Consider the following 43401-nt stretch of genomic DNA (forward strand, 5'->3'; position numbering starts at 1 on the left):
GGACCGTGCCGGTCGGTTCGGTGCCGGCGAAGGTCGTGCCCGGCGCGTCCAGGCTCGCGGTGACCACGATCTTCTCGATGCCCTCGGGCACCGCGGCGGGGTTCACCACCATGGTGTTGGCGGGGGCCGGGCGGGGCGGCGGGTTCGTCCACGCTGACGCCGAAGTCGGTGGCGATCCCGGCGAGGCCGTCGGCGTAGCCCTGGCCGACCGCGCGGACCTTCCAGGCGCCGTTGCGGCGGTAGATCTCGACGACGATCAGCGCGGTTTCGGCGCCCAGCTGCGGCGGGGTGAAGGTGGCGATCACGCTGCCGTCGTCGGCGTTGCGGACCGTGCCGGTCGGTTCGGTGCCGGCGAAGGTCGTGCCCGGCGCGTCCAGGCTCGCGGTGACCACGATCTTCTCGATGCCCTCGGGCACCGCGGCGGGAAGGAGGCCCGACACATCAAGCTGCGCGGGGGCGGTGACATCCACCGCCACCCGTGCGGCGGTGAGGGGGAGATTCGAGCCAGGAGTCATAGCGGTCATGTCAAGGGTAACGATCGGCTCGCTTTTGCGGTTCCATTACTCGTCGTCAGAGGCGCATCAGGGCGGTATGAGGTGGTATCAGGCCGGATGCGTCCTCAGCGGCGTTCGCGGGAGTTTCCGAACAGCAGCCGGTAGACGATCAGCAGGACCAGGGCGCCGGCTACCGAGGCGATCCACATGGACGGTTCGCCGATGTCCTTCGGGATCGGGCGGTGCAGGATCTTCGTGGACAGCCAGCCGCCGATGAAGGAGCCCGCGATACCGATCAGGGTCGTGCCGACCAGCCCGCCCGGGTCCCGGCCCGGCAGGAGGATCTTGGCGACGACGCCCGCTATCAGGCCCAGTACGAGCCAGGTGATGATGCCCATGATGCGTTCCTTGTTCCTTCCGGCACGGTGCGTACACAGATCAGGACGCCGCAGGGGCGGTGCGGGTTCCGTGGGCGGCGCGGGCCGCGTTCAGTACGGCCACCGGGGCGGGTCGGTGCAGAAGGCGCCGCCGAGGTGCGTGTGTTCGGGGTTGCGGGGGTCCAGCTCGCCCTGGGCGGCGATCAGACCGGCGGCGTAGGGCTCGGAGTCGTCCTGCGGGTCGTAGCCGAGCGCACGGGCGGCGGACAGGTCCCACCACAGGCGGGTGTTGGCGGAGGAGCCGTAGACGACGGTGTGGCCGACGCCGGGTGCGGTGAGCGCGGCGTGCAGCAGGCGGGCGCAGTCGGCGGGGCTCAGCCAGAGGGACAGCATCCGGACGGTGGTCGGCTCGGGTTCGCAGGCGCCGATGCGGACGGAGACGGTCTCGATGCCGTGCAGGTCCCAGTAGAGGGAGGCGAGGTCCTCGCCGAAGCCCTTGGACAGGCCGTAGTAGGTGTCGGGACGGCGGGGGGTGTCGGCGGGGATCGCGCCGGAGCCGTCCTCGGGGCGCGGGGTGAAGCCGACGGCGTGGTTGGAGGAGGCGAAGACGATGCGCCGGACGCCCGCTGCGCGTGCTGCCTCGTAGAGGTGGTAGGTGCCCTCGATGTTGGCGCGCAGGATCTGTTCGAATGGGGCCTCCAGGGATATGCCCGCCAGATGGACGATCGCGTCGACGCCGCGTACGGCCTCCCGCAGCGCCTCCTTGTCGGCGAGCTCGGCGGTGACGGCGTCCCCGTTGTCGATGGGGCGCTGGTCGAAGAGCCGGAGGGAATAGCCGTACGGGGGCAGCAGCTCGCGCATGAGGGTGCCGAGGCCGCCGGCGGCGCCGGTGAGCAGGACGGTACGGGGGGAGGAGAGGGGGGTGGTCATGGGCAGGGACGGTAGCCGAGCCGGTCCGGCGCCGGTCAAGACGCTTGACGGGGTGTGGGAAGTGGCTTGCGGGGCGGTGGTTGCGGGGCTCCGGCCGGTGCGGGCGGCCGGTCCCGGTCAGGCCCGTCCGCGCGCGTGGCGGCGGCGCAGGACCCAGGTGCCCCCGGCGGCGGCCGCCAGCATCAGGCCGCTGCCGGCGAGGATCTCGGTGGTGTCGGGGCCCTCGCTCGTGGTGCCCGCGCCGGTCCGTACGCCGCCCCTGGGCATCGGCCGCGGCCTCAGGCCGGGGTCCCGGTTCCCGGCGGCGCCGACCATGCCGGTGATGTCCCTGCCGTTGGCGCAGGTGCCGCCGAGGCCGTAGTTGCCCGGCCGGGTGTCCGGCCTGACCCTCAGTTCGCCGATCAGCGTGCCGCCGCTCCCGCCGGGTCGCAGCGTGACGGTGCCCCCGCCCAGCGTGCTGGCATCCACGGTCGCCGAGCGGCTGTGCCCGCAGTCCCTGGTGGCCAGCGACACGCTGGAGCCCGCCCTGGCCGGGTACGGCGAGGCCTCGACCTCGCCGAAGCCGTCGGCGTACGCGGCGGGCGCGGCCGGGCCGAACGCGGCGGCGGCCAGCGCGGCACCGGTGAGCAGCCGGGGGGGTCGCAGGAATCGCATGGCACGGACCTCCACGAAGCGCGGCCTGCGGCACGCCGTTGTGCCGACGGGAGGGTCGGTCCGCGCCTCCTGGTCTCCGAGCTAATCGGTACGGCGCCGGGCGGGCCCGCCCGCCGGGACGAATGGGTGAACGGCGCCGCCGGGGGAGCGCCGGCCGGTCATCCCGGCCGTACGAACCCGCTCATCCCGGCCGTACGAACCCGCATTCGTACGCCGCGATCACCGCCTGGGTCCGGTCCCGTACCCCGAGCTTGGCCAGCACCGCCGCCACATGGGTCTTCACGGTGGCCGGGCCGACGCCCAGCCGGGCGGCGATCTCGGCGTTGGCCAGCCCCGACGTCATCAGCCGCAGCACCGCCTGCTCCCGCTCCGAGAGCCGGGCCCGCAGCGTCCGCGCCGCATCGTCCGCCGCCCGCCGGCCCGCATGACTGGCGGCCAGCGCCCGGACTGCCGCCGGGAACAGCAGCGAATCGCAGCGCGCCACCAGCCGGACGGCCTGGACCAGCTCCTCCGCCCCGGACCGCTTGAGCAGAAACCCGCTGGCTCCGGCGCGCAGCGCTTCATAGACATAGGCGTCGTTCTCGAAGGTCGTCACGACGATGATGCGGGGCGGGCCGGACATCCCGGCCAGCACCTGCTCGGTCGCCCGGATCCCGTCGATCTCCGGCATCCGGACGTCCATCAGGACGATGTCCGGCCGCAGTTCACGGATCAGCGGCACCGCCTCCGCGCCGGTCGCGGCCTCCCCGACGACCTCCATGTCGGGCTCGGCGCCGAGGATCGCGCGCAGCGCCGTACGCACCATCCGCTCGTCGTCGGCGAGGAGGACGCGCAGGGGTGCTTGCACGCTCACCGGGCGGCCCCCGTCGGGAGGCTGGCCGTCAGCCGCCATACGCCGTCGTGCGCACCGGCCGCCGCCTCGCCGCCCAGCAGCCGGGCGCGCTCGCCGATGCCGAGCAGCCCGCGCCCGCCGCCCGTGCGGGCGGCCGGTTTCGCATCCTCCACAGGGTTCTCCATCATGAGTGTCAACTCCCCTTCCTTCAGGCGCAGTTGCAGCCGTACGGTCACCGCACCGGCATGCCGCAGCGCATTGCTCAGCCCCTCCTGCACGATCCGGTACGCCTCGCGCGAGACCATCGGTGGCAGCGCCGCGCAGCTTCCCTCGATCGTCGTCTCGACGGTCAGCCCCGCCGCGTGGGTGCGCTCCAGCAGTTCGTCCAGGCCGTCGAGGGTGGGCGCCGGGGCGGTGGAGGCGGGGCCGTCCTCGCGCAACAGCCCCAGCACGGTGTCCAGTTCGGCGACGGCGTCGCGGGCGGTCTCCTCGATGGCGCCCAGCGCCTGCCGGGCGAACTCCGGGTCCGTGTCCAGGACCCGGCGGGCCGCGCTCGCCTGGAGGGTGACCGCGCTCAGCGCATGCCCCACCGAGTCGTGCAGTTCGCGGGCGAGCCGGTTACGGGACGCCAGATCGGCGGCCCGGCGCTCGGCCGCGGCCAGCCGGTCGACGGGCGTCGGGCCCAGCAGGACCGGCGCCAGACGGACCAGCAGCTTCCCGGCGCCCCAGATCGCGGCGGCCACCAGAGCCAGCAGCGCCAGCCCGGCGAGCGGGCCGAGCACGCCGGGCAGGGCCGTCACCGGCCAGCCGGCCTGCTGCCATGCCGACAGGTCGGCGTGCTGCCATTGCGCCCACTGGCGTTGCAGCGCCGACGAGAACGGCAGGGCCATCAGCACGACCGCGGCCGGTGGCACGGCCAGCGACAATCCGCTCACGATCGCGCCGACCGCCTGGTGCACCAGGAACCACAGCGCGGTACGCCGCCGGGCGGCCCACGCATACCCCGGCCCTTCGGCCAGCAGCTCCTTCGGCACCCCGCAGAACGTCCGTACGCCGTTCGCCGCCATGGGCCGCGCCGGTGCGAAGAGCAGCGCGGCCAGCCCGGCGGGCGGCAGCGCGACGCCGAACGCGATGAACTGGCTCCCGATGTCGCGGTAGGGGTCGGTGCCCATGGTCAGCGACACGATGACCGACGCCGCAAGGAAGTACGGCATCAACAGCGCGCCGCCCATCACCAGATAGGCCCAGCGCAGGAAGGTCAGTCGCACCGAGCGGCCCCGTCCCCGGCGAAGAAGTTCAGCGTGGTCATGACGGCCAGTCTCCCCGGTGCGGGGTCCTTCCCGCCTCGCCCCTGATGACGATCTCCCTCCGCCGCACGGGGGAGGCCGCCGCCCGGCCGCTTCAGAGGCGGCGGGTGACCCGTGCCAGCCGGTCGCGGGCGCCGAACAGCATGTCCTTGATCAGCTGCTCGTGGTCGGGGGTGAGGCGGGCCACCGGCACCGAGCAGCTGACCGCGTCCCGGGCCGGGGTGCGGTTGGGGATCGCGAGGCCGAAGCAGCGCAGGCCGAGGGTGTTCTCCTCGCGGTCGACCGCATAGCCCTGTTCGCGTACCGCGTGCAGCTCCTCGATCAGGGCCTCGCGGTCGGTGAGGGTGTGCTCGGTCAGCTGCGCCAGGTTCGGCGGCAGCATCCCCCGCACCTGGTCGTCGGTGAAGGTGGCGAGCAGCGCCTTGCCCAGCGAGGTGGAGTGCACGGGCAGCCGGCGGCCGACCCGGGCGAAGGGGCGCAGGTAGTGCTGTGACTGGCGGGTGGCGAGGTAGACGACGTCGGTGCCGTCCAGGCGGGCGAGGTGGACGGTCTCGGTGGTGTCGTCGGCGAGGCGGTCGAGGGTGGGGCGGGCGGCGGCCACCACCTCGTCGCCGTCGATGTAGGACGTGCCGACCAGGAGGGCGCGTACCCCGATGCCGTAGCGCGTCCCGGTCGTATCGGTCTCGATCCAGCCCAGGTCGACGAGGGTGCGCAGCAGCATGTAGAGGCTCGACTTGGGGTAGCCGACGGCCTCCTGGACGGCGGCCAGACTGTGCATACCGGGGCGGGCCGCGAAGTACTCCAGCAGTTCCACCGTCCGCACCGCGGACTTGACCTGCGATCCGCCGGCGTCGGCAGCTGACATCGCTCTTGACCCCTCTGTTCGGACAGCCATAGAGTCCCGGATGGTCATGAATGTCCATGGTCCGGGACGGTGTTCAGCATAGGGAACGCCGTCCGGGGTGCGGCAAGCCCTCACTCCGTTTTCGCCCGGGAGGAATGCACGGTGGCAGCAGCGGCACCGGCACCGGCCGGCCTCCGGGTCCGCGCCGCCGCCCCCGGGGACCTGCCGGCCATCGCCCGCCTGCACGCCGCCGCCCGCGCCGCCTACCAGCACGCCCGCTTCCCCGGCGCACCCTTCGACACCGCGGCCGAACGCGACCGGTGGCACGCCGCCTGGGGACGCGTCCTGGACCGCGACGACACCCCCGCACTCTGCGCCGTACGCCGGGACACGGTCGTCGGCGCCGCCTCCTACCGCCGCAGCGGCCCCGCCGTCGTCACGCTCCACCAGCTGCATGTCGACCCCGGCCACTGGGGCACCGGCGTCGGCCGCGCCCTGCACGCCGCCTGTCTGCACGCCTGGCGCGCGGCGGGCTGCTCCCGCGCGGTCCTCGAGGTGCTCTGGCACAACCACCGGGCCCGCGCCTTCTACACGGGCCTCGGCTGGCGGCCCGACCCGGACCGCCGCCCCGCCCCCGATGCCAGCCACCTCAGCCTGACGCTTCCGCTGTCAGCCTGACGCCCCCGCCGGCCGGACCCGCCGCGCGACGATCGCCAGCCGCCCGACGGTGTGCCCGTCCAGCGTGCGCACCGTGTCCTGCTGTTCCCGGACGGCCTCGAAGCCCGCCTCGCGCACCAGTCCGCGCAGCCGCTCCGGCGGATGGTGCCGGAACACCCCGCCGTCGGGCGTCTCGAAGACCCCGTACGTGCCGTACCGCTGCGCGAACCGCTCGTAGCGCTCCCGGTTGAACGGATCGCTCTGCAGCGGCACATCGCTCAGGTACAGCACCCCGCCCGGCCGCACCAGCCGCCCCAGCTCCTGCACGATCGCCGTCTGGTCCGCGTCCTGCCGCACACACGTCAGCACCGCGAACAGCAGCGCCGCATCGAACGCCCCGTCCTCGAACGGCAGCGGGAACCCCGCGCACCGCATCAGATCCACCCCCGGGTGCTCCCGCCGCCCCCGCTCCACCAGCGCCGCGGAGACGTCCACCCCCAGCACCGAGCGGTAGCCGAGCCCGGCCAGCTCGGCGGTCAGCCGCCCGTAGCCGCAGCCGTAGTCCAGCACCCGGGCCGTACGAGGGACGAACTCCGCCAGCAGCCGCGGGTCGAGCGGGTGGGTGAACGTCTTGGCGGCCCCGGTGGTCTCCCAGAATCCGGCCGCGTCCTGTGGGGTGGTCATGCCGGGACCGTACCCAGGGAATAGCCCGGCGCCCCCGCAGGTTGTACCGGCGTCCACCCGCCATGCCGTACGCACCGCAATGCCGTACGGACCATGCCGTACGAACGAGGAAAGCAAGCCCCCATGCGCGTCGAAATCTGGTCCGACATCGCCTGCCCCTGGTGCTACATCGGCAAGGCCCGTTTCGAGGCCGGGCTCGCCGCGTTCGCGCAGCGGTACGGCAGCGAGGGGGTCGAGGTGGTGCACCGCTCCTTCGAACTGGACCCGAAGGCCCCGGCGGCCACCGACCTCCCCGTCCTGGACATGCTGGCCGCGAAGTACGGCGTCAGCCGCGCGCAGGCCGAGGCCATGGAGGCACGAGTGGCGGACGCGGCGGCGCAGGAAGGACTCGCCTACCGCTCCGACCGGATCCACGGCAACACCTTCGACCTGCACCGGCTGCTGCACCTCGCCAAGGCGCACGGCGTCCAGGACGCGCTGCTCGGCGCCTTCTACCGCGCCAACTTCGCCGAGGCCCGCAACCTCGCCGATCCCGCCGTGCTCACCGCGACCGCCGTCGCGGCGGGGGTGCCCGCCGACGAGGCCGCCCGGGTGCTGGCCGACCCCGGCGCCTATGCCCGGGAGGTGCGCGCCGACGAGCGGGCGGCGGCGGAGCTGGGCGCCACCGGCGTGCCGTTCTTCGTCATCGACCGCAGGTACGGAATATCGGGCGGCCAGCCCGCCGAGGTGTTCCGGCAGGCGCTGGAGCGGGCGTACGCGGACGGCGGAACGGAGCCGGTGGCGGGCGGGGACGCGGCGGTCTGCGGGGACGACGGCTGCGCCGTACCCGGCAGCTGAGCGGCGCGGCGGCGCCATGGACGGAGCGGGGACCGTCCCGCACAGTGGGGGCATGCAGCGACATACGCCACTGTGCGGGGCGGAATTCGCGCCCGGCACGACCTATCTGAACACCGCCTCCGCCGGTCTGCTCCCGCGCCGCAGCGCCGATGCCCTGCGCGCGGCCGTCGAGGAATCGGCGTCGTACGGCACCATGGGCCGCGACTACTTCGGGCCGGCGGCCGCCTCCCGGGCCGCCTTCGCCCGGCTGGTGGACATCCCCGAGGAGCGGGTCGCGATCGGCAGCTCGGTCGCGGTGCAGTCCGCGTTCGTCGCCGCCTCGCTGCCGCCGGACTGCGAAGTGCTGGTCCCCGAGGGCGACTTCAGCTCCCTGGTCAATCCGCTGTGGGAGCGTCGCGTGCGCACCGTACCGCTGGAGGCGCTGGCCGAGGAGGTGCGGCCTCAGACCGCGCTGGTCGCCTTCAGCGCGGTGCAGTCCGCGAACGGCCGGATCGCGGACCTGGAGGCCGTACGGGAGGCCGCGCGGGCGCACGGCGCGCGGACGTACCTCGATGCCACCCAGGCCGCCGGCTGGCTGCCGCTGCGGGCCGCCGACTACGACTACTTCGTGTGCGGCGCCTTCAAATGGCTGCTGTGCCCGCGGGGTACGACCTTCATGACGTTCGGGGCCGACGGCGGACCGGAGGGCAAGGACTGGCCCGCGCCGCGGCACGCGGGCTGGGTGGCCGGTGAGGACCTCGGCGAGTCCGTCTACGGACCGGTCCTGCGGCCGGCCGCGACCGCCCGCCGGTTCGACGAACCGCACGCCCACTTCTCCTACGTCGGCGCCGAACGGTCGCTGGCGCTCATCGGGGAACTGGGCGTGGCGGCCATCCACGCGCACAACACCGCGCTCGCCGACCGCTACCGCGCGGGCCTGGCCGAGCGCGGCCTGACGCCCAGTCCGGCGCCCGGTTCGGCGATCGTGTCCACCCCCGGGCTCGCGGATGCGGCGGCCCGGCTGGCCGGAGCGGGCGTACGGGTCTCGGCGCGCAACGGAATGCTGCGCGCGGCCTTCCACCTCTACAACTCCACCGACGACGTGGACCGGCTGCTGGAACTGATCGGGCGGGGCGGCGGCTGACCCGGCCCCGGCACGGCAACGGCGCGGCCGCCGCACAGCGTCTGTGCGGCGGCCGCGCCACCCGTATGTACCGGCCCGGCTACTTCACCGGCGTGAAGTCCCGCGCTCCGATGTACTCCGGACGCCGCACCGGCGCCGCGAACGGCTCCTCCGCGGCGTTGTCCACGCTGTTGAACACGATGAAGACATTGCTGCGCGGGTAGGGCGTGATGTTGTCGCCGGAGCCGTGCATGGCGTTGCAGTCGAACCACGTCGCCGAGCCGGCGCTGCCGGTGAACAGGCGGATGCCGTGCCGGTCCGCCATCTTGGTGAGGACCTCGTCCGACGGGATGCCCGCGTCCTGCATCTGCAGCGACCGCTTGTAGTTGTCCTTCGGCGTCGCGCCCTCGCAGCCCACGAAGTGCTGGTGGGAGCCGGGCATGATCATCAGCCCGCCGTTGGTGTCGTAGTTCTCCGTCAGCGCGATGGAGACCGACACGGTGCGCATGTTCGGCAGACCGTCCTCTGCGTGCCAGGTCTCGAAGTCCGAGTGCCAGTAGAAACCGGACGCACCGAAGCCGGGCTTCACATTGATCCGTGACTGGTGGACATAGACGTCCGAGCCCAGGATCTGCCGCGCGCGGCCCACCACGCGCGGATCGGTGACCAGCTTCGCGAACACCTCGCTGATCTTGTGCACCTCGAACACGGACCGGACGCTCCGCGACTTCGGCTCGACGATGGAGCGCGGGTCGGCGCCCATCTCCGGGTCGAGGACGAGCCGGTCCAGTTCGGCGCGGTACACCGCGACTTCCTCCGCCGTGAGCAGTTCCGGGATGGCGAAAAAGCCGTCGCGTTCGAAGTCGCTCAGCTCGGACGGCTCGAACGGGCCGGCCGTACCGGGCTGCGACCACACCACCGGGTCCTTCCGCGGGGTGATCACCTCGGCGGTCCCACGGGTCGGGTACAGGTCGGCGATGCGCTCGGGTGCGGTGGTCATGGTGTTGCCTTCCTCTCCTCTCGTAACGTGCTACCAGCTACCTGCCGGTGTTGCGCGCCTGCCCGGCTGCCGGACGGGGCAGTCGGGTGACGGCGACACCTCGGCCTCAGACCAGGTCGGGCTCCGCCTCCGGCTCGGTGAGCAGCGGGTAGACCCCGTTCTCGTCGTGGTCCTCGCGGCCGGTGACCGGGGGGTTGAAGACGCACAGGCAGCGGAAGTCCTTCTTGATCCGCATGGTGTGCTTCTCGTGCCCGTCGAGCAGGTACATCACGCCGGGCGTGATGAGGTGCTTCTCACCGGTCTCGTCATTGGTCAGCTCGGCCTCGCCCTCGGTGCAGACGACCGCCTCGATGTGGTTCGCGTACCACATCGACGTCTCGGTGCCCGCGTAGAGGACCGTCTCGTGCAGGGAGAAGCCGACGCGCTCCTTGGCGAGCACGATGCGCTTGCTCTCCCAGGTGCCGGACTTGGCCTGGACGTGGCGGTCGGTGCCTTCGATGTCCTGGAAGGATCGGACGATCACGGTGGTCGGTGCCTTTCTGTGAAACGGTCGGGGAGCCGGGGCCGGCCGGATGGTCCGGCCGGCCGGGGCGGTCAGGCGCAGTCGCGGACCGCGCGGGCGAGGATGCGAAGTCCCTCGTCCAGCTCCTCGGGGGTGGTCGTCAGCGCCGGGAGCAGCTTGACGACCTCACTCTCCGGGCCGGAGGTCTCGATCAGCAGACCCAGCTCGAAGCAGCGCTTGGCGATCTTGTTGGCGAGGCTCTTGTCGAGGCACTCCATGCCCCACACCAGCCCGCGGCCGCGGTACTCGGCGAAGGTCCCCGGGTGCTCCTCGACGATGGCCTTCAGGTGCTCCTCGACGATCTCGCCGCGGGCGAGGGTCTGCTTCTCCATCTGCCCGTCGGCCCAGTAGGTGTCGAGCGCGGCGGCGGCGGTGACGAAGGCCGGGTTGTTGCCGCGGAAGGTGCCGTTGTGCTCGCCCGGCTCCCAGATGTCCAGCTCCGGCTTGAACAGGGTGAGCGCCAGCGGCAGGCCGTAGCCGCTGATGGACTTGGACACCGTGACGATGTCCGGCACGATGCCCGCCTCCTCGAAGGAGAAGAAGGCACCGGTGCGGCCGCAGCCCATCTGGATGTCGTCGACGATGAGCAGCATGTCCCAGCGCTTGCACACCTCGGCGAGCTGGCGCAGCCACTCGGCGCGCGCGACGTTGATGCCGCCCTCGCCCTGCACCGTCTCGACGATGACGGCGGCGGGCTGGTTGAGGCCCGAGCCGGAGTCCTCCAGGAGGCGCTCGAACCAGATGAAGTCGGGGGTCTGGCCGTCGAGGTAGTTGTCGAACGGCATCGGCGTGCCGTGCACCAGCGGGATACCGGCGCCGGCCCGCTTGAACGCGTTGCCGGTGACGGCGAGCGAGCCCAGCGACATGCCGTGGAAGGCGTTGGTGAACGAAACGATGGATTCGCGGCCCTTGACCTTACGGGCCAGCTTCAGCGCGGCCTCGACCGCGTTGGTGCCCGTCGGGCCCGGGAACATGACCTTGTAGGGCAGGTCCCGCGGCCGCAGGATGATGTTCTGGAACGACTCCAGGAACGCCCGCTTGGCCGTGGTCGACATGTCCAGACCGTGGGTGACGCCGTCCCGCTCGATGTAGTCGATCAGGGCGCGTTTGAGCACCGGGTTGTTGTGGCCGTAGTTGAGCGTTCCGGCCCCGGCGAAGAAGTCGAGGTAGGTGTGGCCGTCCTCGTCGGTCATCCGGCTGCCCTGCGCACGGTCGAAAATGGTCGGCCAGCCGCGGCAGTAGCTACGGACCTCCGACTCCACGGTCTCGAAGACGCTCAGGTCGGGCTGGGTGATGGTCACAGCATGCTCCAGGGAGATGAGTGCGAAGGAAGATCGAAGTCTGGGGGGAGGGGCGGGGCGCAGCAGGCACGGCCACGCGGGGCCGCCCGGTGCACGGGGTACGGGCGGGCGCGGCGCACCGCGGCCGCGCGGCCGGTCCGTACGGGGTCCGTCAGCGCAGACGTCCCGGTGGCGGGTCGAACGGGCCGATGAGGTGCAGCACCTCCGGCTCGTGACCCTGCTCGGGGAAGAGCCCGGCGTCGAAGAGCACCTCACGCGCGAGGCCGGTTCTGTGGCGCTCGGCGAAGGACGCGAACAGCCGCATGGAGGCGGCGTTGTCCGGTGTGATGGTGGTCTCGACGTGGCGGATGCCCAGCTCGCTCACGGCGCGGGTGGTCAGCCCGTCCAGGAGTGCGGCCGCCAGCCCCTGGCCACGGTGCGCGTCGTCGACGGCGACCTGCCAGACGACGAGGGTCTCCGGGCGCTCGGGGCGGATGTAGCCGGTGACGAAGGCTGCCGGCTCGCCCTGCGGGTCGCGGGCGACGACGGAGGTGGCGGCGAAGTCGCGACACCACAGCAGGTAGCTGTAGGAGGAGTTGAGGTCCAGAGTCCTGGAGTCGCGGGCGATACGCCAGATCGCGGCTCCGTCCTCCATGCGTGGGGTGTCGAGCTTGAAGCCCTCCGGCAATTCTCTGATATCGCTGCGGGCACGTGCATGGTCTGCTTGTGCGGCGGTCATGGGAATTAAATTTACCGAGGGAAAAAGGAAATTGCATCGCGGGCAGGGGTTACGGAGAAGGTTCGTCTGTGCTATCGCGCGGGTGCGCCCGAGCGCGCGATTCGGTCGCAGAATGTGGCGATTTGCCCCGGAAGTTTGGGAGGAAACGGACACGTTGTGTAGTCGGTCACAGCTCCGTAACGCCCCCGAGATCCGTCCGAATTCTGGCACTTGTCGCTAGCGAAATCTTGGCGTTTGAGCTGCGGAAAAGCGGGCAGAAGAATACGGGAAGCTACGCTTCTGAAGAATTGGGAATTCGCAACCGGAAGGCCCGCGGCAAGGTGTGCGGGAAGAAAATTCGGAAGGTCGGCCCGGTTTCCGGGAAACCCATGGCGGAATACGGCTGCGGGGCCTCCGGGGCGGCTGTGGCCGAGGGCCGGCCAGGGGCGGCGGGCCGCCGCCTACAGTGCCTGTATGACGTCCATGAGCGAAGGTGCGGCGCTGCACCTCAAGGGGAGGGTCCTCGTCGGACCGGACGAGGTACGCGATGAGCTGTGGGTCCTCGGCGGTCGGGTGACGTTCGAACGGCCCAACGGCGTGCGGGAGGTCACCACCGTCGGGGGCTGGGTGCTGCCGGGCCTGGTCGACGCCCACTGCCATGTGGGCCTCGACGCACACGGTCCGGTGGACGCCGAGACCAGCGAGAAGCAGGCGCTCACCGACCGCGACGCCGGCACGCTGCTGATCCGCGACGCAGGGTCACCCTCCGACACCCGCTGGATCGACGACCGCGCCGACCTGCCGAAGATCATCCGTGCCGGCCGCCACATCGCCCGTACCAGGCGCTACATCCGTAACTACGCGCACGAGATCGAGCCCGAGGACCTGGTTGCCTACGTCGCCCAGGAGGCCCGGCGCGGCGACGGCTGGGTCAAGCTCGTCGGCGACTGGATCGACCGCTCCACCGGGGATCTGAGCGCCTGCTGGCCGCGCGGCGCCGTCGAGGCGGCCATCGCCGAGGCACACCGCCTGGGCGCCCGGGTCACCGCCCACTGCTTCGCCGAGGAGACCCTCGCCCCGCTCGTCGAGGCCGGTATCGACTGCATCGAGCACGCCACCGGCCTGACCGAGGAGACCATCCCGCTCTTCGCCGAGCGCGGGGTGGCCATCGTCCCCACGCTCGTCAACATCGCCACCTTCCCGCGGCTCGCCGACGGCGGCGCGGCGAAGTTCCCCCAGTGGGCCGACCATATGCGCCGCCTCCACGCCCGCCGCTACGACACCGTGCGGGCGGCCTACGACGCCGGTGTCCCGGTCTATGCCGGCACCGACGCCGGCGGCTCCCTCCCGCACGGCCTGGTGGCCGACGAGGTCGCCGAACTCATGAAGGCCGGCCTCCCCGCCGGGGCCGCCCTCTCCGCCGCCACCTGGGGCGCCCGCGACTGGCTGGGCCGCCCCGGCCTCACCGAGGGCGCCCCGGCGGACCTGGTGGTGTACGAGACGGATCCGCGGGCCGATGTCCGGGTGCTCGCGGCGCCGCGGCTGGTGGTGCTGCGGGGGAGGGTGATCGGGTGACGGCGATCGGGTGAGGCGGGGGGCGGGGGCGGGTCTCGCCCGTCACCGCTCCCGCCGCGCCGAGCGGGCCATGAAGGCCGCCACCACCGCGCCCGAGACGTTGTGCCACACCGAGAAGACCGCCGCGGGGAGCGCCGCCGCCGGGCTGAAGTGGGCGGTGGCGAGCGAGGCGGCGAGGCCGGAGTTCTGCATGCCGACCTCGAAGGCCATGGCGCGGCTCGCGGGCGCGCCCAGCCGGGCCAGCCTTCCGGAGGCGTAGCCGAGCGCCAGCCCGAGCCCGTTGTGCAGCACCACGGCGAGCAGGACGAGCGCCGCCGCGTCCTTGATCGCCGCCGCGCTCCCGGACACCACCACCAGCACGATCACGGCGATGGTGAGCGCCGAGACCCAGGGCAGCACCCGCAGCACCCGGTCCACGAACCGCCCCGCGGCGACCCGTACCACCAGCCCGGCGACCACCGGCAGCAGCACCGTCCTGAGGATGTCGGTCACCATCACCCCGGCGTCCACGTCCAGGAACTGCCCGGCGAGCAGCAGCGTCAGCGGCGGCGTGACCAGCGGCGCGAGCACCGTGGACACGGTCGCCACCGACACCGAGAGCGCCACATCGCCGCGGGCCAGGAACGTCACCACATTGGACGCGGTCCCGCTCGGCGCGCAGCCGACCAGGATCACCCCGGCGGCCAGCTGCGGCGGCAGGTGCAGCGCGGTCGCGATCAGCCACCCCAGCCCCGGCATGATCACGTAATGCGCGGCCAGTCCCAGGCCCACCGCCCACGGCCGCCTGGCCACCGCGGTGAAGTCCGGCGGGGTCAGCGTCAGGCCCATCGAGAACATCACCACCCCGAGCAGCCAGGGCACGCCGGGCGCCCATCCGGTGAACCGCACGGGCCACAACAGTCCCACCGCCCCGGCGGCGATCACCAGCAGCGGGAAGAGGGCCACCGCGCGGCGCGCCGCCCGGTCGGAGGCGGGGAGGTCGCCGTGCGGTGCGGCGCTGCGCCGGGTGGCGTGGTCGGTCTGCTCGGTCGGCTGCTCTGTGGGCACGGCGGCACCCTAACCGCGGTCTGCATGTACGGGACAATGAATTCCGCGTGCCGGACGTCGCCGATGGGGTGGCCGGCCGGGACCGGGCGGGTCAACACGGGTCACCCGTGCGGTGGGGCGACTGGGGCGTACGTGGCCCACAGCGTCACGGGAATCGAATGAAATCACGGAAACCACCCATTTAGGTGAACTGGCCTCATGTGTCTGCCCGTTCACCCTCCGTGCGGACACGATGTGCGGGTCGAGGTCGTCGGCCCGCGTGATGTCCCCCATCGGCGCGGCCGGCGACTCCCTTTCTCCTGTGGGGGTTCCACTCACGTGTCCACCGGTTCCATCAGCTCCTCCGGCATGCCCCGACGGCTCGCCGCGACCTTCGTCGCCGCCGCCCTGACCACCGGCCCCGCCGTCCTGACCACCGCCGGGCCCGCGCACGCCGCCGGAAACCACGGCACCTCCGGCGCGGTCGTCCTCCGTACCGGGCTGCAGGTCGGACTGCTCCACAAGGCGCTCAACATCCCGCTGCGCGCCACCCTCAACGAGGTGCACGCCCCGGCCTCCGCCGGCAAGACGACGCTCACCGTCGACCTGGACGGCATCAACCAGGGTCGGCCGTTCAGCGTGGCGCGCGCGGACGTCGCCACCGCGCGGGCCACCGCCGCACGGCACCGGACCGAGGGCTACGCCAACCTCGTCCGCGCGAAGGTGCACGCCCCCGGTCTGGGGCCGCTGTCCCTCGTCGAGGTCGAGCAGGTGACCTCGCGGGCGGTGTGCGAGGCCGGGAAGCGGCCGCGCGCCGAGTCCCAGGTGCTGGGCGACGTCGTCGTCCTCGGCAAGAAGGTCGCGCTCCGGGCGGGCGGGACGACGGACGTCAAGGTGCCGGGGGTCGGCAACGTACGGCTCGATCTGTCGAAGCGGACGGTGACCGGCCGCAGCGCGGCGGCGACCGCGCTGGAACTGAACGTCGCGCTCAACCCGCTGAAGCTGAATGTGGCCGATGTCCGGGGCCGGGTCACGCTCGCGGAGGCGACGTGCACCGCGCCGCGCGGCAGCGACCCCGGCGGTTCCGGCGGTACCACGGGTTCCGGCGGTACCACGGGCGGTTCCGGCTCCGGGGGGACGACCGGCGGCTCCGGCGGTTCGACCGGCGGCAGCGCGGGCGGCACGAGCGGCGGCGGCACCGCAGGCGGCTCCCACCCCGGCTCCCACCCCAGTACCCAGAACCTCGCCGAGACCGGCGGCAGTGCGGCCACCCCGTATCTCATCGGGGGCGCCGCCCTGCTGGTCGCCGCGGGAGCCGGAACGCTCGGTTACGCGCGCCGGCGCCGCACCGCCGCGGCGGCCGCCCGCGGCTGACGGACCCGTACCCCGTGCCGGTGCTGTGGGGGCGCCGGCCGGGTACGGCCCCGCCGGGGCCTCGCCGAAGCGTGGTTCGGCCCGGCCCCGGCGGGCACCCCCCTACGGGGACGGGGGCGCGGCGAGTACGTCCGCCAGCGCCGCCACGAACCGGTCCGTGGTCGCCGGGTCCCGCACCGCCAGCCGCAGCCACTCCGGGCCCAGCCCGGGGAAGGTGTCGCCCCGCCGCACCGCGAAGCCGCGCGCCCGCAGCCCGGTCCGTACGGCCGCCGCGTCCGGCAGCCGGATCAGCACGAACGACGCCTCGGCCGGCCCGACCGCCCGCAGCGCGCCGAACTCGCCCAGCCGGGCCAGCAGATGGGCCCGGTCCCGGGCGATCTCCTCGGCCGCCGAGGCCGCCTCCGCCAGCGCCCGCGGCGTACAGCACGCCTCGGCCGCGGCCAGCGCCGGGCTGGAGACCGGCCACAGCGGCTGCGCCCGCTCGAGCGCGGCGACGGTGCCGGGCCCGGCCAGGACATAGCCGATCCGCAGCCCCGCCAGCCCCCACGTCTTGGTGAGGCTGCGCAGCACGACCAGCCCCGGCAGATCCCGGCGCCCCGCCAGCGACGCCCGCTCCCCGGGCACCGCGTCCATGAACGCCTCGTCCACCACCAGCGTCCGGCCGGGCCGTGCCAGCCCGGCCAGCGCCTCGGCGGGGTGCAGGACGGAGGTGGGGTTGGTGGGGTTGCCGACGACGACCAGATCGGCGTCCTCGGGAACCGCGTCCGGGTCCAGCCGGAAGCCGTCGCGCTCGCTCAGCAGCACCCGCTCCACCTCGTGCCCGGCGTCCCGGAGCGCCGCCTCGGGCTCGGTGAACTGCGGGTGCACCACGACCGGCCGACGGGCCGGCAGCGCACGCGCGAGCAGGACGAACGCCTCCGCGGCGCCCGACGTCAGCAGCACCTCCTCCACCGGCACGCCGTGCCGCGCGGCGACCGCCCGGCGCGCCGCCCGGCCGTCCGGATACGCGGCGAGGCCGTCCAGCGACGCGGCGATCTCCGCCTTCAGCCACGCCGGGGGAGTACCGGCCCGGACATTGACCGCCAGATCGGTGAGGTCCCCCGCCTGTCCCGGACCGCCGTCCGCACCCCGTACCTCGGCATCGCCGTGATGCCGCAGATCCGGCTCATGGGGCGCCGCGGCCCCGGAGTCAGCGAGCGCCCGCATGACCGTCCCGGTCCCCGGCGGACGCCTGCCCCGGTACGCCGCCGGTGTCCCGGGCGTCCCCCGCCGCCGCCCGGGACCCGTCCGGCACACCGCCCGCCACCGTCTCGCGGTAGCGCTCCATGACCACCTCGGCCACCTCGGCCGGCGTCCCCAGCACCCCGGCCCCCAGCACCTGGGTGCGGGGATGCACCGCGGCCCAGCCCTCGGTCTGCATCCGCAGCCGGTCCAGCAGGCCGCCGGGGAAGAAGAAGTACGGCAGGACCACGATGCGGCCCGGAGCGCCGGCGGACGTTGCCGCCGCGGCCAGCGCCGTGCACCGGTCGAGCCCGGCCGGCACATCGGGCGCCGCCTGCGTCAGGAACGCCGTCTCCACCCCCGCGAAACCCCGCCCCTCCCACAGCAGCCGCGCGGCCCGTACCACCTCGGCGTTGGCGTACGGATCGCTCGTCCCGCGCCCCACCAGCAGCACCGTCGTACGCGCCCGGTCCTCCGGCCGCCGCGCGCCGCCGCCCAGCGCCTCGTCCAGCCGCCGCTCCAGCACCTCGAGCAGCCGGGGGTGCGGGCCCAGCTCGGCGGCGCAGGTGTAGCCGAGCCCGGGGTGGCGCTCGGCCGCCCGCGCCAGCGCGGCGGGCAGCGTCTCCCCGGCCGCCCCGGCCGGGGCCAGCAGCAGCGGTACGACGGCGAGACGGCTCGCGCCCCGCCCGGCGAGCTCGTCGACGGCGTCGCCCAGCGGCAGCGGCGAGTCCGGTGTGCCGAAGAACCCGCCGGCGACCGGTACTTCCGGATGCCGGGCGGCGAGCACGCGCACCAGCGCGCGCAGGGCCTCGGCCCCGCCTTCGTCACGGGTGCTGTGACCGGCTATGAGCAGTGCGGGTGGGGTGGTCACTGGGTCTCCTTGGTACCGGGTGTCGCGGTGGGGCGCCTTGTCGCCGATGACCGTCGTCCGCCGATCCGGGCCGCGGCGGGGCGGGTTGGGGGAGGTCATGACGATATCGGCACCGGGGGCGGGGGCGGCGGGGCCTCCCCTCCTACCAGCGGTAACTGCCCCCTCATCCGTTACTGCGCGGTACGGCCAGCGCGCAGGTCGCCCCCGCCGGCCGCCCCCGCGGCGCCGACTTCCGCTTGCCGGCGATCAGTTCGCCGCCCGGCCCCGCGGCCAGCAGCGCGGCCGCCTCGGCGACGCTCGGCGTCCCGACGGCGGCCGCCGCGGCCCCCGACGGATCCGGCACCCGTACGGCCGCCAGCGCCCGGGCCGGATACGTCCACAGCGGCACCCCGAGCCGCCGCGCCGCCCCGGTCAGCCCCGGCTCGGCCGCCTTCGCCGTCACCGTCGCCAGCGCCAGGACCGGCCGGCCGGTACACCCCGCCGCCGCGACCGCATCCGCGATCAGGTCCACGACCTCGGCCGCCGGGACACCGCGGCGCGCCCCCACCCCGACGATCAGGGGCGCATCGGCGTCCACGGCCGTCCGGCACCTCATCGCACGACGGGCGCCCCGGCCGCCGCGCTCTCCACCAGCCGCCCGGCCAGCGACGGCTCGGCCGCCCAGTGCACATGCAGATACGAGGCGTGCACCCCGCCGCTGACAAAGCCCTCCACCCGCCGCTCGGGATGGGTCAGCCCCCACGCCGGGGACGCGCCCGCACCCGGCTCCAGGGCCGTGCGGTGGAACTCATGGCCGCGCACCCGTGTGCCGGCCACCGCCACGGCGTTGTCCGCCAGCGCCACCGCCTCCCGGTAGCCCAGCGTGAGCCGCTCCGTCATCCGGGCGTCGGCCGGCAGCACCCCGCACATCGGCTTCCCGTCTATCGAGCGGGAGAGGTACAGCAGCCCGGCGCACTCGGCGGAGACCGGCGCCCCGGAGGCGGCCAGGCGGGCCACCGCCGCGCGCAGCGGCGCGTTCGCCGACAGATCCGGTGCATACACCTCGGGGAAGCCGCCGCCGATCACCAACCCCCGGGTACCGGGCGGCAGTTGCTCGTCCCGCAGCGGGTCGAAGGGGACCACCTCGGCGCCCGCGGCGGTCAGCAGCTCGGCGTGTTCGGCGTACGAGAAGGTGAAGGCGGCGCCGCCCGCGACCGCGATCAGCGGCCGGTCCCCGGACGTGCGGGCCCGCACCGCGGCCGCCGGATCCCAGGGCGCGTCCGCCAGCCGGGGCACCCCGCGCGCCAGCGCCAGCAGCGCCTCGAGGTCGCAGCCCTCGCGCACCCGCGCGGCCAGCTCCCGTACCGACTCCACCGCCTCGGCCCGGCGCTCGGCCACCGGCACCAGGCCCAGATGCCGCGACGGCGTACGCGCCTGCTGCGTCCGCCGCAGGGCGCCCAGCACCGGCACCCCGGACGACCCCATCGCCTCGCGCAGCAGCTCCTCATGGCGGTCCGAACCGACCTTGTTGAGGATCACCCCGGCCAGCCGCACCTCCGGGTCCCAGGACGCGAAGCCGTGCACCAGGGCGGCCACCGACCGGGACTGCGACGAAGCGTCCACCACCAGCACCACCGGCGCCCGCAGCAGCTTCGCGACCTGCGCCGTCGAGGACAGCTCACCCATGCCCGACGCCCCGTCGAACAGCCCCATCACGCCCTCGACCACCGCGAGATCCGCGCCCGCCGCGCCGTGCAGGAACAGCGGCGCGATCCGGTCCGGGCCGCACAGATAGGCGTCCAGATTGCGGCCGGGGCGGCCGGTGGCCAGGGAGTGGTAGCCGGGGTCGATGTAGTCGGGCCCCACCTTGTGCGGCGAGACCGCAAGGCCCGCCTCGGCGAACGCCGCCATCAGGCCCGTGGCGACGGTCGTCTTGCCCGCGCCGGAGGACGGCGCGGCGATCACCAGGCGGGGGACCGTGGTACCGGTCATCGTGCGTTCACCACTCGATGCCCCGCTGGCCCTTCTGGCCCGCGTCCATCGGGTGCTTCACCTTCGACATGTCGGTGACGAGATCCGCGAACTCGACCAGCTTCTCCGGGGCGTTGCGGCCGGTGATGACGACGTGCTGGGTGCCTGGACGGTTGCGCAGCACCTCCACCACCTCGTCGACGTCGATCCAGCCCCAGTGCAGCGGGTAGGCGAACTCGTCGAGCACGTACAGCTTGTACGTCTCGGCGGCCAGGTCGCGCTTCACCTGCTCCCAGCCCTCGCGGGCCTTCTCCTCGTTGTCCGTGTTGTCGCCGTGGAGGCCGCGCTGCACCCACGACCAGCCCTCGCCCATCTTGTGCCAGGCGACGGTGCCGCCCTCGCCGGAGGCGCCGAGGACCTTCAGTGCGTTCTCCTCGCCGACCTTCCACTTCGCCGACTTCACGAACTGGAACACCCCGACCGGCCAGCCCTGGTTCCAGGCGCGCAGCGCCAGCCCGAAGGCCGCCGTCGACTTGCCCTTGCCGATGCCCGTGTGCACGAAAACCAGCGGGCGGTTGCGGCGCTGGCGGGTGGTGAGTCCGTCGTCCGGTACGACGGTCGGTTGTCCCTGCGGCATTACGCGGCCCTCCGATTGCCTTGAACGGTGTGTTTGCCCTCGACGGTGTGTTTGCCCTGGACGGTGTGGACGAGCGCGGAGACGCTGTCCGCGCGCAGCTCGTCGAGGGTGACGGCCGTGCCCGCCAGCTCCCGGGCCAGCCCGGCCGCCAGCCCCAGCCGTACGGGCCCGGCCTCGCAGTTCACCACGACCGAGGCGGTGCCCCCGGCGGCCAGCAGACGCGCCGCACGGGCCGCCTGCCGCACCGGCTCCGGGCCGCCGGTCGCCCGCCCGTCGGTGACGACCACCAGCAGCGGACGGCGCGAGGGGTCCCGCATCCGCTCCACCCGCAGCACCTCATGGGCCTTGAGCAGGCCCGCGGCCAGCGGCGTACGGCCACCGGTGGGCAGCGACTCCAGCCGGACGGCGCCCGCCTCCACCGACGAGGTCGGGGGCAGCGCCAGCTCGGCGTCCTTCCCCCGGAAGGTGATCAGACCGATCTTGTCGCGCCGCTGGTACGCGTCCAGCAGCAGCGAGAGCACCGCGCCCTTGACCGCGCTCATCCGCTTGCGCGCCGCCATCGACCCGGACGCGTCCACGACGAACAGGACCAGATTGCCCTCCCGTCCCTCGCGCACCGCCTCGCGCAGATCGTCCCGGCGCACCACCAGCCCCCGCCCGCTGCGACCGCGCGCCCGCTGATGCGGCGCCGCGGCCTGCACGGTCGCCGCCAGGTGCAGCCTGCCCAGGGCGCCTTGGGGACGCCGGGCCCCGGTCGTCCGGCCGTGCGCGGTACGGGCCCGGGAGCGGCGGCCGTCGGCCCCCTCGCCCAGGCCCGGCACGTCCAGGCGGCGGGTGCGGAACGGCTCGGTGGCACCGACGGCGGCCTGCTGCGCACCAGGTGCGGCGGCGGGCTGTTCGGGGAGCGGCGCCGGGGCGTCGCCGCCGTCCGGCCCGGGCTCGGCGGACGGTGTCTGCTCCGGCGCCTGCTGCCCGCGGTCCTGCGGCGGCACACCCCCGGGACCGGGCCCGTCCGGCCCGCCCTCGGGCCCGTCCGGCCCGTCGTCCGGCCCCTGCGGCCCCTCCGGCCCGGGGCCGTCGTCCCCGTCCGCCCCGCCGGACTCCTCCAGCACCTCGTCGAGCTTGTCCTCGTCGAGGCCCGGCGCATCGAAGGGATTGCGGCGCCTGCGGTGCGGCAGCGCCAGCAGCGCCGCCTGCCGCACATCCTCGGCCAGCACCTCGGACCGCCCCGCCCACGCGGCCAGCGCCGTCGCCGTACGGGCCATCACGATGTCCGCCCGCATCCCGTCCACCTCGAACGCGGCGCAGGTCGCGGCGATCTGGCGGAGCGCCGTGTCGCCGAGCCGGACGGACGGCAGCAGATCCCGCGCGGCGACGATCCGCTCCCGCAGCGCCGCCTCCTCGTCCGCCCAGCGCGCGGCGAAGGCGGCCGGATCGTCGTCGTACGCCAGCCGGCGCCGTACCACCTCCACCCGCTGCTCCGGCTCCCGGGAGGCCGCGACCTCGACGGTCAGCCCGAAACGGTCGAGCAACTGCGGCCGCAGTTCGCCCTCTTCGGGGTTCATGGTGCCGACCAGGAGGAAACGGGACGCATGCCGTACGGAGACGCCCTCGCGCTCCACGTAGGAGGCGCCCATGGCGGCGGCGTCGAGCAGCAGGTCGATCAGGTGGTCGTGGAGCAGATTGACCTCGTCCACGTACAGGATGCCGCGGTGCGCGTCCGCCAGCAGGCCCGGCTCGAAGGCCTTCACGCCCTCCGCCAGCGCCCGCTCGATGTCGAGCGCACCGACGAGCCGGTCCTCGGAGGCGCCCACCGGGAGCTCGACCATACGGGCCGGGCGGGACGCGGCCGGCGCGGCCTCGTGCGGGCCGTCGGGGCACTGCCCGTCGGGCGCCGCGGGGTCGCAGCTGAAGCGGCAGCCCGCCACCACGGGCACCCCGGGCAGCAGATCCGCGAGCGCCCGTACGGCGGTGCTCTTCGCTGTGCCCTTCTCGCCGCGGACGAGAACGCCGCCCACCGCGGGGCTGACGGCGTTCAGCAGCAGCGCCAGCCGCAGGTCGTCCATGCCGACGACGGCGGTGAACGGGTACCGGGTGCTCATGTGGTGCGCCCTCCTTCAAGGGAATCGCTGTGGTCGGACGCGTCAACAGGGCGGGGCGCCCCCGGAGGCACGAACGGCAGCCCCTCCGGCACCCCCTTCTCGATCAGCCGCAGCAGCGCGTCCGTGTCCGCGTGCTCCTCGATCAGATCGCCGAGCCGGTCCAGCTGTTCCTCGCGCAGTGCGCCGAAACTGGTGTCCGGGGCCGGTACGAACGCCCGGCCCGCGTCGGCGGCCACCCGGCGCAGGAACGCCCGCCGGAAGGCGTCGCTCTCCAGGGAGCCGTGCCAGTGGGTGCCCCAGACGGAGCCGACCCGGCAGCCGTCCAAGAACGCCTCTTCACCCCCTGCCACTTCGGCCACGCCATGGTGGATCTCGTACCCCTCCACCGGCTCGCCCAGCGCCTCGCCGACCGGCCGGGCGAGGGTCTTCTCCGCCGCGAACCGCACCCGCACCGGCAGCAGCCCCAGCCCCCCGACCGTCCCCGCCTTCGACTCGACCTCGTCCTCGATGCGTTCGCCCAGCATCTGGAATCCGCCGCAGATGCCCAGCACCGGGCGCCCCTCCGCGGCCCGCCGGGCGATCGCGTCCGCCAGTCCGCGCTCGCGCAGCCACGCCAGCGCGCGGACGGTTCCGCGGGTGCCGGGCAGCACCACCAGGTCCGCGTCCGCCAGCTCCTCGGCGCGGTCCACGAAGCGCACCACCACACCCGGTTCGGCCGCCAGCGCGTCCACGTCCGTGAAGTTGGACATCAGCGGCACGGCACACACCGCGACCCGCAGGACGTCCGCGCCGTGCGGCGGTGCGACCACCGACTCGCGGACCGCCCCGCGCAGGGACACCCGCAGCCCGTCCTCCTCGTCGATGCCGAGCCCGTGCGCGTACGGCAGCACGCCCAGCGTCGGCCGTCCGGTCAGCTGCCGCATCATCTCCAGTCCGGGCTCCAGCAGCGTCACATCGCCCCGGAACTTGTTGACGAGATACCCCGCCACCAGCTCCTGATCCTCCCGGGACAGCAGCGCCGTGGTCCCGAAGAAGGAGGCGAAGACGCCGCCGCGGTCGATGTCGCCGACCACCACGACCGGGATGCGGGCCGCGCGGGCGATGCCCATGTTGACGATGTCGGTGCGGCGCAGATTGATCTCGGCGGGGCTGCCGGCGCCCTCGCAGATCACCGCGTCGTGGGTACGGCGCAGTTCGGCGAGGCAGTCGGTCACGGTGCCCAGCAACTGCTCCTGCCGCCCCGCATGGTAGCCGCGGGCGCTCAGCTCACCCACCGGCTTCCCCAGCAGCACCACCTGGCTGCTGCGGTCGCCGCCCGGCTTCAGCAGTACCGGGTTCATCAGCGCGGACGGTTCGACGCGGGCGGCCGCGGCCTGCATCGCCTGCGCCCGGCCGATCTCCGCGCCCTGACGCGTCACGAACGAATTCAGCGACATGTTCTGGGCCTTGAAGGGGGCCACTTTCACCCCCTGCCGGGCCAGCCAGCGGCAGATGCCCGCCGTCACCACGCTCTTGCCCGCATCCGACGTCGTACCGGCGACCAACAGGCCGCCGCCGACCGTCCCGCTCATCGGGTCCTGCCTTTCCGTCGTACCGCGGCGCACGCAAGTCGTCCCGCCACCGTCGTCACCAGCGCCAGCACGCTCACCCGGCGCGAGAGCCGCACCGCCCGCTCAATATCCGCCACAGCGGGCGCCCACGCTCCGCCGTTGAGCACCGGACGGTGCTCGACCCGCCCGCCGTACGCCAGCGTGCCGCCCAGCCGGATGCCGAGCGCGCCCGCGAACGAGGCCTCCACCGGGCCCGCGTTGGGGCTCGGATGCGCGCCGCCGTCCGCCCGCCAGGCCCGCAGCGCACCGCGCCGGTCGGGGCCCGCCGCAACGGTGAGCGCGGCGGTCAGCCGGGAACCCGGCCAGCCGGCGACATCGTCGAGACGGGCCGATGCCCAGCCGAACCGGCGGTAGCGCGGCGACTTGTGGCCCACCATCGCATCCAGGGTGTTGACGGCACGGAACGCCACCAGGCCGGGCACACCGCCCAACGCGCCCCATACCAGGGCGCCGACCACCGCGTCCGAGGTGTTCTCGGCGACCGACTCCACCACCGCGCGGGCCATCTGCGGCCCGTCCAGCGCCTGCGGATCCCGGCCGCACAGATGCGGCAGCCGCTCCCGCGCCGCGTCCAGGTCGCCCGCCGTCAGCGCACGGCCGACCGCTCGCGCCTCCCGGCCGAGCGAGGTGCCGCCGAGGACGGCCCAGACGGTGGCCGCGGTCAGGGCGATCCGGGCCGGGGGGTGGCGTACGGTGCGCTGCAGGAGTGCGGCCGCGGCGGCCGCGCCGCCCGCGCACAACACCGCGTGCGCCGCCCCGTATCCGCGATGGTCGCGCCACAGACGGCGCTCGAGCGCGCCCGCGGCCCGGCCGAACGCGGCCACCGGATGGCCGCGCCGGGGGTCCGCCGCGAGCAGGTCGCCGAGAAAGCCGAGGGCCGCGCCGCACGCATATCCCGCGTGTTCGCCGCGCATCGGATCAGGCCGCCGTCAGGCCTCGGAGGGACACGGCGACGGCAGGGCGCGGGCATCTCGAACGGCGGCCGGGCATGGCGATATGTCCTCACTCAGGGTCCGCGCCCTGGCTCGACGTGACGGCGACGAGAGTCTCCTGGCTCCCGGATCGGCGTTTCCCCCGGCCTTCCAGCCCGTACGCGGCGGCCCTGCGGGCATCCGCGCGGCGGACCGTGGCCGTCGCTGGAGGAACGCTCCCCGGTGACAGTGGCGGGACCGCGCCGGATTCGCACCGGACTTCCTCTGCTGTCGCCGATTGGCCCGGGCAGTCCACCACGCCCCGCGAATGCCCGTCAACTCACCCTTGACCTGCGGCGCAGCCCTGTGGCAGCGGCTGTGGCACGGGCCACAGGGTGGCCGGACCGTCACCGACGGTTGCCCCCGCACCCGGTCCCGCGCCACTATCTGGGGCACGGCGGGCGAGGAATCCGCCGGAAGGGGGCGGGGGATGCAGGAGAACCACCACGAGATCCGTATCAGGATCACGGGCACGGACAACCCCGAACAGGACGCCGCGGATCTGACGGCGTGGCTGGAGCGGGAGCCATGGCTGACACGGCGTCGGCACGAGTGGACCTCCCGCCCCCGGCCGGCGGGCGAGGGGGAGGGCGGCGACGAGACCGGGCCGGCCGATATGGCCATCGGCGTCGATGATCTGATCCTCGTCGTCCTCGGCGCGGTCGCCGGGGAGGTCACCAAGGGTCTGAGCATCGCCCTGCAGGAGTGGCTGCGGCGGCGCAGGGAGGAGCGCGCCACCGGCGAGCAGCCCTCTGTCATGGTCGGTGAGGGAGGCGGCGGACTGCGCGAGCTCGACGGCGCCGAGGGCGGCAGCAGCGCCGAGGACTGAGGGATGTCCGAATACGACGCACGCGGCAAGGTCAACCGCGCGCTGCTGATCTGTGTCAGCGACTACAGCAATCTGCGCCCGCTGCCCGCGGTGAAGGACAACGCCGAGGCACTCGAACGGGTCCTGACCGATCCCGCCACCGATCTGTTCACCCGGGACGAGGTCCGCATCTGCACCCCGCAGGAGCCGTGGGAGGTGGAGCAAGCACTGGACGAGGTCGCCGCCGAGGCGCGCGGACTGCTGCTGGTGTACTTCTCCGGGCACGGCCGGGTCGGCTCGGACGGCGGCAATCTGCAGCTGATGGTCGGCGCGTCCGAACGGCGCCACAAGACCGTCTCCTGGCAGGACCTGGTGCTGCGCTATCTGGACAACGCACGGGCCGACCGGATCGTGATCATCCTGGAGTGCTGCTACGCCGGGAACGCCGGGGAGGCCTTCTACTCCTCCCGCAAACCCATGTCGCTGCTGATGGCCGCGCAGCCCAACCGCCGGATCTTCAGCGGCGACGAGCCGGCCGGCGGCAGCGTCTTCACCCGCGCCGTGACCAGGGTTCTCGAACGCGGCATAGCGGACAGGCAGTCCGTCACCTTCGACGATCTCGTCCAGGAGCTGCGCGCGGAACTCGCCGACGAGCGGACCCCGATGGACGATGCCTGGGAGCCACGTTCCGCCAAGCAGAACACCACCGACGACGTCATCCTCTCCTTCGCCACCCCCGGGGCCCGGCCCCCGGTCCCGCTGCGCATCCGCTTACGCCGCTGGCTCAACCTGTTGCGCGCGCACTGGATCCGGCTGCTGCTCATCCTGGCGATCATCTTCGTGCCGGCCACCGGGGGCATCGTCCTGCTGAACCTCCCCGGTGACGCCCCGGCCTGCCGCCCGGCCCTCGAACTGCGGCTGCTCACCGCCCCCGAGGCCGAACCCGCACTGCGCCAGGCGGCCTTCGACTACGAGATGTCCGGCGCCAACACCCGCCCCCTCGACGGCGAGGGGATTGGTGACCATGCCGACGGCTGCCGGCGCGCCCAGATCACCGTCTACTCCGCCGCCAAGGACCAGACCGACCGGGGCTTCGCCGCCGCCGGCCGCTGGCAGGGCGAGGCCCAGGGCGCCGGCAGTGGCACACCGGACGACCAGGGGACCGGCCCCCTCTACCGGCCCGGCCCGCAGCCCGACCTGTGGATCCCCGAATCCACCGCCGACTACGACGAGGCCCGCCGCGGTATGCCCGCCACCGGATCCCCGGCGGCCCTGCACAACACCGGCCCCGTCGCCTACACCCCGTTGGTTGTCGGTATCCCGTGGGCGAAACGGCTGAACGACGTCGAACCGGCCGACGCCTCCTGGCGCGACCTGCTCGCCGGCACCGACGGCGGGCACCGCCGCCTCAAACTCCTGCGGCCCAGCCCCGTGCTGTCCGGCACCGGCCTGCTGCACACCGTCGGCCTCTACCTGGCCGCCGACGGCACCGCCATCGGCCCCTCGGGCACCGCTCCCGATCCGGCGCTCGCCGACCGTGCCGAGAGCCGGCTCTCCGCCCCGGGCAGCCAGTACGCGGGCAGCACCGAGCTGCTGTGCTCGCTGCGGCCCGGCAGCGACGACCCGGGCGGCGGCGCGGCGGCCGGCTCCAAGGACGCCGGGACGTCCGCGCCGCTGGTCTCCGAGAAGTCCCTCGCCGATTTCAACCTCGGCCGTGCCACGGGGAGTTGCCCGGCCCTGGCGTCCCCGCTCGCCCTCGGCGACCGCTACGTCGCGTACTACCCCAAGAACGTCCCGGCCCTCGACCACCCCCTGATCCGGGTCGCCTGGCGCGGCGCCGCCGACGCCGCCGCCCGGCAGTCCGCGGTCGAGCGGTTCGCCCAGTGGCTGCGCGACCCCGGCGGCGGCCAGCGCACCCTCAGCGAACAGGGCTATCGCGGGGTGTCCGGCAACAACGGTGCGACGCCTCAGCCGGCGAAGGGCTCGCCGCTGCTCGACAGCCGCGCGGAGACCGATCCGCACGCCCGCGTCGTCCCCTTCGCGGCGGACCCGGACCAGGTGGCCAAGGTGCTGGACGGCTACAACAAGGCCCAGAAGTCCAGCCAGTTGCTGATCCTCATGGACGCCTCCACCTCCATGGCGGACGGCGGCAAACTGCCCCGCGCACTCCGCGCGGCGAGCCGGGTCATGGAGATGGCGGGCGCCCACCACACGTACGGGCTGTGGACCTTCCCGGACCGCGAGCGCTCCGACGACCGCTCTGCGGTACGCAAGGCGGTGCCCCTCGGCAGCACCGAGCCGGCCCGCGGCAAGGCCGCGCTGGAGCGGATGAGCGGCGGACTGGTCGAGCACGGCGCCGCGATGGAGGAAGCGCTGACCACCGCCGTACGCACCATGAAGAAGGCCGGGGGCACCAACAACGCCATCGTGCTCGTCCTCGACGAGGACGACGGCGGACCGGGGCGGGCGGCGGACGTGGAGAAGACGCTCACCGGGCTGCTGAAGGACGGACCCGAGGTGCCCGTGCTGACGCTGGCGATGGGCCGGTCCGGGTGCGACACCTTCGCCCTCCAGTGGCTGGCCGGCACCTCCAACGGCCGCTGTGTGTCCGACGGCCCGACAGCGCCCGATCAGCTCGCCGGACTGGTCGCCTCGATCGGCGCCGCCGCGAAGGAGGAGCAGTGACCGCACCGCGCACCACGCTGACCGCCGCGCTGGCCTGCCTGACCCTGGTGGCGGCGAGCGGCTGCACTGCGGGCTCCGGGCCCGGCCCGGAGAAGGGCGCGATCGTCCTGGCCACCGGCAGCGACCTCAGCAGCTCCGGCGTCCGCCAGGACCTGATCCGCGACTTCGAGAAGCGCACCGGCCGCACGGTGCGGATCGTCCAGCTCCCCGACACCGCCGACGGCCAGCGCAGCCAGCTGCTGGCCGCGGGGCAGTCCGGCAACGGCGGCTATGACGTCCTCAACATCGATGTCGCCTGGACCGCGGAGTTCGCCGAGGCGGGCGTCATCCGCCCCTGGGGAACCAGCCTGGACGGCGACTTCCTCGACAGCGTGGTCAAGACGGCGGAGTACGACGGCAAGGTGTGGGGCGTGCCCTTCAACACCGACGCCGGGCTGCTCTACTACCGCAAGGACATCCTCGCCGACTACGGCCATCATTACCGGCCGCCGGCGAACTGGGGCGAACTGGAGAGCTGGGCCAAGCAGGTCACGGGGGCGTACAACCGCAAGGCGGCCCGGAGCGGCAAGGGGCAGAACCATGGGAAGAAACCGCCCACGATGTACGGCATGGTCGCCCAGCTGCGGCCGTACGAAGGGCTGACCGTCAACACCCTGGAGGCGGCCTGGTACGCGGGCGGCGACCCGGACGCCACCAGCTTCACCAAGGGCGCGCAGGTCGGCTCGCTGCAGCAGGGCGTCGGCGACCTCAAGCTCCGGCTCGACGACGGGATCATGCCGCACGAGGTCATGACGATGGACGAGACCGAGAGCCGCCGCTGGTTCGCCGACGGCCGTGCGCTGTTCATGCGCAACTGGCCCGTCGAGTACGCCTCGGTCGCCGAGAAACTCACCCCCGGCAAGAAGTTCGACGTCGCCCAGCTGCCGGCCCGCCCCTCCGACGGCAGACGGATGTCCGTCCTGGGCGGGCAGAACCTCGCGATCTCCGCGCAGAGCACCCGGCCGGAGGGCGCCCGCGAGTTGATCGAGGCGCTGACCGGCCGGCGCAGCGAGCGCTGCCTCCTGGAGCGCGGGTTCGCCGCCACCCGTGACTCCGCGTACCGGGAAGGGCCGGGCGCTCCCACCTGCCCGCTGTCGCCCGGGGACGCCCGGCGCGAGCAGGGCGCCACCCGGCCGCCGGCGCCGCGGCCCGGCCAGGAGCCGCCCTACACCCGGACGCTGTACGCGGCCCTGCGGGCGGCCCAGCCGCGTCCGCGCAGCGCCCACTACCAGACCTTCAGCAAGGTCGTGCAGATCCGGGTCTCGCAATACCTGAGCAGCCCGGGCGGCACGGCCATCGCCGACCGGCTGGCCAAGGAAGCGGATGAGGCGCTCAGCGGCGTCGTCCGGTGAGCGCCGCTTCCGGCTCTCGGACGGCGATGACTCTCGGACGGCGATGATTCAGGCGGCGACGATCAGGTAGATGCCGTACGCCACGGCCGCCGCGCACAGGGCGAAGGCGGCCATCGCCCCGGCCCGCGCACCCGCGCCGGGAGCGGTGGCCGTGGCCGCCTCGCCCTCCTGGCCCGGCCTGCGGGAGGTACCGACGATGCCGACGGTGAACAGGCCCACGATCCCGACCGTCACCGCGAGAGTGACGCCGAAGACCTGGCCGAGAGCTGCCCAGTCGATGCTCATGTGTTCCGTGTTCCTTACGGGAGGACGGCCGGTGGGACCGCTAGCGGGTGGCGGCCGTCGCGGCCTTGTTGCGCGGGGCGGGCGTGGACGGTGCCGCGGCACCGTCCGGCCCGGCGGCCGGCTCGGCCGGCTCGGTGACCGGAGCGGCCAGGGTGCCCGCCGGGGGAGGGGAGACGGTCTGCAGCGCGGCCGTCACCACGCCCACCGGCTCCTCGGCCGGGCCCTCGTTGACATTGGTGTGGTCGATGGGCTTGCGCCGGGAGGCGGCCCAGATCGCACCGCAGACCCCGAGGCCGAGGACGGCGACCGCCGTCACGCCCCAGGTGCCCTGTGTCGCCAGGAGCGCGGCGCCCGCCGCGACCGCACCGGCCGCGGGCAGCGTCAGGCCCCAGGCGAGAACCATCCGCCCGGCCGTCGACCAGCGCACCACGCCGCCCTTGCGGCCCAGGCCCGAACCCATCACGGAACCGGAGCAGACCTGGGTGGTGGAGAGCGCGAAGCCGAGGTGCGAGGAGGCCAGGATGGTGGCCGCGGCGCCGGTCTGGGCGGCGAAGCCCTGCGGCGGCTGGATGTCGGTGATGCCCTTGCCCATCGTGCGGATGATCCGCCAGCCGCCCAGGTACGTGCCGAGCGCGATGGCCATACCGGCCGAGGCGATGACCCACAGCGGCGGGTCGGCGTGCGGGGCGACCACACCGCCGGTGATCAGCGCGAGGGTGATCACACCCATCGTCTTCTGCGCGTCGTTGGTGCCGTGGGCGAGCGAGACCAGGGCGGCCGAGGCGATCTGCCCGGCGCGGTAGCCCTTGGCGGTGTCCGCCTCGTCACGGTGACGGGTCAGCCGGTAGGTGAGCCGGGTCGCGGCCATCGCGGCCAGGCCCGCGACGACCGGGGCGGCCACCGCGGGGATCAGGACCTTCATCACCACGGCGCTGCCGTGGACCCCGCCGGTGCCCACGGACACCAGCGTCGCGCCGATCAGACCGCCGAAGAGGGCGTGCGAAGAGCTGGAGGGCAGGCCCGCGAGCCAGGTCAGCAGATTCCAGACGATCGCGCCGACCAGACCGGCGAAGATCACTTCAGGTCTGATTCCGGCGCTCTCGTCGATGATGCCGCCGGAGATGGTCTTCGCCACCTCCACGGACAGGAACGCGCCGACGAGGTTGAGGACTGCCGACATCGCCACCGCGGTCTTGGGTCGCAATGCCCCGGTGGAGATGGTGGTGGCCATTGCGTTGGCCGTGTCGTGGAAGCCGTTCGTAAAGTCGAACACCAAGGCCGTGACGATCACGATCCCGATGAGAAGCGTGATGTGTTCCATTCACCCAGGCAATCAGTTCGAAGGTCAGTGTCGCTCGGACCGTAGGGACGGTGGGTGAACGGAAGATGAACGAGAAGGGGCTCGGCAATGACACCCCCGCATGGTTCACGCGGAGGAGTCACTGCTGTCACTTCCATCTCACCCTTTGGCCATCTTGCTGCGCTTGCCGAAGCCGCGTATCCAGCGGCCGGGGAGAGGGGGAGGGCGGTGGTGCATGGGTCCCCTTGGGGTCGCCGATCGGGGCTGCCGGTGTGCCGACTCTCACGTGCCGCCGGCTCTCCACCACTCATGCCCGGCACCGGCTGCCGAACAACACAAGACGGTCGATCCTCGGCCAATCGCCACCAACCGCTCCGTAACCCCCATATAGCGGATACCGGACAAGCGTGCCCGTGCCCTACCGTGCCCCCGCCTGCCCGTACGGTGGCCCGCACCGCACTCGTCGCCCATCCGCCCGCCGTCACCGCGCCGGAGGACACCATGCAGGACACCCCCCGCCCGACGAAGGACCGCCCCGACCGCCTCGCCGAAGCCTGGGGCGAGCTGGTCGCCGCCGCCCGCCGCACCGTGGCCGAGGGCCTGGTCGTCGGCACCTCCGGCAACGTCTCCTGCCGGATCAAGGACCTGATCCTGGTCACCCCCACCGGCGTGCCCTACGACCGGCTCGGCCCCGGCGACCTCACCGCCGTCGGCCTCGACGGCGTCCAGATCATCGGCTCCCTGCGCCCCACCAGCGAACTCCCCATGCATCTGGCGGTCTACCGCGACACCTCGGCCACCGCCGTCGTCCACACCCACGCCCCCTACGCCACCGCCGTCTCCACCCTCGTCACCGAGCTCCCGCCCGTCCACTACATGACCGGCGCCCTCGGCGGCCCGGTACGCGTCGCCCCCTATGCCCTCTACGGCACCGAGGAGCTCGCCGCGCACATGCTCGACGCGCTCCGCGACCGCACCGGCTGCCTGCTCCGCAACCACGGCACCATGGCCTACGGCGACAGCCTCGACCAGGCCCTGGACCGCACCGCCCAGCTGGAGTGGCTGTGCCGCGTCTGGCTGATCGCGAGCTCCCTGCCGGGGCATACGCCCAGCCTGCTGTCGCCCGGACAGCTGGACGAGGCCCGCGGCAAGCTCGGCGGCTACGGCCAGCCCGGCCGGCCCGGCTGACCGGCCGCCGCCACCGGGCCCCGCCGCCCGCCCGTCACCCGCGCGTCCCGCCCCGCTGGCCGCACCCGGCGGCCCTTTGCACACTGGAAAGGTGCGAAAGGCTACCGCGGCAGCCGTGGCCGCCACGTCCGTGCTCGGCGCCGGGGCGGCCGCCGTGGCGGTCGGCCGGTACGCCGGCGATGTTGCCCTGAAACCGTCCCCCGAGCACCCCCTGCCCGGCGACTCCCGCCTCACCGTTCACTCCTTCACCGACGATCTGATCACCCTGACCCGCGGTTTCGCCTCCCTGCGGCCCGGCGTCTACGGCCTGACCGGCGCCGGCTGCCACGCCGTGATCGGCCCCGTCGTCCACGGCTCCCCGCACGCCCCCGACACGGTCGTCCGCCGCCTGACCCGGGTCACCCACGGCACCCTGCGCCCGGGCGCCCGGATGCGGATGACCCCGCAGGTGCACATCGGCAACCCCCGCGACGCCCTCGGCGTCGAATGCGCCGACATCGACATCCCCGGCGAACTCGGCCCCCTCCCCGCGTGGTTCCTCCCCGGCGTCCGCGACACCTGGGTCATCACCGCACACGGCCTGGGCACCACCCGCGAACACCCCATGGTCGTCATGCCGTTCCTGCACGGCCACCGCCTCCCGGTCCTCGACATCGCCTACCGCAACGACCTGGGCGCCCCCGCCACCACCGACGGCATCAACCACCTCGGCGACGCCGAATGGCGCGACCTGGACGCCGCCATCCGCTATGCGGTCCGCTACGGCGCCCGCGACGTCGTCCTCCACGGCTGGTCCACCGGCGCCACCATGGCGCTGCGCGCCGCCACCCACTCCGCGCTGCGCGACCGCATCAGCGGACTCGTCCTGGACTCCCCGGTCCTCGACCGGCACGCCACCGTCCGCGCGCTGGCCTCCGCCCGGCGGGTCCCGCGCGCCCTGCTGCCCCTGGTCGTCCGCGCCGCCGAGGGCATCACCGGGCTGCCCGTCCACCGCCCCGCCGACGCCGTCGACCCCGCCACGCTGACCGTCCCCACGCTCCTCTTCCACGGCCCGGACGACACCCTCGCCCCCTGGGCCGCCTCCCGCTCCTTCGCCGCCCGCCGGCCCGACCTGATCACCCTTCAGACCGTCCCGCACGCCCCGCATGCCGCGATGTGGAACGCCGGCCCCACCCGCTACGAAGAGGCCCTGCGCCGCTTCCTGACCCCGCTGATGTGACCCCGCCCGCGGCCCCGCCGCGCCGCCGACCGGCGGCCGTACGGGGTGCACGGGGTGTACGCAGGGACAACTCCCCACATCGGGGATGGGTCGGCGAGGTGACGCGCCCCGGCGATGCCGCAAGCGGGGTTCCGATTGGGCTTTCGGGCCGTCAGCGGCAAGACTGCTCCTGTGACGTCCCGTACTCCGCGCGACTCCCGGCTCCGACTCGTCTCCGGCCAACCGATTGCGGCCGCCCGCCGGGCGGTGACCACCCGGGCCGCCCGTCCGGCGCCCCGCCCGCCCGCGGGCACCCCCGCCCCGGCGGAGCTGGCCCGCCAGGCCCGCGCCGTGCTGGCCGGCGCGGCCCGCCTCGCCCGCTGGGCCGACGGTCCCGGCGCCACCGGCGCGGGCCTGCGGGCCGAACCCGACGGAGCGCTCCCGCATGCCGCCGTGGAACGCGCCGCAGCGGACCTGCGGCTGACCCCGCACCAGGTCCGCGCCGACTGGGACCGCGCCCGGCTCGCCGGGCTCATCGAGCTGCACGGCGGCGTCGCCCGCCCCGGCTGGCGGCTGCGCGCCTGGGACCGCGACGACACCGCCGCCCTGCGCGGCTGGGTCGCCCTCTTCGACGCCTGGTCGCTGGCCCGCCCCGCACCGTCCGGCGCCGGTCCCGCGATCGTCGCCGAAGTCGTCGAGGCGGTACCGCAGTTGCTCTCCCTGCTGTATCTGTCGGCCGGGCCCGTCCGGCTGCCCGCCCTGCTGGACATGCTCGAACAGCGCGTCGCCGAGCTGCGCACCGAACGCTGCGAGGTCCCCTACGGACAGCCCTCCGTCGACGCCGCTGACGCCGACCGCGCCGAGGGGACGGCGAGCGAGGCCATGGGGGCCCCGCTCGCCGCGCTCCTGGTCTGGGCGCTGGGCGCGCTGACGACCGTGGGCGCGATGGTCCCGCCCCGCGGCGCGCCGCATGAGGCCCCCGACGGTGCGCACGGCGGCACGCACCAGGAGCCCTACGGCAGCGACGAGGCGCAGCTGACGCCGCTGGGCAACTGGGCGGTGTGGGTCAAGCTGGAGCAGATCTGCGTCGCCGCGCAGAGCCCGGCGGGCCATATCGAGCAGTCCGCGGAGGCGATGCTGCGCGGCTGCGCCCGGCTCACCCCGGGCCCGGCCCGCACCGAATACCGCGCCTGGCTCGCGGCCCGCGCGGTCGGCGCCGCCGTCGAGGAACTGCTGACCGTGGCCCGCGGGGAGGACGCGCTGCTGCGCGGCCTGGCCTTCGAGGCGCTGCGGGCCGTCGGCGCCCCCGCCGAACCCGCCGTCCGCGCCGCCGCCGACGAGCCGGCGCTGCGCCCGTACGCCCTGCTGTGGCTGGTCGAACACGAGGGCGGCGACCCGGAGACCGCGCCCGATGTGCTCACCCGCGAGGAGTCGACCTGGCTGTGGGTGGACACCGCGGCGGCCGTCGCGGACCACGGGGAGACCCAACTCCTGGTCCGGCACCTCGACTCGGCGGTCCAGGGATCGGTGCCGCGCCTCCTGGAGGAGGTCCGCGCCGTCGGCCACCCCCGCACCGTCCAGGTGCTGGTCGCCCTGGCCGCGGCGCACCCCGACCCGGCGCTCGCCAAGGCCGTGCGCCGCGCGGCGTTCCAGGTGCACACGGGCGGCGCGTAAGAGGCCGGCCGGGCGCCTCATGACGGGGCGCCCGGCCGGTACGTCCCGAAGCTCCAGACGTTGCCCTCGCCGTCCCGGGCCATGTAGTCGCGCGAGCCGTACTCCTGGTCCGTGGGCGGCATCAGGATCTCCGCGCCCGCCGCCTCGGCCCGCGCGCAATGCGCGTCGGCGTCCTCGACCACGACATACACGGCAGCCGGCCCGGCGCCCTCCATCGCCGCGTCGAACACACCCCCGCGCCCCTTGGAGCCCAGCATCACCCGCCCGTCCCCGTACGACAGCTCGGCATGCAGCACCGCGCCGCCCTCACCTTCGTGGACCGCCTCCTCGCGGAACCCGAACGCCTGCGTCAGCAGCCGGATCGCCGCCCGGGCGTCGCGGTAGAGCACCGCCGGGCAAACCGTGGGCGCCCCCGCTGCCGAACCCGTCATCGCCCTCACCGTCCCTCTCGTCCCGCCGGGTTGAGACCTCATGCACTGAGATCTGCGTCACAGTCTCGCAGGGGGGTCTGACAATGCCTCGGAAACCGTTCCTGACCTGCGGATTCAACGCAGGGGGAAAAGCGGTTGCACAACACCGTTAGACTGCCTGTATGGCAGTTCTCCTTTGGGTTCATTAGACGGCGCTGACCGCTCTCGGACCGTCCGTCCAACCCGCCGTCTTCCTGCCCTGGAGTCTTTTCCGTGATCACCGCCTCCGGCCTTGAGCTGCGTGCCGGCGCCCGAATCCTCATCGAGTCCGCTTCCTTCCGTATCGCCAAGGGCGACCGCATCGGCCTGGTCGGCCGCAACGGCGCGGGCAAGACCACCCTCACCAAGGTGCTGGCGGGCGAGGGCATCCCCGCTGCCGGCACGGTCACCCGCGGCGGCCAGGTGGGCTATCTGCCGCAGGACCCGCGCACCGGCGATCTGGACGTGCTGGCCCGCGACCGCATCCTGTCCGCCCGCGATCTGGACACCGTGCTGCGCAAGATGCGCGAGAACGAGGACCGGATGGCCAACGGCAAGGGCGCCACCCGCGAAAAGGCGATGAAGAAGTACGAGCGCCTGGAGACCGAGTTCCTGACCAAGGGCGGGTACGCCGCCGAGGCGGAGGCCGCGACCATCGCCGCCAGCCTCGGCCTGCCCGACCGCATCCTCGGCCAGCCGCTGCACACCCTCTCCGGCGGCCAGCGCCGCCGCGTCGAGCTGGCCCGGATCCTCTTCTCGGACTCCGACACCCTGCTCCTGGACGAGCCGACCAACCACCTCGACGCCGACTCGATCGTCTGGCTGCGCGACTACCTCAAGACCTACCGCGGCGGCTTCGTCGTCATCTCCCACGACGTCGACCTGGTCGAGACCGTCGTCAACAAGGTCTTCTACCTGGACGCCAACCGGTCGCAGATCGACATCTACAACATGGGCTGGAAGCTCTACCAGCAGCAGCGCGAGGCCGACGAGAAGCGCCGCAAGCGCGAGCGCGCGAACGCCGAGAAGAAGGCCGCGGCGCTCAACTCCCAGGCCGACAAGATGCGGGCCAAGGCGACCAAGACCGTCGCCGCGCAGAACATGGCCAAGCGCGCCGACAAGCTGCTCGCCGGCCTCGAGTCGGTGCGCGCCGCCGACAAGGTCGCCAAGCTGCGCTTCCCGGACCCGGCGCCGTGCGGCAAGACGCCGCTGACCGCCGAGGGCCTGTCGAAGTCCTACGGGTCCCTGGAGATCTTCACCGACGTCGACCTGGCCATCGACAAGGGCTCCCGGGTCGTCATCCTGGGCCTCAACGGCGCGGGCAAGACCACCCTGCTGCGGCTGCTCGCAGGCGTCGAGAAGCCGGACACCGGCGAGGTCGTCCCCGGTCACGGCCTGAAGCTGGGCTACTACGCCCAGGAGCACGAGACCCTGGATGCGGACCGTACGGTCCTGGAGAACATGCGCTCCGCCGCCCCGGACATGGACCTCGTCGCCGTCCGGAAGGTGCTGGGCTCCTTCCTGTTCTCCGGCGACGACGTCGACAAGCCGGCCGGTGTCCTCTCCGGCGGCGAGAAGACCCGTCTCGCGCTCGCGACCCTGGTGGTCTCGTCCGCGAACGTCCTGCTCCTCGACGAGCCCACCAACAACCTCGACCCGGCCAGCCGCGAGGAGATCCTCGGCGCGCTGCGCACCTTCACCGGTGCGGTCGTCCTGGTGACGCACGACGAGGGCGCGGTGGACGCGCTGCAGCCGGAGCGGATCATTCTGCTCCCCGACGGCGTCGAGGACCTGTGGGGCCAGGACTACGCGGACCTGGTCGCGCTGGCCTGACCGGCGTATGGATCATGCCGTCTGGATCATTCGGCCTACGCGTGATCCATCATCTGCGTGAGAACGGCTCGTACATCGGCGAGTCTGCGCGGCACGGCCGGGCCCCGGCGGGCCCGGCCGTCACCTTTTCGGCCGTATATCCCGGTACTCCCCCCTGACCTGCCGCTTTTCCGGGAATCCGGAGTGCGGTCCGGCCGCCGAGACGGACGGAATGCGGAATTCCGGGCGGGCCGGCGGCGCATCCGGCGGCAATTCCCGTCGTATATCCCTTGCGGAATGGGTGGCCAGGAAGCCGGGGAGGGGTGATCATGAGAGTCCAGAGCGCACTTCCCATGAGGAGGCACGGGTGGCCGAGACTCTGAAGAAGGGCAGCCGGGTGACCGGCGCCGCGCGCGAGAAGCTCGCGGCAGACCTGAAGAAGAAGTACGACTCCGGAGCGAGCATCCGGGCGCTGGCCGAGGAAACCGGTCGCTCCTATGGGTTCGTGCACCGGATGCTCAGCGAATCCGGTGTGGTCCTGCGCGGTCGAGGCGGAGCCACCAGGGGCAAGAAGGCCGCTTCTGCCTGACGTCCGCGACTCCGGGTAACCACGGTTCTCCCCCCGGCCGGTCGAGCAGTCGGCCGGGAGGTTACCGTTCAGTCACTTACGCACGCAGGTGCGGTCGGCTGACTCGGAGGCGCTCGATGACTCTGCTCGACAAAGACGGTGTGCGGCTCACCGTGGACGACACCATCGCCACGGTGACCCTCGCCAACGCGGCCAAGCGCAATGCGCAGTCGCCCGCCATGTGGCGGGCGCTGGCCGAGGCGGGTTCGCTGCTGCCGGGTGATGTACGGATCGTGGTGCTGCGCGGTGAGGGCAAGTCCTTCTCCGCCGGTCTCGACCGGCAGGCGTTCACGCCGGAGGGGTTCGACGGTGAGCCGTCGTTCCTCGATCTGGCACGCGGTGCGGACACCGAACTGGACGCCACGATCGCGGAGTACCAGGAGGCGTTCACCTGGTGGCGGCGCACCGATCTGGTGTCCATCGCCGCTGTCCAGGGCCATGCGATCGGTGCGGGCTTCCAGCTCGCCCTCGCCTGCGATCTGCGGGTCGTGGCCGAGGACGTGCAGTTCGCCATGCGCGAGACCAGCCTGGGCCTGGTGCCGGACCTGACGGGCACACATCCCCTGGTCGGGCTGGTGGGCTATGCCCGCGCGCTGGAGATCTGCGCCACCGGGCGCTTCGTGCACGCCGAGGAGGCCGAGCGGGTGGGCCTCGCCAACCTGGTGGTGCCCGGGGACGAGCTCGACGGCGCGGTGGCCGACCTGGCGGCCGCGCTCATCGCCGCGCCGCGGGACGCCGTCATCGAGACCAAGGCCCTGCTGGCCGGGGCCGCGGGCCGTACCTACGAGGAGCAGCGCACCGCGGAGCGGGCCGCCCAGGCGCGCCGGCTGCGCGATCTCGCCGGGCTGGGGGACTAGGACCTGTCCGCCGGCCCGGCGCTCATGCGTGCGGACCGACCGCCGTCACCAGGACGGCGACCGTCTCCGGGGCCGCCGGGGCGGCCGTCGCCGCTGCGCGTACCGCCCGTGCGACGTCCAGGGCGCGATGGCCGGACGCGGTGGCCAGCTGGATGAGGGCGTGGCCGGCGTCCAGGCGTACGGGGCGGGAGCGGCCGCCGAGCGCGGGGGCGAGGCGGGCCACGCCCGGGACGCCGCGGGCGACGGCGGCGATCCCTTCGGGTCCCTCCTGCGCGGCTCCCGTACGGTCCGCCTGCGCGGCGCTGCCGGCCGGGGGCGCCGGGGCTTCGGGCGCCAAGGGTGGCGATGGCGGGGCGGGAGCCTCCCCGGCCTCCAGCAGCCCGCTGATCCGTAGGTCCACCGGGCCCACCAGCAGGCCCAGCTCCCGGTCCGACGCCTCCAGCAGGGCGGCGCGCACCGCGTCCGCGAGGGCGGGCAGCGGACGGCCGCCGGGCGCGGTGAGGTCGGCCGTGATGCGCAGCGGGCCCGGCGGCAGTGCGCTCGGCGGTGGCGGAACGGACGGTTCCGGGGCGCTGCCGGGGTCCGCGACGGCCAGCCGCAGCGCGCCGAGGCGGGCCCCGGCCGGTGCGCCCACGGCCGCCCGCAGCGCTCCGGCGGCCGCGCGCTCGGTGATCCATGAGCCGTCCGCGGGCCCGCCCAGGGGCAGCACCCGGCCGATGCCCAGCTGCTGCCGTACGGCCGGCGCCAATCGGTTCGCGGTCACCAGCCTCACCCCTTCTCCGGACGGTGCCCCCAGCCTGCCGCAGTCCGGCCCGTACGGCAGGCCGGTGCCACGCAGGAGGCCGTACGGAGCACCCGTCTCACCCACCTGCCGCATACCGGGGCGAGCCGGTAAAACCGGGCCTAGGGTGGGGAGCGGAGCGGGGGCGGCTGCCTTCCGCCGCAGATCCCTGCGGCCCCTCCGTCCCCTCAGGCCCCGACCCCTCCGGAAAGGGACGAACGGCGATGAGCGAGAGTCAGCAGATGCCCGAAGGCCCGCGGAAGCCGGTCAAGCGCGGCGGTGGCGACCCCGGGTCCCGTGGGCGTACCACCATCGCCGACGGCGTCGTGGAGAAGATCGCCGGGCTGGCGGCGCGCGATGTCGTGGGCGTGCACGCCATGGGCAGCGGCTTCGCCCGGACCCTGGGGGCCGTACGGGAGCGGGTGCCCGGCGGCGGCAAGGCGTCCGCGACGCGCGGGGTGAAGGCCGAGGTCGGGGAGGTGCAGACGGCGCTGGACCTGGAGATCGTGGTGGAGTACGGGGTCTCCATCGCCGATGTCGCGCGGGCCGTCCGGGAGAACGTCATCTCCGCCGTGGAGCGGATGACGAGCCTGGAGGTCGTCGAGGTCAACATCGCGGTCAGCGACGTCAAGCTGCCCGACGAGGAAGACGAAGAGGAAACGGAGCCGCGCATTCAGTAGCGGGGCCCGGCCACAGCGGCAGGGCCCGCCCGGAGCGGAGAGCGAAGGAGCGCACGATGAGCATGGCCGCGGTCGGCCTGCTGGCCGGCATGGCGCTGGGCATCGTCGGATACTTCGGCGGGTTCGGAGCGTTCGTCCTGGTGGCGGCCCTGGGCGCCATAGGGTTTGTGGCCGGCAAATTCCTGGACGGGGATCTGGAAGCCGGCGATTTCTTCCGCGCGCGGACCGGCGGCCGCGACACCCGGCGGCGGTGAGGCCGGGTGGCAGCCGTCTACGGGGCGGCCCCCGCCGCCGCCCCTGCCGTACCGGCGGGCGAGCGGGGCGCGACCAGAATCGCGGACCGGGTGGTGGCCAAGATCGCCGCACAGGCGGCGCGCGAGGCGCTGCGCGAGGCGGCTCCCACCGCACCCACCGACGCCCATGCGACGGTCACCGTCCACCGCCGTGAGACCCGGCGGAATTTCGGCGAGGCCCGGGTCCGGGTCGCCGTCGAGCTGGGCTACCCCTGCGACATCGGGGCGCAGTGCCGGGTGGTGCGTCGTCAGGTCACCGAGCGGGTAAGGGCGTTGGCGAGCATGGAGGTGCCGGAGGTCGCGGTGGAGGTGGAGCGGCTGCGCTCCCCGCAGCTGGAGGGCGCGGACCGGGAAAGGGTGCGATGAGCGACCACGCAGACGACGCGGACCGGGCGGACCACGCCGGCGGTGCGGCGGAACGGCCGGACACCGTACGGCTGCCGACGCTCGACAAGGCGCCGGGGGGCGGGGACGGGCTGGAACAGTCCGGCTCGCGCGCGGCCTATACGCACACGGGCGACGAGGACCGCACCGTACGCCGCCCCTGGTCGGCCCGGCGGGTACCGGCCGCGCTGGTCGCCCTCGTGCTGCTCGGCGCGCTGGGGATGCTGCTGTACGACGTGGCCGCGGTACGGGCCGGCCGCCCCGCGATGGCCTGGCGCACCTGGCTCGCCCACCAGCTGGCCACCCGTCACCTGGACAGTCCCTGGGTGCTGGGCGCCGCCGCGGCCGCGGTGCTGGCCGGGATCTGGCTGCTCGTGCTGGCGGTCACGCCCGGTCTGCGCGAGGTGCTGCCGATGCGCCGCACCGCCCCCGGTGTCCGGGCCGTCCTGGACCGTTCGGCCGCCGCCCTGGTGCTGCGCGACCGCGCCATGGAGGTCGCCGGTGTGCAGTCCGTACGGATGACCGTCGGCCGCCGTAGGGCCAGAGCGCGGGCGCTCGCGCACTTCCGCGAGCTGGACGAGGTCCGCGGCGACCTCGACACGGCGCTCGGCGACGGCCTCGAACAGCTGGGGCTGGCCCATGGGCTGCACCTGATCGTCGACGTACGGCGCCCGAAGAAGAGGTGAGCGCGCGATGCGCACGGTACGCAGAGGCACCAACCGGGTGCTGCTGGGCCTGATCGGCGCGGTGCTGCTGGGGACCGGGGGAGTGGTGCTGATGGGCGGGTTCGGCCTGCCCGCCAAGTGGCACCTGGACCTGCCCCGGGGCTGGCCCTGGACCCGGCCCGGCGAGGTGCTGCTGTCCGCACAGGACCGCACCCGGTGGACGGACCGCGGCTGGTGGTGGCCGGTGGTCATCGCCGTCCTGGCGGTGCTCGTTCTGCTGCTGCTGTGGTGGCTGGTGACCCAGCTGCGCCGGCACCGGCTGGACGAGATCCTCGTCGACAGCGGGGACGGCGAGGGCGCCCTGCTGCGCGGCCGGGCGCTGGAGGCGGTGCTGACGGCCGAGACGGAGGCGCTGGAGGGCGTTGACGGGGCCGCCGCGCTCCTGACCGGCCGCCGTACGGAACCGCGCGTACGCGCCGTTCTCGCGCTTGCCCCGCACGCCGATCCCGGCACGGTCGTCCTGCGCTTCGCCGACGCGGCGGTGGCCCATGCACGCGGCTCGGCGGGGCTGGACCGGCTGCCGGCGGAGGTACGGCTGCGGGAGGTGCGCCACCGGGCGGAGCGGGTGAGTTAGGCGGCGGGGCGGGTGGGGCGGGGTGGGGCCGGCGGTGCGGCTTCGCGTGCGGCCCCCCCACCCCACCCACACAC

44 protein-coding genes and 1 riboswitch are annotated in these 43401 nt (G+C 73.8%); of the genes, 19 read left to right on the top strand and 25 right to left on the bottom strand.

Annotation, left to right across the window (positions count from 1 at the left end):
* From ADL29_RS31280 to ADL29_RS31310, 7 genes are all read right to left on the bottom strand, one after another.
* Positions 1-524, bottom strand: a 524-nt coding sequence (locus tag ADL29_RS31280; protein ID WP_169795276.1) for a TerD family protein, incomplete at its 3' end; no start/stop codon positions are given.
* A gap of 95 nt (positions 525-619) precedes the next feature.
* Positions 620-892 (bottom strand): GlsB/YeaQ/YmgE family stress response membrane protein, encoded by a 273-nt coding sequence (locus ADL29_RS31285; RefSeq protein WP_046928637.1) that lies wholly within the window; start codon positions 890-892, stop codon positions 620-622.
* A gap of 90 nt (positions 893-982) precedes the next feature.
* Positions 983-1801 (bottom strand): NAD-dependent epimerase/dehydratase family protein, encoded by an 819-nt coding sequence (locus ADL29_RS31290; protein ID WP_053926927.1) that lies wholly within the window; start codon positions 1799-1801, stop codon positions 983-985.
* Between the two features lie 117 nt (positions 1802-1918).
* The gene (locus ADL29_RS31295) at positions 1919-2455 is read right to left on the bottom strand and encodes a hypothetical protein (protein WP_063788576.1); all 537 of its coding nucleotides are present in this window, start codon (positions 2453-2455) and stop codon (positions 1919-1921) included.
* A 181-nt stretch (positions 2456-2636) separates the two neighbouring features.
* Positions 2637-3347 carry a response regulator transcription factor gene (locus ADL29_RS31300; protein ID WP_053926928.1) on the bottom strand — a complete coding sequence of 237 codons (711 nt, stop codon included), beginning with the start codon at positions 3345-3347 and terminating at the stop codon, positions 2637-2639.
* The gene (locus ADL29_RS31305) at positions 3305-4519 is read right to left on the bottom strand and encodes a sensor histidine kinase (RefSeq protein WP_053926958.1); all 1215 of its coding nucleotides are present in this window, start codon (positions 4517-4519) and stop codon (positions 3305-3307) included. Before ADL29_RS31305 ends, ADL29_RS31300 begins: the two co-directional genes overlap by 43 nt.
* Before the next feature lie 169 nt (positions 4520-4688).
* On the bottom strand, positions 4689-5459 hold the full coding sequence (locus ADL29_RS31310) for an IclR family transcriptional regulator (protein WP_053926929.1): 771 nt from the start codon (positions 5457-5459) through the stop codon (positions 4689-4691).
* 141 nt (positions 5460-5600) lie between these two features.
* Between ADL29_RS31310 and ADL29_RS31315 the strand changes: the two genes are divergently transcribed.
* Complete coding sequence (locus ADL29_RS31315) at positions 5601-6116, top strand: GNAT family N-acetyltransferase (RefSeq protein ID WP_053926930.1); 516 nt, start codon at positions 5601-5603, stop codon at positions 6114-6116.
* Here the strand turns inward: ADL29_RS31315 and ADL29_RS31320 are convergent.
* Complete coding sequence (locus ADL29_RS31320) at positions 6108-6779, bottom strand: class I SAM-dependent methyltransferase (protein WP_046928643.1); 672 nt, start codon at positions 6777-6779, stop codon at positions 6108-6110. The two genes, ADL29_RS31315 and ADL29_RS31320, sit on opposite strands and share 9 nt — an antisense overlap.
* A 123-nt stretch (positions 6780-6902) precedes the next feature.
* On the opposite strand from ADL29_RS31320, the gene ADL29_RS31325 reads away from it, so the two are divergent.
* Positions 6903-7616, top strand: coding sequence for a DsbA family oxidoreductase (locus ADL29_RS31325; RefSeq protein ID WP_053926931.1), 714 nt, complete (start codon positions 6903-6905; stop codon positions 7614-7616).
* 52 nt (positions 7617-7668) lie between these two features.
* Positions 7669-8739: an aminotransferase class V-fold PLP-dependent enzyme gene (locus tag ADL29_RS31330; protein ID WP_053926932.1), complete on the top strand. Its 1071-nt coding sequence runs from the start codon at positions 7669-7671 to the stop codon at positions 8737-8739.
* A 79-nt stretch (positions 8740-8818) separates the two neighbouring features.
* On the opposite strand, the gene thpD is transcribed toward ADL29_RS31330, so the two are convergent.
* From thpD to ectA, 4 genes are all read right to left on the bottom strand, one after another.
* Positions 8819-9718 (bottom strand): ectoine hydroxylase, encoded by a 900-nt coding sequence (gene thpD / locus ADL29_RS31335; RefSeq protein ID WP_053926933.1) that lies wholly within the window; start codon positions 9716-9718, stop codon positions 8819-8821.
* 106 nt (positions 9719-9824) lie between these two features.
* Positions 9825-10241, bottom strand: a complete 417-nt coding sequence (locus ADL29_RS31340) for an ectoine synthase (protein WP_053926934.1) — start codon at positions 10239-10241, stop codon at positions 9825-9827.
* Between the two features lie 71 nt (positions 10242-10312).
* Complete coding sequence (gene ectB / locus ADL29_RS31345) at positions 10313-11581, bottom strand: diaminobutyrate--2-oxoglutarate transaminase (RefSeq protein ID WP_046928648.1); 1269 nt, start codon at positions 11579-11581, stop codon at positions 10313-10315.
* Between the two features lie 151 nt (positions 11582-11732).
* Positions 11733-12299: a diaminobutyrate acetyltransferase gene (ectA, locus tag ADL29_RS31350; protein ID WP_078971430.1), complete on the bottom strand. Its 567-nt coding sequence runs from the start codon at positions 12297-12299 to the stop codon at positions 11733-11735.
* A gap of 462 nt (positions 12300-12761) precedes the next feature.
* Here ectA and ADL29_RS31355 point away from each other — a divergent pair, with 462 nt between their 5' ends.
* Positions 12762-13853: an amidohydrolase family protein gene (locus ADL29_RS31355; RefSeq protein WP_053926935.1), complete on the top strand. Its 1092-nt coding sequence runs from the start codon at positions 12762-12764 to the stop codon at positions 13851-13853.
* 42 nt (positions 13854-13895) lie between these two features.
* On the opposite strand, the gene ADL29_RS31360 is transcribed toward ADL29_RS31355, so the two are convergent.
* A complete protein-coding gene (locus tag ADL29_RS31360) occupies positions 13896-14900 on the bottom strand; it encodes a bile acid:sodium symporter family protein (protein WP_053926936.1) in 1005 nt (334 codons plus the stop codon).
* Positions 14901-15248: 348 nt separating this feature from the next.
* Between ADL29_RS31360 and ADL29_RS31365 the strand changes: the two genes are divergently transcribed.
* On the top strand, positions 15249-16253 hold the full coding sequence (locus ADL29_RS31365) for an SCO1860 family LAETG-anchored protein (RefSeq protein WP_053926959.1): 1005 nt from the start codon (positions 15249-15251) through the stop codon (positions 16251-16253).
* Between the two features lie 102 nt (positions 16254-16355).
* On the opposite strand, the gene cobC is transcribed toward ADL29_RS31365, so the two are convergent.
* The 8 genes from cobC to ADL29_RS31405 form a co-directional block, all read right to left on the bottom strand.
* Complete coding sequence (cobC, locus tag ADL29_RS31370) at positions 16356-17459, bottom strand: Rv2231c family histidinol phosphate aminotransferase CobC (RefSeq protein ID WP_053926937.1); 1104 nt, start codon at positions 17457-17459, stop codon at positions 16356-16358.
* A complete protein-coding gene (locus tag ADL29_RS31375; RefSeq protein ID WP_053926938.1) occupies positions 17443-18345 on the bottom strand; it encodes a sirohydrochlorin chelatase in 903 nt (300 codons plus the stop codon). Before ADL29_RS31375 ends, cobC begins: the two co-directional genes overlap by 17 nt.
* Before the next feature lie 163 nt (positions 18346-18508).
* Entirely contained in the window at positions 18509-18922 is a 414-nt protein-coding gene (locus ADL29_RS31380) for a cobalamin biosynthesis protein (protein ID WP_063788577.1), read from the bottom strand.
* A gap of 14 nt (positions 18923-18936) precedes the next feature.
* Positions 18937-20316 carry a cobyrinic acid a,c-diamide synthase CobB gene (locus ADL29_RS31385; protein WP_053926940.1) on the bottom strand — a complete coding sequence of 460 codons (1380 nt, stop codon included), beginning with the start codon at positions 20314-20316 and terminating at the stop codon, positions 18937-18939.
* 7 nt (positions 20317-20323) lie between these two features.
* Positions 20324-20932 (bottom strand): cob(I)yrinic acid a,c-diamide adenosyltransferase, encoded by a 609-nt coding sequence (gene cobO / locus ADL29_RS31390; RefSeq protein WP_053926941.1) that lies wholly within the window; start codon positions 20930-20932, stop codon positions 20324-20326.
* Positions 20932-23034 carry a putative cobaltochelatase gene (locus ADL29_RS31395; RefSeq protein ID WP_053926942.1) on the bottom strand — a complete coding sequence of 701 codons (2103 nt, stop codon included), beginning with the start codon at positions 23032-23034 and terminating at the stop codon, positions 20932-20934. The genes cobO and ADL29_RS31395 overlap by 1 nt, the downstream gene beginning before the upstream one ends.
* Positions 23031-24605, bottom strand: a complete 1575-nt coding sequence (locus ADL29_RS31400) for a cobyric acid synthase (RefSeq protein WP_053926943.1) — start codon at positions 24603-24605, stop codon at positions 23031-23033. Before ADL29_RS31400 ends, ADL29_RS31395 begins: the two co-directional genes overlap by 4 nt.
* Positions 24602-25558 carry a cobalamin biosynthesis protein gene (locus ADL29_RS31405; RefSeq protein ID WP_053926944.1) on the bottom strand — a complete coding sequence of 319 codons (957 nt, stop codon included), beginning with the start codon at positions 25556-25558 and terminating at the stop codon, positions 24602-24604. Before ADL29_RS31405 ends, ADL29_RS31400 begins: the two co-directional genes overlap by 4 nt.
* 130 nt (positions 25559-25688) lie before the next feature.
* Positions 25689-25840: riboswitch (cobalamin riboswitch) on the bottom strand.
* A 205-nt stretch (positions 25841-26045) separates the two neighbouring features.
* On the opposite strand from ADL29_RS31405, the gene ADL29_RS31410 reads away from it, so the two are divergent.
* From ADL29_RS31410 to ADL29_RS31420, 3 genes are read left to right on the top strand one after another with little or no spacing between them, the layout of a single operon-like run.
* Positions 26046-26444: a hypothetical protein gene (locus tag ADL29_RS31410; RefSeq protein WP_053926945.1), complete on the top strand. Its 399-nt coding sequence runs from the start codon at positions 26046-26048 to the stop codon at positions 26442-26444.
* Between the two features lie 3 nt (positions 26445-26447).
* On the top strand, positions 26448-29108 hold the full coding sequence (locus ADL29_RS31415; RefSeq protein WP_053926946.1) for a caspase family protein: 2661 nt from the start codon (positions 26448-26450) through the stop codon (positions 29106-29108).
* Positions 29105-30499, top strand: a complete 1395-nt coding sequence (locus tag ADL29_RS31420) for an extracellular solute-binding protein (RefSeq protein ID WP_053926947.1) — start codon at positions 29105-29107, stop codon at positions 30497-30499. The genes ADL29_RS31415 and ADL29_RS31420 overlap by 4 nt, the downstream gene beginning before the upstream one ends.
* 48 nt (positions 30500-30547) lie before the next feature.
* On the opposite strand, the gene ADL29_RS31425 is transcribed toward ADL29_RS31420, so the two are convergent.
* Together ADL29_RS31425 and ADL29_RS31430 are read right to left on the bottom strand one after the other, a co-directional pair.
* Positions 30548-30784, bottom strand: coding sequence for a hypothetical protein (locus ADL29_RS31425; RefSeq protein WP_053926948.1), 237 nt, complete (start codon positions 30782-30784; stop codon positions 30548-30550).
* A gap of 40 nt (positions 30785-30824) precedes the next feature.
* Entirely contained in the window at positions 30825-32105 is a 1281-nt protein-coding gene (locus ADL29_RS31430; protein ID WP_053926949.1) for an inorganic phosphate transporter, read from the bottom strand.
* Between the two features lie 480 nt (positions 32106-32585).
* Between ADL29_RS31430 and ADL29_RS31435 the strand changes: the two genes are divergently transcribed.
* The 3 genes from ADL29_RS31435 to ADL29_RS31445 all read left to right on the top strand — a co-directional run bounded on the left by ADL29_RS31435 (position 32586) and on the right by ADL29_RS31445 (position 36144).
* Positions 32586-33272: a class II aldolase/adducin family protein gene (locus ADL29_RS31435; RefSeq protein WP_053926960.1), complete on the top strand. Its 687-nt coding sequence runs from the start codon at positions 32586-32588 to the stop codon at positions 33270-33272.
* Between the two features lie 91 nt (positions 33273-33363).
* A complete protein-coding gene (locus ADL29_RS31440; protein WP_053926950.1) occupies positions 33364-34491 on the top strand; it encodes an alpha/beta hydrolase in 1128 nt (375 codons plus the stop codon).
* Positions 34492-34662: 171 nt separating this feature from the next.
* Complete coding sequence (locus ADL29_RS31445) at positions 34663-36144, top strand: hypothetical protein (RefSeq protein WP_053926951.1); 1482 nt, start codon at positions 34663-34665, stop codon at positions 36142-36144.
* A 17-nt stretch (positions 36145-36161) separates the two neighbouring features.
* Here ADL29_RS31445 and ADL29_RS31450 read toward each other — a convergent pair whose 3' ends face one another.
* Entirely contained in the window at positions 36162-36575 is a 414-nt protein-coding gene (locus ADL29_RS31450) for a VOC family protein (RefSeq protein ID WP_053926961.1), read from the bottom strand.
* Positions 36576-36827: 252 nt separating this feature from the next.
* Here ADL29_RS31450 and ADL29_RS31455 point away from each other — a divergent pair, with 252 nt between their 5' ends.
* The 3 genes from ADL29_RS31455 to ADL29_RS31465 all read left to right on the top strand — a co-directional run bounded on the left by ADL29_RS31455 (position 36828) and on the right by ADL29_RS31465 (position 39890).
* Positions 36828-38426, top strand: a complete 1599-nt coding sequence (locus ADL29_RS31455; protein WP_046928666.1) for an ABC-F family ATP-binding cassette domain-containing protein — start codon at positions 36828-36830, stop codon at positions 38424-38426.
* A gap of 346 nt (positions 38427-38772) precedes the next feature.
* The gene (locus ADL29_RS31460; protein WP_006606369.1) at positions 38773-38994 is read left to right on the top strand and encodes a helix-turn-helix domain-containing protein; all 222 of its coding nucleotides are present in this window, start codon (positions 38773-38775) and stop codon (positions 38992-38994) included.
* A 116-nt stretch (positions 38995-39110) separates the two neighbouring features.
* Entirely contained in the window at positions 39111-39890 is a 780-nt protein-coding gene (locus ADL29_RS31465) for an enoyl-CoA hydratase/isomerase family protein (protein ID WP_046928667.1), read from the top strand.
* A gap of 22 nt (positions 39891-39912) precedes the next feature.
* Here ADL29_RS31465 and ADL29_RS31470 read toward each other — a convergent pair whose 3' ends face one another.
* A complete protein-coding gene (locus tag ADL29_RS31470) occupies positions 39913-40653 on the bottom strand; it encodes a hypothetical protein (protein ID WP_053926962.1) in 741 nt (246 codons plus the stop codon).
* Between the two features lie 242 nt (positions 40654-40895).
* Here ADL29_RS31470 and ADL29_RS31475 point away from each other — a divergent pair, with 242 nt between their 5' ends.
* From ADL29_RS31475 to amaP, 5 genes are read left to right on the top strand one after another with little or no spacing between them, the layout of a single operon-like run.
* A complete protein-coding gene (locus tag ADL29_RS31475) occupies positions 40896-41351 on the top strand; it encodes an Asp23/Gls24 family envelope stress response protein (protein ID WP_053926952.1) in 456 nt (151 codons plus the stop codon).
* 56 nt (positions 41352-41407) lie between these two features.
* Positions 41408-41605, top strand: a complete 198-nt coding sequence (locus ADL29_RS31480; protein WP_053926953.1) for a hypothetical protein — start codon at positions 41408-41410, stop codon at positions 41603-41605.
* 6 nt (positions 41606-41611) lie between these two features.
* Positions 41612-42010, top strand: coding sequence for a hypothetical protein (locus ADL29_RS31485; protein WP_053926954.1), 399 nt, complete (start codon positions 41612-41614; stop codon positions 42008-42010).
* The gene (locus ADL29_RS31490; RefSeq protein ID WP_053926955.1) at positions 42007-42714 is read left to right on the top strand and encodes a DUF6286 domain-containing protein; all 708 of its coding nucleotides are present in this window, start codon (positions 42007-42009) and stop codon (positions 42712-42714) included. Before ADL29_RS31485 ends, ADL29_RS31490 begins: the two co-directional genes overlap by 4 nt.
* A 7-nt stretch (positions 42715-42721) precedes the next feature.
* Entirely contained in the window at positions 42722-43327 is a 606-nt protein-coding gene (gene amaP / locus ADL29_RS31495) for an alkaline shock response membrane anchor protein AmaP (protein WP_053926956.1), read from the top strand.
* Positions 43328-43401: the final 74 nt, after the last annotated feature.

The organism is Streptomyces chattanoogensis, from assembly GCF_001294335.1.
Lineage (GTDB): Bacteria > Actinomycetota > Actinomycetes > Streptomycetales > Streptomycetaceae > Streptomyces > Streptomyces chattanoogensis.

Bases quoted from the DNA above. Each gene is read 5' to 3' on its own strand.
- ADL29_RS31425 (WP_053926948.1), bottom strand. From the start codon at position 30,784: ATGAGCATCGACTGGGCAGCTCTCGGCCAGGTCTTCGGCGTCACTCTC.
- cobC (WP_053926937.1), bottom strand. From the start codon at position 17,459: ATGCGGGCGCTCGCTGACTCCGGGGCCGCGGCGCCCCATGAGCCGGAT.
- ectA (WP_078971430.1), bottom strand. From the start codon at position 12,299: ATGACCGCCGCACAAGCAGACCATGCACGTGCCCGCAGCGATATCAGA.
- ADL29_RS31320 (WP_046928643.1), bottom strand. From the start codon at position 6,779: ATGACCACCCCACAGGACGCGGCCGGATTCTGGGAGACCACCGGGGCC.
- ADL29_RS31395 (WP_053926942.1), bottom strand. From the start codon at position 23,034: ATGAGCACCCGGTACCCGTTCACCGCCGTCGTCGGCATGGACGACCTG.
- ADL29_RS31355 (WP_053926935.1), top strand. From the start codon at position 12,762: ATGAGCGAAGGTGCGGCGCTGCACCTCAAGGGGAGGGTCCTCGTCGGA.
- ADL29_RS31300 (WP_053926928.1), bottom strand. From the start codon at position 3,347: ATGGCGGCTGACGGCCAGCCTCCCGACGGGGGCCGCCCGGTGAGCGTG.
- ADL29_RS31295 (WP_063788576.1), bottom strand. From the start codon at position 2,455: ATGCGATTCCTGCGACCCCCCCGGCTGCTCACCGGTGCCGCGCTGGCC.
- ADL29_RS31465 (WP_046928667.1), top strand. From the start codon at position 39,111: ATGACTCTGCTCGACAAAGACGGTGTGCGGCTCACCGTGGACGACACC.
- ADL29_RS31450 (WP_053926961.1), bottom strand. From the start codon at position 36,575: ATGACGGGTTCGGCAGCGGGGGCGCCCACGGTTTGCCCGGCGGTGCTC.
- ADL29_RS31325 (WP_053926931.1), top strand. From the start codon at position 6,903: ATGCGCGTCGAAATCTGGTCCGACATCGCCTGCCCCTGGTGCTACATC.
- thpD (WP_053926933.1), bottom strand. From the start codon at position 9,718: ATGACCACCGCACCCGAGCGCATCGCCGACCTGTACCCGACCCGTGGG.
- ADL29_RS31410 (WP_053926945.1), top strand. From the start codon at position 26,046: ATGCAGGAGAACCACCACGAGATCCGTATCAGGATCACGGGCACGGAC.
- ADL29_RS31310 (WP_053926929.1), bottom strand. From the start codon at position 5,459: ATGTCAGCTGCCGACGCCGGCGGATCGCAGGTCAAGTCCGCGGTGCGG.
- ADL29_RS31330 (WP_053926932.1), top strand. From the start codon at position 7,669: ATGCAGCGACATACGCCACTGTGCGGGGCGGAATTCGCGCCCGGCACG.
- ADL29_RS31285 (WP_046928637.1), bottom strand. From the start codon at position 892: ATGGGCATCATCACCTGGCTCGTACTGGGCCTGATAGCGGGCGTCGTC.
- ADL29_RS31415 (WP_053926946.1), top strand. From the start codon at position 26,448: ATGTCCGAATACGACGCACGCGGCAAGGTCAACCGCGCGCTGCTGATC.
- ADL29_RS31480 (WP_053926953.1), top strand. From the start codon at position 41,408: ATGAGCATGGCCGCGGTCGGCCTGCTGGCCGGCATGGCGCTGGGCATC.
- amaP (WP_053926956.1), top strand. From the start codon at position 42,722: ATGCGCACGGTACGCAGAGGCACCAACCGGGTGCTGCTGGGCCTGATC.
- ADL29_RS31475 (WP_053926952.1), top strand. From the start codon at position 40,896: ATGAGCGAGAGTCAGCAGATGCCCGAAGGCCCGCGGAAGCCGGTCAAG.
- ADL29_RS31430 (WP_053926949.1), bottom strand. From the start codon at position 32,105: ATGGAACACATCACGCTTCTCATCGGGATCGTGATCGTCACGGCCTTG.
- ADL29_RS31490 (WP_053926955.1), top strand. From the start codon at position 42,007: ATGAGCGACCACGCAGACGACGCGGACCGGGCGGACCACGCCGGCGGT.
- ADL29_RS31365 (WP_053926959.1), top strand. From the start codon at position 15,249: ATGCCCCGACGGCTCGCCGCGACCTTCGTCGCCGCCGCCCTGACCACC.
- ADL29_RS31385 (WP_053926940.1), bottom strand. From the start codon at position 20,316: ATGACCGGTACCACGGTCCCCCGCCTGGTGATCGCCGCGCCGTCCTCC.
- ADL29_RS31290 (WP_053926927.1), bottom strand. From the start codon at position 1,801: ATGACCACCCCCCTCTCCTCCCCCCGTACCGTCCTGCTCACCGGCGCC.
- ADL29_RS31305 (WP_053926958.1), bottom strand. From the start codon at position 4,519: ATGGGCGGCGCGCTGTTGATGCCGTACTTCCTTGCGGCGTCGGTCATC.
- ADL29_RS31405 (WP_053926944.1), bottom strand. From the start codon at position 25,558: ATGCGCGGCGAACACGCGGGATATGCGTGCGGCGCGGCCCTCGGCTTT.
- ADL29_RS31400 (WP_053926943.1), bottom strand. From the start codon at position 24,605: ATGAGCGGGACGGTCGGCGGCGGCCTGTTGGTCGCCGGTACGACGTCG.
- cobO (WP_053926941.1), bottom strand. From the start codon at position 20,932: ATGCCGCAGGGACAACCGACCGTCGTACCGGACGACGGACTCACCACC.
- ADL29_RS31435 (WP_053926960.1), top strand. From the start codon at position 32,586: ATGCAGGACACCCCCCGCCCGACGAAGGACCGCCCCGACCGCCTCGCC.